The organism is Peiella sedimenti, assembly GCF_030504955.1.
Classification (GTDB): domain Bacteria; phylum Pseudomonadota; class Alphaproteobacteria; order Caulobacterales; family Caulobacteraceae; genus Brevundimonas; species Brevundimonas sedimenti.
In genome coordinates this window covers 1-52315 of record NZ_JAUKTR010000006.1, presented here as the reverse complement: position 1 = coordinate 52315, position 52315 = coordinate 1, and the positions used below count along the sequence as shown (strand labels likewise).

Annotated in this window: 67 protein-coding genes (1 of these 67 cut by a window edge); 12 read left to right on the top strand and 55 right to left on the bottom strand. The window is 69.3% G+C overall.

Annotation, left to right across the window (positions count from 1 at the left end):
• Window positions 1-1379: the 3' portion of a hypothetical protein gene (locus Q0812_RS12725; protein WP_302110726.1), read on the top strand. Its footprint begins 88 nt before the window's first position; 1379 of the gene's 1467 nt are visible here — the last part of the coding sequence; its start codon lies beyond the left edge, outside the window; the stop codon is at window positions 1377-1379.
• An 83-nt stretch (window positions 1380-1462) separates the two neighbouring features.
• Window positions 1463-1951, top strand: coding sequence for a peptide-methionine (R)-S-oxide reductase MsrB (gene msrB / locus Q0812_RS12720; RefSeq protein WP_302110725.1), 489 nt, complete (start codon window positions 1463-1465; stop codon window positions 1949-1951).
• On the opposite strand, the gene Q0812_RS12715 is transcribed toward msrB, so the two are convergent.
• Window positions 1948-3090 carry an MBL fold metallo-hydrolase gene (locus Q0812_RS12715; RefSeq protein WP_302110724.1) on the bottom strand — a complete coding sequence of 381 codons (1143 nt, stop codon included), beginning with the start codon at window positions 3088-3090 and terminating at the stop codon, window positions 1948-1950. The genes msrB and Q0812_RS12715 overlap by 4 nt on opposite strands.
• A 133-nt stretch (window positions 3091-3223) precedes the next feature.
• On the opposite strand from Q0812_RS12715, the gene Q0812_RS12710 reads away from it, so the two are divergent.
• Window positions 3224-4042, top strand: a complete 819-nt coding sequence (locus tag Q0812_RS12710) for a winged helix-turn-helix domain-containing protein (RefSeq protein ID WP_302110723.1) — start codon at window positions 3224-3226, stop codon at window positions 4040-4042.
• A 3-nt stretch (window positions 4043-4045) separates the two neighbouring features.
• Here Q0812_RS12710 and Q0812_RS12705 read toward each other — a convergent pair whose 3' ends face one another.
• Window positions 4046-4444, bottom strand: a complete 399-nt coding sequence (locus Q0812_RS12705) for a cupin domain-containing protein (protein ID WP_302110722.1) — start codon at window positions 4442-4444, stop codon at window positions 4046-4048.
• A gap of 106 nt (window positions 4445-4550) precedes the next feature.
• Window positions 4551-5009 carry a hypothetical protein gene (locus Q0812_RS12700; RefSeq protein ID WP_302110721.1) on the bottom strand — a complete coding sequence of 153 codons (459 nt, stop codon included), beginning with the start codon at window positions 5007-5009 and terminating at the stop codon, window positions 4551-4553.
• 344 nt (window positions 5010-5353) lie between these two features.
• On the opposite strand from Q0812_RS12700, the gene Q0812_RS12695 reads away from it, so the two are divergent.
• Entirely contained in the window at window positions 5354-6037 is a 684-nt protein-coding gene (locus Q0812_RS12695) for a hypothetical protein (RefSeq protein WP_302110720.1), read from the top strand.
• A 2-nt stretch (window positions 6038-6039) separates the two neighbouring features.
• On the opposite strand, the gene Q0812_RS12690 is transcribed toward Q0812_RS12695, so the two are convergent.
• The gene (locus tag Q0812_RS12690) at window positions 6040-6786 is read right to left on the bottom strand and encodes a glutaredoxin family protein (protein WP_302110719.1); all 747 of its coding nucleotides are present in this window, start codon (window positions 6784-6786) and stop codon (window positions 6040-6042) included.
• A 74-nt stretch (window positions 6787-6860) separates the two neighbouring features.
• Here Q0812_RS12690 and Q0812_RS12685 point away from each other — a divergent pair, with 74 nt between their 5' ends.
• Entirely contained in the window at window positions 6861-7274 is a 414-nt protein-coding gene (locus Q0812_RS12685) for a MerR family transcriptional regulator (RefSeq protein WP_302110718.1), read from the top strand.
• A gap of 2 nt (window positions 7275-7276) precedes the next feature.
• On the opposite strand, the gene Q0812_RS12680 is transcribed toward Q0812_RS12685, so the two are convergent.
• The 3 genes from Q0812_RS12680 to Q0812_RS12670 form a co-directional block, all read right to left on the bottom strand.
• Window positions 7277-7690: an OmpA family protein gene (locus Q0812_RS12680; protein ID WP_302110717.1), complete on the bottom strand. Its 414-nt coding sequence runs from the start codon at window positions 7688-7690 to the stop codon at window positions 7277-7279.
• A 26-nt stretch (window positions 7691-7716) separates the two neighbouring features.
• Window positions 7717-9543: a hypothetical protein gene (locus Q0812_RS12675; protein WP_302110716.1), complete on the bottom strand. Its 1827-nt coding sequence runs from the start codon at window positions 9541-9543 to the stop codon at window positions 7717-7719.
• An 835-nt stretch (window positions 9544-10378) separates the two neighbouring features.
• Window positions 10379-11911, bottom strand: a complete 1533-nt coding sequence (locus Q0812_RS12670) for an acyl-CoA carboxylase subunit beta (protein ID WP_302110715.1) — start codon at window positions 11909-11911, stop codon at window positions 10379-10381.
• A gap of 152 nt (window positions 11912-12063) precedes the next feature.
• Between Q0812_RS12670 and Q0812_RS12665 the strand changes: the two genes are divergently transcribed.
• On the top strand, window positions 12064-12240 hold the full coding sequence (locus Q0812_RS12665) for a hypothetical protein (protein WP_302110714.1): 177 nt from the start codon (window positions 12064-12066) through the stop codon (window positions 12238-12240).
• Between the two features lie 112 nt (window positions 12241-12352).
• Here Q0812_RS12665 and Q0812_RS12660 read toward each other — a convergent pair whose 3' ends face one another.
• Window positions 12353-13129 (bottom strand): ATP12 family chaperone protein, encoded by a 777-nt coding sequence (locus Q0812_RS12660; protein ID WP_302110713.1) that lies wholly within the window; start codon window positions 13127-13129, stop codon window positions 12353-12355.
• A 93-nt stretch (window positions 13130-13222) separates the two neighbouring features.
• On the opposite strand from Q0812_RS12660, the gene Q0812_RS12655 reads away from it, so the two are divergent.
• A complete protein-coding gene (locus Q0812_RS12655) occupies window positions 13223-13762 on the top strand; it encodes a hypothetical protein (RefSeq protein ID WP_302110712.1) in 540 nt (179 codons plus the stop codon).
• Window positions 13763-13764: 2 nt separating this feature from the next.
• Here Q0812_RS12655 and Q0812_RS12650 read toward each other — a convergent pair whose 3' ends face one another.
• From Q0812_RS12650 to crcB, 5 genes are read right to left on the bottom strand one after another with little or no spacing between them, the layout of a single operon-like run.
• Window positions 13765-14424, bottom strand: a complete 660-nt coding sequence (locus Q0812_RS12650) for an HAD family hydrolase (RefSeq protein WP_302110711.1) — start codon at window positions 14422-14424, stop codon at window positions 13765-13767.
• Window positions 14421-16220, bottom strand: a complete 1800-nt coding sequence (locus Q0812_RS12645) for a putative 2OG-Fe(II) oxygenase (protein WP_302110710.1) — start codon at window positions 16218-16220, stop codon at window positions 14421-14423. The genes Q0812_RS12650 and Q0812_RS12645 overlap by 4 nt, the downstream gene beginning before the upstream one ends.
• Window positions 16217-18052: a putative 2OG-Fe(II) oxygenase gene (locus Q0812_RS12640; RefSeq protein WP_302110709.1), complete on the bottom strand. Its 1836-nt coding sequence runs from the start codon at window positions 18050-18052 to the stop codon at window positions 16217-16219. Before Q0812_RS12640 ends, Q0812_RS12645 begins: the two co-directional genes overlap by 4 nt.
• Entirely contained in the window at window positions 18049-19047 is a 999-nt protein-coding gene (locus Q0812_RS12635; RefSeq protein ID WP_302110708.1) for an RluA family pseudouridine synthase, read from the bottom strand. Before Q0812_RS12635 ends, Q0812_RS12640 begins: the two co-directional genes overlap by 4 nt.
• Window positions 19044-19430, bottom strand: coding sequence for a fluoride efflux transporter CrcB (crcB, locus tag Q0812_RS12630; protein WP_302110707.1), 387 nt, complete (start codon window positions 19428-19430; stop codon window positions 19044-19046). Before crcB ends, Q0812_RS12635 begins: the two co-directional genes overlap by 4 nt.
• A 163-nt stretch (window positions 19431-19593) precedes the next feature.
• Between crcB and Q0812_RS12625 the strand changes: the two genes are divergently transcribed.
• Complete coding sequence (locus tag Q0812_RS12625) at window positions 19594-20742, top strand: hypothetical protein (RefSeq protein WP_302110706.1); 1149 nt, start codon at window positions 19594-19596, stop codon at window positions 20740-20742.
• Between the two features lie 3 nt (window positions 20743-20745).
• Here the strand turns inward: Q0812_RS12625 and Q0812_RS12620 are convergent, their stop codons facing one another.
• Window positions 20746-21237, bottom strand: coding sequence for a CC0125/CC1285 family lipoprotein (locus Q0812_RS12620; protein WP_302110705.1), 492 nt, complete (start codon window positions 21235-21237; stop codon window positions 20746-20748).
• 171 nt (window positions 21238-21408) lie between these two features.
• On the opposite strand from Q0812_RS12620, the gene Q0812_RS12615 reads away from it, so the two are divergent.
• Complete coding sequence (locus Q0812_RS12615) at window positions 21409-22629, top strand: hypothetical protein (protein ID WP_302110704.1); 1221 nt, start codon at window positions 21409-21411, stop codon at window positions 22627-22629.
• Here the strand turns inward: Q0812_RS12615 and Q0812_RS12610 are convergent.
• The 5 genes from Q0812_RS12610 to Q0812_RS12590 form a co-directional block, all read right to left on the bottom strand.
• The gene (locus Q0812_RS12610; protein WP_302110703.1) at window positions 22606-23346 is read right to left on the bottom strand and encodes an RluA family pseudouridine synthase; all 741 of its coding nucleotides are present in this window, start codon (window positions 23344-23346) and stop codon (window positions 22606-22608) included. The two genes, Q0812_RS12615 and Q0812_RS12610, sit on opposite strands and share 24 nt — an antisense overlap.
• Before the next feature lie 54 nt (window positions 23347-23400).
• The gene (locus tag Q0812_RS12605; RefSeq protein WP_302110702.1) at window positions 23401-23841 is read right to left on the bottom strand and encodes a hypothetical protein; all 441 of its coding nucleotides are present in this window, start codon (window positions 23839-23841) and stop codon (window positions 23401-23403) included.
• Between the two features lie 79 nt (window positions 23842-23920).
• On the bottom strand, window positions 23921-24295 hold the full coding sequence (locus Q0812_RS12600; protein ID WP_302110701.1) for a DUF1622 domain-containing protein: 375 nt from the start codon (window positions 24293-24295) through the stop codon (window positions 23921-23923).
• 27 nt (window positions 24296-24322) lie between these two features.
• The gene (locus tag Q0812_RS12595; protein ID WP_302110700.1) at window positions 24323-25651 is read right to left on the bottom strand and encodes a replication-associated recombination protein A; all 1329 of its coding nucleotides are present in this window, start codon (window positions 25649-25651) and stop codon (window positions 24323-24325) included.
• Window positions 25652-25682: 31 nt separating this feature from the next.
• The gene (locus Q0812_RS12590) at window positions 25683-27113 is read right to left on the bottom strand and encodes a Do family serine endopeptidase (RefSeq protein WP_302110699.1); all 1431 of its coding nucleotides are present in this window, start codon (window positions 27111-27113) and stop codon (window positions 25683-25685) included.
• Window positions 27114-27232: 119 nt separating this feature from the next.
• On the opposite strand from Q0812_RS12590, the gene Q0812_RS12585 reads away from it, so the two are divergent.
• Window positions 27233-28135, top strand: a complete 903-nt coding sequence (locus tag Q0812_RS12585) for an ABC transporter ATP-binding protein (protein WP_302110698.1) — start codon at window positions 27233-27235, stop codon at window positions 28133-28135.
• Complete coding sequence (locus Q0812_RS12580; RefSeq protein ID WP_302110697.1) at window positions 28122-28985, top strand: hypothetical protein; 864 nt, start codon at window positions 28122-28124, stop codon at window positions 28983-28985. Before Q0812_RS12585 ends, Q0812_RS12580 begins: the two co-directional genes overlap by 14 nt.
• Here the strand turns inward: Q0812_RS12580 and Q0812_RS12575 are convergent, their stop codons facing one another.
• From Q0812_RS12575 to Q0812_RS12410, 34 genes are all read right to left on the bottom strand, one after another.
• Window positions 28986-29453 carry a GNAT family N-acetyltransferase gene (locus Q0812_RS12575; protein ID WP_302110696.1) on the bottom strand — a complete coding sequence of 156 codons (468 nt, stop codon included), beginning with the start codon at window positions 29451-29453 and terminating at the stop codon, window positions 28986-28988.
• Window positions 29450-30829 carry an amidohydrolase family protein gene (locus Q0812_RS12570; protein ID WP_302110695.1) on the bottom strand — a complete coding sequence of 460 codons (1380 nt, stop codon included), beginning with the start codon at window positions 30827-30829 and terminating at the stop codon, window positions 29450-29452. Before Q0812_RS12570 ends, Q0812_RS12575 begins: the two co-directional genes overlap by 4 nt.
• A 112-nt stretch (window positions 30830-30941) precedes the next feature.
• Window positions 30942-31358, bottom strand: coding sequence for a 50S ribosomal protein L17 (gene rplQ / locus Q0812_RS12565; protein ID WP_302110694.1), 417 nt, complete (start codon window positions 31356-31358; stop codon window positions 30942-30944).
• Between the two features lie 231 nt (window positions 31359-31589).
• Complete coding sequence (locus Q0812_RS12560) at window positions 31590-32606, bottom strand: DNA-directed RNA polymerase subunit alpha (RefSeq protein WP_302110693.1); 1017 nt, start codon at window positions 32604-32606, stop codon at window positions 31590-31592.
• An 86-nt stretch (window positions 32607-32692) separates the two neighbouring features.
• Complete coding sequence (gene rpsK / locus Q0812_RS12555) at window positions 32693-33082, bottom strand: 30S ribosomal protein S11 (protein WP_302110692.1); 390 nt, start codon at window positions 33080-33082, stop codon at window positions 32693-32695.
• 18 nt (window positions 33083-33100) lie between these two features.
• Complete coding sequence (gene rpsM, locus Q0812_RS12550) at window positions 33101-33469, bottom strand: 30S ribosomal protein S13 (protein ID WP_302110691.1); 369 nt, start codon at window positions 33467-33469, stop codon at window positions 33101-33103.
• Window positions 33470-33587: 118 nt separating this feature from the next.
• Window positions 33588-34154 (bottom strand): adenylate kinase, encoded by a 567-nt coding sequence (locus tag Q0812_RS12545; RefSeq protein WP_302110690.1) that lies wholly within the window; start codon window positions 34152-34154, stop codon window positions 33588-33590.
• Window positions 34151-35515 carry a preprotein translocase subunit SecY gene (secY, locus tag Q0812_RS12540; protein ID WP_302110689.1) on the bottom strand — a complete coding sequence of 455 codons (1365 nt, stop codon included), beginning with the start codon at window positions 35513-35515 and terminating at the stop codon, window positions 34151-34153. Before secY ends, Q0812_RS12545 begins: the two co-directional genes overlap by 4 nt.
• Before the next feature lie 81 nt (window positions 35516-35596).
• On the bottom strand, window positions 35597-36079 hold the full coding sequence (rplO, locus tag Q0812_RS12535) for a 50S ribosomal protein L15 (RefSeq protein ID WP_302110688.1): 483 nt from the start codon (window positions 36077-36079) through the stop codon (window positions 35597-35599).
• Window positions 36080-36152: 73 nt separating this feature from the next.
• Window positions 36153-36347: a 50S ribosomal protein L30 gene (gene rpmD, locus Q0812_RS12530; RefSeq protein ID WP_302110687.1), complete on the bottom strand. Its 195-nt coding sequence runs from the start codon at window positions 36345-36347 to the stop codon at window positions 36153-36155.
• 11 nt (window positions 36348-36358) lie between these two features.
• Entirely contained in the window at window positions 36359-36961 is a 603-nt protein-coding gene (gene rpsE / locus Q0812_RS12525) for a 30S ribosomal protein S5 (protein WP_302110686.1), read from the bottom strand.
• Window positions 36962-36972: 11 nt separating this feature from the next.
• Complete coding sequence (rplR, locus tag Q0812_RS12520) at window positions 36973-37329, bottom strand: 50S ribosomal protein L18 (RefSeq protein ID WP_302110685.1); 357 nt, start codon at window positions 37327-37329, stop codon at window positions 36973-36975.
• A gap of 3 nt (window positions 37330-37332) precedes the next feature.
• Window positions 37333-37866 carry a 50S ribosomal protein L6 gene (gene rplF / locus Q0812_RS12515; RefSeq protein WP_302110684.1) on the bottom strand — a complete coding sequence of 178 codons (534 nt, stop codon included), beginning with the start codon at window positions 37864-37866 and terminating at the stop codon, window positions 37333-37335.
• A gap of 21 nt (window positions 37867-37887) precedes the next feature.
• Window positions 37888-38286, bottom strand: coding sequence for a 30S ribosomal protein S8 (gene rpsH / locus Q0812_RS12510; RefSeq protein ID WP_302110683.1), 399 nt, complete (start codon window positions 38284-38286; stop codon window positions 37888-37890).
• Between the two features lie 10 nt (window positions 38287-38296).
• Window positions 38297-38602: a 30S ribosomal protein S14 gene (rpsN, locus tag Q0812_RS12505; RefSeq protein WP_302110682.1), complete on the bottom strand. Its 306-nt coding sequence runs from the start codon at window positions 38600-38602 to the stop codon at window positions 38297-38299.
• 16 nt (window positions 38603-38618) lie between these two features.
• Complete coding sequence (rplE, locus tag Q0812_RS12500; protein WP_302110681.1) at window positions 38619-39176, bottom strand: 50S ribosomal protein L5; 558 nt, start codon at window positions 39174-39176, stop codon at window positions 38619-38621.
• Window positions 39169-39483, bottom strand: coding sequence for a 50S ribosomal protein L24 (gene rplX / locus Q0812_RS12495; protein WP_302110680.1), 315 nt, complete (start codon window positions 39481-39483; stop codon window positions 39169-39171). Before rplX ends, rplE begins: the two co-directional genes overlap by 8 nt.
• Window positions 39483-39851 carry a 50S ribosomal protein L14 gene (gene rplN, locus Q0812_RS12490; protein ID WP_302110679.1) on the bottom strand — a complete coding sequence of 123 codons (369 nt, stop codon included), beginning with the start codon at window positions 39849-39851 and terminating at the stop codon, window positions 39483-39485. Before rplN ends, rplX begins: the two co-directional genes overlap by 1 nt.
• 18 nt (window positions 39852-39869) lie before the next feature.
• Window positions 39870-40121 carry a 30S ribosomal protein S17 gene (gene rpsQ / locus Q0812_RS12485; RefSeq protein ID WP_302110678.1) on the bottom strand — a complete coding sequence of 84 codons (252 nt, stop codon included), beginning with the start codon at window positions 40119-40121 and terminating at the stop codon, window positions 39870-39872.
• 10 nt (window positions 40122-40131) lie between these two features.
• A complete protein-coding gene (gene rpmC / locus Q0812_RS12480; protein ID WP_302110677.1) occupies window positions 40132-40326 on the bottom strand; it encodes a 50S ribosomal protein L29 in 195 nt (64 codons plus the stop codon).
• Between the two features lie 14 nt (window positions 40327-40340).
• Window positions 40341-40772, bottom strand: a complete 432-nt coding sequence (rplP, locus tag Q0812_RS12475; protein ID WP_302110676.1) for a 50S ribosomal protein L16 — start codon at window positions 40770-40772, stop codon at window positions 40341-40343.
• A gap of 5 nt (window positions 40773-40777) precedes the next feature.
• On the bottom strand, window positions 40778-41527 hold the full coding sequence (gene rpsC / locus Q0812_RS12470; protein WP_302110675.1) for a 30S ribosomal protein S3: 750 nt from the start codon (window positions 41525-41527) through the stop codon (window positions 40778-40780).
• A complete protein-coding gene (rplV, locus tag Q0812_RS12465; protein ID WP_302110674.1) occupies window positions 41527-41907 on the bottom strand; it encodes a 50S ribosomal protein L22 in 381 nt (126 codons plus the stop codon). Before rplV ends, rpsC begins: the two co-directional genes overlap by 1 nt.
• Before the next feature lie 4 nt (window positions 41908-41911).
• Window positions 41912-42190, bottom strand: coding sequence for a 30S ribosomal protein S19 (gene rpsS / locus Q0812_RS12460; RefSeq protein WP_302110673.1), 279 nt, complete (start codon window positions 42188-42190; stop codon window positions 41912-41914).
• A gap of 2 nt (window positions 42191-42192) precedes the next feature.
• Window positions 42193-43029, bottom strand: a complete 837-nt coding sequence (rplB, locus tag Q0812_RS12455) for a 50S ribosomal protein L2 (protein ID WP_302110672.1) — start codon at window positions 43027-43029, stop codon at window positions 42193-42195.
• A gap of 4 nt (window positions 43030-43033) precedes the next feature.
• Window positions 43034-43348 carry a 50S ribosomal protein L23 gene (locus Q0812_RS12450; RefSeq protein WP_302110671.1) on the bottom strand — a complete coding sequence of 105 codons (315 nt, stop codon included), beginning with the start codon at window positions 43346-43348 and terminating at the stop codon, window positions 43034-43036.
• Window positions 43348-43986 carry a 50S ribosomal protein L4 gene (rplD, locus tag Q0812_RS12445; protein WP_302110670.1) on the bottom strand — a complete coding sequence of 213 codons (639 nt, stop codon included), beginning with the start codon at window positions 43984-43986 and terminating at the stop codon, window positions 43348-43350. The genes Q0812_RS12450 and rplD overlap by 1 nt, the downstream gene beginning before the upstream one ends.
• Window positions 43983-44762 carry a 50S ribosomal protein L3 gene (gene rplC, locus Q0812_RS12440; protein ID WP_302110669.1) on the bottom strand — a complete coding sequence of 260 codons (780 nt, stop codon included), beginning with the start codon at window positions 44760-44762 and terminating at the stop codon, window positions 43983-43985. Before rplC ends, rplD begins: the two co-directional genes overlap by 4 nt.
• Window positions 44763-44775: 13 nt before the next feature.
• Window positions 44776-45084, bottom strand: coding sequence for a 30S ribosomal protein S10 (gene rpsJ / locus Q0812_RS12435; RefSeq protein WP_302110668.1), 309 nt, complete (start codon window positions 45082-45084; stop codon window positions 44776-44778).
• A 292-nt stretch (window positions 45085-45376) separates the two neighbouring features.
• Window positions 45377-46276 carry an SMP-30/gluconolactonase/LRE family protein gene (locus tag Q0812_RS12430; RefSeq protein ID WP_302110667.1) on the bottom strand — a complete coding sequence of 300 codons (900 nt, stop codon included), beginning with the start codon at window positions 46274-46276 and terminating at the stop codon, window positions 45377-45379.
• Window positions 46277-46350: 74 nt separating this feature from the next.
• On the bottom strand, window positions 46351-47202 hold the full coding sequence (locus Q0812_RS12425; protein WP_302110666.1) for a hypothetical protein: 852 nt from the start codon (window positions 47200-47202) through the stop codon (window positions 46351-46353).
• A gap of 56 nt (window positions 47203-47258) precedes the next feature.
• Entirely contained in the window at window positions 47259-48119 is an 861-nt protein-coding gene (locus tag Q0812_RS12420) for a GIN domain-containing protein (RefSeq protein ID WP_302110665.1), read from the bottom strand.
• A gap of 97 nt (window positions 48120-48216) precedes the next feature.
• Window positions 48217-49143 (bottom strand): cupin-like domain-containing protein, encoded by a 927-nt coding sequence (locus Q0812_RS12415; RefSeq protein WP_302110664.1) that lies wholly within the window; start codon window positions 49141-49143, stop codon window positions 48217-48219.
• Window positions 49140-50243: a GNAT family N-acetyltransferase gene (locus Q0812_RS12410; protein ID WP_302110663.1), complete on the bottom strand. Its 1104-nt coding sequence runs from the start codon at window positions 50241-50243 to the stop codon at window positions 49140-49142. Before Q0812_RS12410 ends, Q0812_RS12415 begins: the two co-directional genes overlap by 4 nt.
• 139 nt (window positions 50244-50382) lie before the next feature.
• On the opposite strand from Q0812_RS12410, the gene Q0812_RS12405 reads away from it, so the two are divergent.
• A complete protein-coding gene (locus Q0812_RS12405) occupies window positions 50383-50562 on the top strand; it encodes a hypothetical protein (protein WP_302110662.1) in 180 nt (59 codons plus the stop codon).
• On the opposite strand, the gene Q0812_RS12400 is transcribed toward Q0812_RS12405, so the two are convergent.
• Window positions 50555-52051, bottom strand: a complete 1497-nt coding sequence (locus tag Q0812_RS12400) for an adenosine deaminase family protein (protein ID WP_302110661.1) — start codon at window positions 52049-52051, stop codon at window positions 50555-50557. The two genes, Q0812_RS12405 and Q0812_RS12400, sit on opposite strands and share 8 nt — an antisense overlap.
• Before the next feature lie 147 nt (window positions 52052-52198).
• Window positions 52199-52315, bottom strand: a 117-nt coding sequence (locus Q0812_RS12395; protein WP_302109217.1) for an EF-Tu C-terminal domain-related protein, incomplete at its 5' end; no start/stop codon positions are given.

Here is a 52315-nt window from a genome sequence, read left to right as displayed (position 1 = left end):
TTCAAGATCTCCAGGGCATGCATGACATCCTGGCCGCCAACCATCCGGCCGTGGTGGTCGATCAGGACAGCGCCCAGTTCCGCACCTGGCTGGCCCAGGGTCTGGCCGAAGCTCAAGCCAAGGCCGATCAGGTCAACAGCGCCAACGCCTACGCCTATCTGCTTTCGTGGTACGCCAACGGCTTTGGCGACGGCCTGATCGAGGCCGAACCGAACTGGCAGCCCCAGCCCCGCTGGTTCGGCGTCGCCTGGCCCGAATTCGCCACCGAATGGCGCAACGGCCAGTACGTCGTGTCGTGGGTCAAGCCCGGCGCCCGCCGCACGCCGCCCGTCGGCGCCGTCCTGCAAAGCTGTGACGGCCGCACCGCCGACGAGGTCGCCCGCCGCCGTCTGGACGGCTGGGAAGGCGACCTGGACCTGGACGGCGACCGTGTGCTGACCGCGCCCTACCTGTTCTGGGATCGCGCCAACCCCTTCGCCGGCGGCCTGCCGGGCAACTGCGACTGGCGCGTGGGCAACAGCCGCCGTGACCGCAGCTACGAATGGACCACCGGCTTCGCCACCGAGGACGAGCGCCGCGCGGCCTACAACGCCTCGGTGTTCGTGGCCCCGCAGAACCCGCTGGGCGTCGAACAGTGGAACGGCGGCTACTGGCTGCGCATGAACACCATGAGCGAGCATCCCGATTGGGAAGGCTTCTTTGGCCAGGTGGAGGCCCAGCGCGAGCAGATCCGCAACGCGCCCTTCGTGGTCATCGACCTGCGCGGCGCCGAGGACGGCCAGGCCAACTTCGGCTACCGCCTCGCCAACCGCCTGTGGGAGCCGGAATTCGTTCAGGCCAACCAGGTGCAGAACCCGACCATCGTCCACCGCGTGACGCCGGCCAACCGTCAGTTCTTCGTCGAGACGCGCGACCGGGTGTTGCAGGACCCCTACTTCGTCAGCACGGCGCCGTTCATCCAGTCGATCATCGACGCCTATGACGCGGCCGCGGCGGCCGGCCAGACCACCTTCACCCAACCCATGCCGCCGGCTCCGGAAGTGGCGGCTCCCGCCAATCCGATGCAGGGCCGCGTCATCGTTCTGACCGACGCCTGGTGCTCGGGCGGCTGCCTGGACTTCATGGACCTGCTGACGCGCCTGCCCAACGTACAGCAGGCCGGGCAGGCCACCTCGGCCAGCAGCATCTTCATCGAGCCGACCCGCGTGGCCCTGCCGACCGGCAACGCCTGGCTCTATTACGGCCACAAGGCCTGGACCGACCGGCCGCGCGCTTCGGGCCAGCCCTATGCTCCGGCCCCTGGCCTCACCTACACGGGCGACCAGGCCAACGAACAGGTCTTCCGCCAGTGGCTGCAGACGGCGCTGGGCGCCGGCTGATCCTGCTGAATGACTGACCATGAAGGGCGGGGCCGCAAGGCTCCGCCCTTTTTGTTTTGGTGCGAGGGTCCCATATCGAACCCATGACCCAAATCGGCTCCGGATTTGACCTCACGCCGCCCACCGCCGACGAGCGCGCGCGCCTCGAAGCCACGCTCGACGCCGAGGAGCGCCGCGTCCTGCTCAACCACGGCACTGAAGCGCCCTTCTGTGGCGGCCTGCTGAACGAAATGCGGTCCGGCGAATACTGCTGCCGTCTATGTGGCCTGCCGCTGTTTCGGGCTCAGCGCAAATTCGAGAGCGGCACGGGCTGGCCCAGCTTCACCGAACCCTATCACCCCAGCCATGTGCGGGGGGTCGAGGACACCAGCTATGGCATGCGTCGGATTGAGACGCGCTGCGCCCGCTGCGACAGCCATCAGGGCCACGTGTTTCCCGACGGGCCTCCCCCGAGCGGACTGCGCTACTGCATCAACTCGGTGTCCCTGGAGTTCGTGGCCGACGAGGCCCCCTACCCCGACCCCTTAAGCCGGGGCGACAGCGATGCCGGGGGCAAGGGACCGCAGATCTAGCTGGAAGGCGGCACCGCCGGCGGCGGCGGGCCCAGGGGCTCGCCCTTGAGCTCGCGATAGGCGCTCTGCATCAGCGGCTCAAGCGCATAGCCGTCGAACCAGAAGCGCAACCAGGCGTCGTCGCCCGCGAACAGGCGGCGCTGATCCTCGAAAAGGTCGTCCGGCAGGGCCTCGTTCATGGCCTCGAAGGTTTCGTACTGACCAACCAGCGGGGCCAGCCGCTCCTCGACGGTGCGCTGCAGGCCGATAAGCTGGTCCAGATAGGCCCGATCCCGCAGCATCTCGCCGTGGCCGGGGATCAGCACCTCGAACGGCATGGCCTTGATCTGTTCGATCACGGAGGCCCACTCGCGCGGATACATGTTGAACATGTAGGGCACCGGCCAGACGACGATGTCGCCAGCCGCCACGATGCGCTCGTTCGGCAGCCAGACGATCAGGTCGCCGTCGGTGTTGCCCCGCCCGATCTGCATGATCTCAATCGGCCGCTCGGCGTCCGCCAGGGTCAGCCGCTCCGAGAAGGTCATGGTCGCCGGCACGACCCAGGTGCCCGCCTGATCGGCGCCCATAAGAGCCAAGGCTTCAGCGGCGAGGCTGTAACCACGCACCATCTCCGAAGCCGCGCCTTCCTCGCCGGCCTTCTGGCGGGCGTCCTCCACGTAGGCGTTGAAGCGCTCGCCGTTGTAGGCGGGATCTGGCCGGCGCGGCACCTGCCGCCCGATGCGCAGGTCGAAGTCACGGGCCGCCTCCTCCGTGGCGATGATCTCCGCCCCCGGCCAGGCCTCGATGATCGCCGCCAAGCCCAAGGGGTGGTCGTTGTGCCAGTGGGTGATGATGACCGACTTCACGGGCTTCTGGCTGATGCGGCGCACGTGCTCGACCACACGCCGTCCCGACCCGTAGGACGCCCCTGAGTCCACCAGGACCAGCCCGTCCGACTGCTCGATGATCAACACATTGCCGACGACGCCGTAGAAGTTCGGCCTCGCCTGGCGCAGCAGGGTCACGCCGGGCGCCACGGCCTCGGCCACGTGCATGTAGGCGCGCGCGCCCTCGGTCGGCTCGGGCGGCGACTGGGCGGCGGCCGGCGTGGTCATGGCGATGGCGGCCGCCGAAGCGGCCAGAAGCAACAGTCGCATGGCGAACTCCCCTCGTTTCGGCGCAGCCTCCCGCGAGCCATCGCCTCATGGCCACTCAAGTTTGCATAAAGATCAGATCGCGTTTGAAAGCTCAGCCTTGGCGGCGAGGCCCCGCAGCGGCAAAGTCACCCGCATGGATACGAGTCTGCCCACTGACGACCAGCCCCTCCCGACAGGCGAGGGCGAGCCGACGCCCATAGTCGTCGGGGACTGGGTGTTCGATCCAGGCGCCAACACACTTGAAAAGGCTTCAGGCGAGCGGCGCAGACTCGAGGATCGGGCCGCGCGCACCCTGCTGTTGCTGGCCCAGCGGCGCGGCCGCTTCGTGGGCCAGGACGAAATCGTCGCCAGGGTCTGGAACAAGCGCGCCCTTAGCCCCAACAGCGTGGCGATGGTCATCCGTGATCTGCGCCGGGCGCTGGACGACGACGCCCGCAATCCTCGTCACATCGAGACCGCGCCCAAGAAAGGCTACCGGCTGACGGACCCGTCGGCGCCGCCGCTCGGGGCCGCGATGGGCGCCGAACGCCGCATAGGCAGCCTGACAATGCTCGTTTCCGCGGCGGCCGCGGTGGTCATGGTCTGGGCCGCCGTCGCCGCCATCGGACCCTCGCCGGTCGAGGTGCGGGTCGTGCCGGTTACAAACGCCACAGGACAATCCGGCCTCAATCCCCTGACCGTCTCAGTCACCGGCCTGATGCGCGCCGATCTTTCGGACGAAGCGCGCATCCGGCTGACAGAGCGCGGCGACGACGCCATCGTCGTCACCGGTGAGATGGTCATCTGGACGGGCCACCCTGCGGTCGGGCTCACCGCCACTGACCCGCGCACGGGTCAGATCCTTTGGTCCGGCATGGCCTCGGGGCCCGAGCCCATGCTCCCCCGGCAGGTCCGGGCAGAAATGCAGGAACTCGGCCAGCTGCTGCGTGAGGGCGAAAACGAAAAGGGCTAGCCCCTACTCCGTCGTGCGGCCGTCCCAGTGTTCCTCGTCCTTCTCGGCCTCGGGCTTGGTGTGGTGGACCACGTCAAGGCGATGCTCGGGCGGACCATACAGCGTGTAGACCTTTAGGCCATCGGGGCCCGCGATGACGTTGTGGCGCGCGCCGGCGGGCACGATGGCCACGTCGTCGTCCTTCACCGGGTTCTCCGCCCCGTCGATCACCACGGTGCCTGAGCCCTCCTCCACGCGGAAGAACTGGTCACGGTCGTCGTGAACCTCCTCGCCGATCTCCTCGCCCGGCTTCAGCGCCATCAGCACCAGCTGCAGGTGCTGGCCGGTGTAGAGCACGCGGCGGAAGTCGGTGTTCTCGACGGTCAGCTTCTCGATGTCGGCGACGTAGCCCTTCTTGGCCATGAGAGCGGCTCCTTGCAGGTCGGTTCGGGGATGGCTTGACCATAAATGGAAAGCGGCCCCGCTGGTTGCAACGGGGCCGCTGTCACGCGTCGGATTTCCAGCGCGCCTAGAGCGCCGCGGCGGCCAGGGCCACCTGATCCGGGCTGTCGATGGGCGTGGCCTCGCGACCGCCGATCAGCGAGCCGATGGCTCCCGGCTGGCGCCCATTGTTCAGACCGAGCGCCGTGGCTGCCTCACGCGCCGCCTCGCCCAGGGCCAGGATCGGCACGCCTTTCTCGCGGGCCGTGGCCATCAGCTTGTCCAGTTCGCCCTGGCCGGCGGCGCCGGCGTCGCTGGCTTCGGGCACCACCAGGCCGACCAGTCCGCCGCTCTCCAGATCCTGCACGGTCGCCGTGGGCAGAATGGACAGGCCCTGGGCCGTCGACATGGGGGCGTTGGACACGGCCATGGGGGCCAGGCTCACCCCCTCGGCCTGAAACGCCTGCTCGACCGGCGTCAGACCCTGCCAGTCCATGCCGGGGCGCATGACCAGGCCGGCGCGGGCGCGGATCGGGGTGCGCGGCATACGGCCGCGATGCGGACGGCCGGATTGAGCATTGGCGGGCTTTCGGGCGGCGGATGATGCGTACAAAATAGTCTCCTTTAAGTTTTCCATCACGATCACGCGGAACAGCACACTAAGACCGAGATAGAATCGGAAGGCGCAACCGGACCGCTGAAAGCGCGATGACACAGGCGGTGCTGATGCCCCGCCTGGATATGACTCACGCTGATTTCGTGTGCATTCAACCTAGAGCCTTGGGCCACCTGAATCAACCGCCGAACCGCAAAGGTTTTCGTCTGGTCACCCACGCGCTTCGGAAACAGGAGGCTTGGCGGTAAGCTGGCGTAACGCCGTTGGAGGACGCCATGCATCGGTTGATATTCGCCCTCGCCGCCACCCTCGCCGCCGCCCCCGTCATGGCCCAGGACCCTGCGCCCCTGCGATCCCGGACCGAGGAGATGCGGCTGGAGGGCCGTCGCGGGCCCAGCCTTCTGCAGCCGGGCTTCGCTGTTGGCGAATACGTCGGCTTCTCGCGCGGCAGCGCTCGATCCACCGCCATTCCCCTGCGCCGCAGCCAGGTCTCGAACGTGCAGATGCAGGTGGAGGCCCCGAGCCTGGGCGGCGCCGTCCAGGGCGCCTGCGAGGGCGGTCAGGCTCACACGCGCCTGTTGTGGATCACCTTCGAGCGTGATGACCTCAGCTATGTCTGCCGCTTCTCCGGCGCGGCGCCCGCCGACGCTCAGATGAGCCTGGCGCTGGCGCGGGGCAGCCTCATGGCCCGGCTTCAGCAGCCCCAGCGCGCCGGTGAGATGACCTGGAACGGCGTCACCTACCGCTTCGAGACCCGCCGGGTCGGCGACCTGCCCTGGGGCGGCGGACGCGTCATCGGCTATGTCATCAGCCGCGACGGCGTCGACGTGGCGGGCGTCGCGCTGGGCGGCCTGCAGCCCACCTTCTACCTGCCGCCGGCCGGCTCGCCCGACCGCGACCCGGCCGCCGTTTTGGCCATCAACCTGTTCCTGTTCCAGGATCCGGCCAACCAGATGTAGGCCTACATCGGCATGGCCGGCATCCAGACGGCCATGCCGATCATCATCAGGTTTTCGGTCAGCGACACGAAGCCCAGCGGCACGTTGGACGAGCCGCCCACGCAGGCGCATTTCAGTTCGCGCCTGTCGATGTAGACGGCCTTGAACACCGAGGCCGCGCCGATACCGCCGATGAACAGCGCCACGGGCGCCGACAGCCAGGTCAGCACGCCCGCCAGCATCAGCACGCCCGCGCCCAGTTCGGCGAACGGGTAGACATAGCCATAGGGCGGCCAGCGCTGGGCCAAGAGGTCGTAGTTCAGGAACATGGTCGAGAACTTCTCGACGTCCTGCAGCTTGAGCATGGCCAGCAGACACATGGCCGCCGCGATGAACGTGGGCAGGATCACCCATGAGGCCAGGGAGCCGAAACGCAGCCAGACGACGGCAGCGGCGATCAGGGCCGCCACGGCGAACACGGCCAGCACCGGCGTGTAGCTGGTCGCGCCTTCCTCGGGCACACGCGCGCCGAAGAAGCGGCGCAGGTCGTCATAGCCGCCGATCCGCCGGCCGCCGATGAAGGTCTGGGGCGTGGTCTTCACCTCGTGCTCGGCCTTGAAGGCGTCGGTGGCCTCGCGCGTGGTCAGGTGGCGGTCCTCGACGCGATAGCCGTGGCGCTTCAACAGCCACAGCGCCTTGCGCCCATAGGGGCAGACATGGTCGGGCATGACCATGCGATAGAGGACGGCGGTCTTTTCAGGGGCGGACATGATCGGGTCTCCAAGCTTGAGGGGTAACGGTCCGCGCCCCATGTAGGGTCCGTACTATGGTACGGAGTCAAGGGATGCCCTCTTCACCCGCTGGACTGACCATCGGCGCCCTGGCCAAGGCCGGCGGCGTGGGCGTCGAGACCGTGCGCTACTACCAGCGCCGCGGCCTGTTGCGCGAACCGCCGCGCGCCGGCCCCGGCCCCGACGGCGGCGTGCGCCGTTACGGACCCGAAGACCTCAGGCGTCTGCGCTTCATCCGCCAGGCCCAGGGCGCGGGCTTCACCCTGGAGCAGATCGGCGAGCTTCTGACCCTCGACGCGGGCGACGACCGGAGCCGCGCCCGTGAACTGGCCCAGGCCCGCATGGCGGCGCTGGACGAGAAGATCTCCCAGCTTCAGACCGCCCGCGCCGCCCTGGAGCGGCTGGCGCGGGACTGCGCGCGGAAGGACGGCGGGCCCTGCCCCATCATCACCGCGTTCGAAGCCTAGCCCTACCAGCCGCTGTCCGGTCCGACGGTGATCTCGACGCGGCGGTTCATGGGCTCGGCCGTCTTGGCGGCCACAGCCGGCCGCGCCGCGCCGAAGGCCTGGGTCGTCATGGTCCCCTGGGGAATACCGGCCACCGCCAGATACTCCCGCACGATGAGCGCGCGCCGCTGGGACAGCCCCACGTTCTCCGCATTGTCGCCCTCCGCCGCGTCGGCGTGGCCGGCCAGGATCACCCGCGGAGCCGAGACCCGGCGCAGCAGCTGCACATAGGCTTCCAGGGTCTCGCGTGAGGCGGCGTTGAGCGCGTCAGAGCCGCTCTCGAAATAGACGATCACCGGCGGGATATTCTGTCGGGCCGTGGCGGCGCCGGGCAGTGACATGGCGACAAGGGCGGCAAGGGCGAGAAGCAGACGCATGGGAATGTCCTAAGGCTTTGGAATGACTACGGCGCGGCGGTGGGTGTGAAGTCGAGCCGCCGGATCTCACGCACCCCCTCGGCGGTCATCCGGGCCTCGATCAGCTCATAACCCAGGAGGGCGAACAGGCGCTGGCCGACGAAGACGGCGCGGGCGTTGCGGTGCCAGGCCGCACACGAGGCCTGGCATCGGTCGTCGCGGCGCGGGGCCTGGCTGGGGCTGAGACGCCCGGCGTCAGACAGACGCTCGCCCTCGCGGCGCAGAAGGATCAGGTCCGGCGGCGACAGCGGCGCCCCCGCCGCGAAGGCCATGAGGCCGCGCCCGTCGCTGTCGGCCCGGTAGAGGAAGGGATGCTCGCGCGTCTGGTGCTCGGCCACGCCGCTCAGCGTCTGGGTCGCGCCCAGCCGGGGCGCATCAAGGTCGGCGACGGTCAGCGGCAGACCCGCCCCGGCCCCCAGGGCCACCACGTCCTCGCCCGCGGGCGCCAGGCGATAGACGCCGTCGCGGACCTCGAACGCCTGAACCCCGCCGGGCGGGTCCGGCGCGATCACCAGTCGCGTCTGCTGGTCCCGGGCGCCGTCGGGCCGGTAGGCGTAGACCAAGGCGCCTCCGATGACCCGGGCCTGGAGCGTGAAGTCGTCGCTCTCGCGCGGCAGGAATTCATAGGCGTCCAGCGGCGCGGCCGAGGCCCCGTCGCCGAAGCCGCTGATGGGCAGGCGCGCCAGGGCCGGACGTCCCTCGGCGAAGGCTGGAGCCAAGCCGGCGTCGGCGGGGCCGTCCGGCTCCAGCATGACATGCAGGGCGTCGCCCTCGGCGCTGAGGCCAATGGCCGCCTCGTTGGCGGGCCGCCCTCTCACCTGCACCGCGGCGGGCCCCTGATCACCGTGGGGAATGCGGTATAGCCACAGCGGGTCTGAGATCCCGGCGCCGCCCGCCGCCCACAGATAGGTCGCGTCGGCGGCCACATGGACCGCTCGGGGGCTCTGCCCCAGCGTCGCCGAGCCGTCGCAGGCCAGGGTCGCGCCGCCCAGGTCGCAGCGCACCACGATCGCCATGCCCAGCCGCGCGCCGGCGCCCGCCGCCATCAGGGGCTGGGGCGCGAAGACCTCGTCGGGGCTCACCAGGCGTTGCGGCTCACCCCCCTCCGTCCCCAGGCGGCGCAGCAGCGGCAGGCGGGCCAGGGTTTCATCGGCGTCGTCGGCGCCGTCGCGCCAGGCGTAGAGGATCAGCCGCCCATCGACGACGCGGGCGGTCACATAGGGTCCGGCCTGGACCAGCTGGTGCGTGTCCAGCCAGCGCAGCCGGCCGTCGGTCCCGAGGCGAAACCGGCTGAGCTCCGTTCCCCCGCGCTCGGCGCTGTAGGCGACCACGGCCAGCACGTCGCCGACGGCGAAGACCTGCTCGGTCCAGTCGCGCAGGGCCATGGCGCCGGGCGCGAAGGCCGGGACCGCGTCCACGACGCGCAGTTCGTCCCCGCCCGCAGCGATGCTGAACAGCCGCCCGCGCCGCAGCACAACCAGGTGCTCGCCGACCGCCGCCACGACCCCGCCGACGTCGACGCCCGGCGCGGGGGTGGAGGCGTCGACAGCCAACAGCCCCGGCGGATCGTGCTCGATGGGCCCCTGGGGCGCCGGGCGATCCATCATGCCCGGGATGGGGCGGTCGTGGTGCGACCTGGGCAGGGGCGGCGGCGGAGGCGGCGGGGGCGGCGCCTCGACCGGCGCGGGCTCGGTGCTCAGAAAGCTGTGCAGCGCGGCCTCGTCGGCGAAGGCGGGCATCGCCTCCTGGGCCAGGGCTGCGGCGGGCGTGAGGGCGGCGACCGCCCAGGCGGCCAGCAACAGGTTCTTACGCACGCGATCCCTCCGTCACCGGCCCCACGGAACGTTATCCAGGTTTTTCCGCGTGTTCCAGGCTTCATCTGCGGCGCCGCCGCCTCAGGCGCGCCGGGGGTCTGACGGACCCGTCGATGTAGGACATGGCTGATCGCCCCGCGCCTTCGGCTGCGGAGTTAGGATGGAGAGGCGGCGGAGCGCCGGGCCTTCGCCCGGTGGTCTCGTTATAGGTGGTACCGGGTTCGGCTGGGGCCGCCGCTGGGTTTTCCAGGCCCAGAAGCTGGTCAGCGCTCCGCGGTTCGTCAGGCTTGGCCGGCCTTCTGTTTAGGAAGGCGCTGTCGGAGCAGACCCGCCGGCGGGGCGGGCCCGTCGGGCCTGGGTATGCCAGAATGGGCCCGAAGCCCTCTCCCCCCCAAGCTGTGGCCAACCGGCGCGGCCAAACCGCCGGTCCCGATTTTTGCTCTCCGTTCGACCCAACGAAGCCCCAGGGCCGCACGAGCCGCCTGCGCATACGGCCTCTCCGCCCCGGAGCCCGCTTAGAGTGCGGGATGCGCGAGGGGGTGGGGGTAAGTCGGGGGTGTGGGGCGGGTGACGCGTGATTGATCAATGACTTGGCCAGCGGCGATAGGGGGACAACTCAGCGCCTTCTGTCTCCTCCCTATGCGAAGCATGGGGAGGTGGCTGCGAGCGAAGCGAGCAGACGGAGGGGAATCTTCCGAGCGTGAGGCGGTGCGGCGCCGCGGTCCTTCCCCTCCACCGCCTGCGGCGGTCCCCCTCCCCACCGCTACGCGGCAGGGAGGAGACAGGAAGGGTCATCTCTCAGCCGCAGGAGAGCCGGGAGGTCGGGCGGGTCGACCTACAATGGAATATTATCGTGCTTCTTCCACGGGTTCTCGGCGCGTTTGTTGGCCAGGGTGCGTAGCGCCCGGATCAGGCGCCGGCGCGTGCCGTGGGGCATGATGACGTCGTCGATATAGCCGCGCTGGGCGGCGACGAAGGGGTTGGCGAAGCGGTCCTTGTACTCGGCCTCGCGGGCGGCCAGCTTTTCCGGGTCGCCGGCCTCTTTCCTGAAGATGATCTCGACGGCACCCTTGGCGCCCATGACCGCGATCTCGGCGGTGGGCCAGGCGTAGTTCACGTCGCCGCGCAGGTGCTTTGAGCTCATCACGTCATAGGCGCCGCCATAGGCCTTGCGCGTGATGACGGTCAGCTTGGGCACGGTGGCCTCGGCATAGGCGAAGAGCAGCTTGGCCCCGTGCTTGATGAGGCCGCCGTACTCCTGCTTGGTGCCCGGCATGAAGCCCGGCACGTCCACCAGGGTCAGAAGCGGGATGTTGAAGGCGTCGCAGAAGCGCACGAAGCGGGCGGCCTTCCTCGACGCGTCGATGTCCAGCACGCCCGCCAGCACCTGGGGCTGGTTGGCGACCACGCCCACGGTCTGACCGTCCAGCCGGCCGAAGCCGCAGATGATGTTCCGGGCGTAGCCCTCGGAAATCTCGAAGAAATCGCCCTCGTCCATGACCTTGAGGATCAGCTCCTTCATGTCATAGGGCTTGTTCGGATTGGCCGGGACGAGGGTGTCCAGGCTGGGGTCGTCGCGCTCGGCCTCGTCGAAGGTTTCGATGACCGGCGGCTTTTCGCGGTTCGACGGGGGCAGGAAATCAATCAGGCGCCGCACCTGTGAAAGCGCTTCGAGGTCGTTCTCGAAGGCGCCCTCGGCCACGCCGGACTTCTGGGCGTGAACCCGCGCCCCGCCCAGGTCCTCGTGGGAGACCTCCTCGTTGGTGACGGTCTTCACCACGTCGGGGCCCGTCACGTACATGTAGCTGGTGTCCTTCACCATGAAGATGAAGTCGGTGATGGCCGGCGAATAGACGTCGCCGCCCGCGCACGGGCCCATGATGACGCTGATCTGGGGGATCACCCCACTGGCCAAGGTGTTCTGCAGGAAGATGTCGGCATAGCCGGCCAGGCTCTCCACCCCCTCCTGGATGCGCGCGCCGCCCGCGTCGAACAGGCCGATGATGGGCGCGCCGTTGGTCATGGCGGCCTTCTGCAGCTTGACGATCTTGGACGCGTGGGCGCCCGACAGCGAGCCGCCGAAGACCGTGAAGTCCTTGGAGAAGACATAGACCAGCCGCCCGTTGATGCGGCCGTGGCCGGTGACGACGCCGTCGCCCGGCACCTTCTGATCGGCCATGCCGAAGTCGGTGCAGCGGTGCTCCACGAACATGTCGGTCTCTTCGAAGGAGCCCTCGTCCAGCAGCACGCCGATGCGCTCTCGCGCCGTCAGCTTGCCCTTGGCGTGCTGGGCGGCGATGCGCTTTTCGCCCCCACCGATGCGGGCCTGGGCGCGGCGGCGTTCCAGCTCTTCGAGGATCTGCTTCATCAGGCGAACTCCTTTGGCGCGGGCAGGCTTAAGCAGGGCGGCGGAATGACGCAAGCAACGGCGCTGCGAAGGTGCAACCGAGCGAAGGCCTCGCGGGTTACGGGATGGAGGACGGCGCCCCGCCGAGCCTCCAACAATCAAGGAAATCAATCATGGCCAACGAGCAAACCCAGGACCCGCAACGCCAAGACGAGCTGAAGGGCTCGCGTCAGACCGAGGCGAAGCTGAAGCAGGAGCAGAAGGGCGGCTCCACCGAGCGCTCCACCGAGGGCTCCACCGGCGGCTCGCCGAATGACGTGAAGACGCAGCGCCCGGACGAACGCCAATAGGCGCCTGACCGCCATCTAGCGGTACGGATGGGAGGATCGGCAATCGCCGGTCCTCCTTTTTTGCGTTGGGGGGCCATGGGCCCGGATCTGAGCTGGGCCTGATCGAGGGAATCTACAGGGGCTGAGCCAGCAGGCCGAACCACCGCGCCACGACCAACGCCTCCTTGCGCAGGGCCGCCGTGCGCTCGGCGGCCTCCTCGTCCTCGCCCCACTGCTCGACCTGGAAGGCTTCGTCCAGCCGCGACAGTTCGAACGCCTCCTCGCCTGTGAGGACGCCCTCCAGCACGGCGAAGGCCAGCACCGTCGAGCCGAACAGGGCCGCGGCGTGCGCCAGTCCCGTCAGGCGAAAGGCGTCCTGCGCCTGGGCGCGGGCCAGGGCCGCGGAGAGGGCCACCGCCGGCTGAGCCACGTGGCTGACGCCCGAGCCGACCTTGAGCGGACAGCCGAACCTCTCCGCCGCCCAGTCGCGCCACGGCCCCCAGCGCTCGGCCTGACGCTGGACCAGGGACCGGGGCTGATCAGCGGGATAGCAGAGCACGTCCGAGCCGAGATAGCGCACCGCCTCCTCGGCCACCTCGGCGTGGTGGTCGGCCACGCGGTCGATGGCGGTATAGGCCAGGCGGGTCAGGGGCATGGTCTCGGGCCGCAGATATTCGCCCTGGGCGGCCCATTCGGCGGCGACCGCCGCAGCCAGCGCCTGGGTCGGCAGAACCAGCCGCCTTCCCGCCGACGTTTTCAGGTCGCGATGGTCAAGCCTGACGCCGAAGCCACCCTCGGCCTCGGACGCTGAGGCCTCTGTCCAGAAGCGGCGTACGCGGTCTTCAGCCTCGCGAAAGCCTTTGCGTGGGGCGATGGTGGGGTCGAGGGACATGGAGGGGGGCGTTTTCATCGGGGCTGTCCTTATAATGGCGGCGCGCCGATTGCACGGGCACCCGCGGCCACACCCATGCGTTATGGCGATGGACAACTAGGAGGTTCTTCGATGCGCGCCCGAATGTGCTTCGCCGTTCTCGCTCTCGCTCTCGCCGCCTGCGAAGACTCGCCCCCCGAGGACGCCGCCTCGCCGCAGACCGCGCCAATGACCGTCCCGGCCTCCATGCCGAAGGAGAATTCGGCTGCCGGCGCGCCGCAGGAGATGAACATGAGGCCGGCTTTCCTGGGCGCGCTTACACCCGCCGATATGCAAAGCCTGCCGGCTGTCGAGGGTTGCACCTTCCGTCGGGGCGAGGCGGCGCTGGTGCACCTCGTCAGCGGCAATGGGCTTGGACGGCCCCCGGGCGACGGCGTGGCGCGCGTCAACGGCGCCCTGGTGCACCTTTCGGGCGTGCCGGTCGAGGTCAGCGACATCGCCCGCAACGACCGCTATCAGGCCGGCCCCGCGGTCATCGAAATCCGCCTCGCGCCTGATCTCGGGCCGTCACGGAGCGTGGGCGAAGGCGCCCTGTCGCGGCCGGCGCGGCTGGCGATCATGGTGGCCGACGAAGGCGAGACGCTGGACGGCGAGCTCGTCTGCGCCAGCTGAACTCAGTCCAGCAGTCGAGCCCCCAACTCCTCGAAGCTGATCGCGATGTGGTGCGCGCCGGCCTCGGCCAGCTCCTCCGCCGTGTGGAAGCCCCAGGTCACGGCCTGGGCCCAGGCGCCGCAGGCCAGCGCCATGCGCACGTCATGACCGGTGTCGCCCACCATCACTGTCCGCTCGGGTGAGGCGCTCGAGGCCCGCATGGCGGCCGCCAGCATGGCCGGATCGGGCTTGCCCGGCCCGTCCTCGGCGCAGTGGCGGCTGGTCAAGACCACATCCCAACCCTGGGCGGCCACAACCCGCTCCATGCCGCGGCGGGACTTGCCCGTGGCCAGGGAGAGCTTCACCCCGGCCTTTGACAGGCCGCTCACCAGCTCGGCCGCCCCGGGGAACAGCGGTTCGATGAAGCCGGGTTCGGCCACCATGGCCTGGTAGGCGCGGCGGTAGGCGGCCTCAAGGTGATCCAGCCGGTCCGCCTCCAGCCCGGGCATCGCCTCGGACACCGCCTCGCGCAGGGACAGGCCTATGCCCCGCCGGACCGCCTCGTACGCCGGGGCCTTGAGACCGCAGGCGGCGCAGGCCTCACGCATGGCGCGCAGGATCAGGGCCCGGCTGTCCACCAGGGTGCCGTCGATATCGAACACGACGAGCTTGGGACGCCTCACGCCGGGCTCGCTGATGGGATGACGTCGAAGGCCACGGTGTGGCGCACCTCGCCGGTCGTGAAGGGTTCGGTGCCGTGCCACATGTAGGACGGGAACAGCACCAGCATGCCCGGCTGGGGCCGCACGAAGTGCTCCGGGGGCAGCGGCGGCTGCGCCGGAAAGCCGGGCCGGCCGAACTGGATCCAGCCTTCGTGACCCTGGCCCAGCGCCTGCTCCGGCGCGCGCACGTAGAAGGCCGACGACAGCCAGCCGGCCGGGTGCACGTGATCCGCGTGATGCCCCCCGGCGCGCTGGATCACCGACCAGGCGCCGTTGAAGCGCCAGTGCGGCGCCAGCCGCGAGATCATCTCGGGCGGCCAGTTCGCCGCCTCGGCCCGCATCTCGGCGATGTGCGTCTCGATGGCCCGGCTGAGCTCCACGAACAGGGCGCGGATCACCGGCTCGTCGCGCCGGGTCAGGTCGCCCACGGTCTGCACGGCGTCGCGGGTGGACTGGCCGAAGGGCGGCGCCCTGTAGGGGATCAGCCGCTCCAGCTCGGCCGCCAGATCGGACAGGAAGGCGTCGAGGCTGCTCCAACCCTCAGGCGTTTCGATCAGCCGGGGCCGAACCACGCGGGCGTAGTCGTAGAGGCGACCGTAGCGAGGGTCGCCCTTCTGACGCCAGGCCGAGGCCAGCAGGGCCAGATAGAGCTGGTTGCCCGGCTGCCCCCGCACCAGCCGCGTGGCCAGGGCTTCAGCCGTGGCGGCTTCGCCGACGCCCAGCAGCGCCATGGTCTCGGCCCCGCCCACCTGCTCGTCCGCGGCGCCCAGACCCCGCGCCGTCAGGGCGTGGGCCAGGGCCGCCCTGGGCTCTCCGGCCTCGGCCGCCGCGGTGACGGCGTCCAGCTGCAGACCCAGGTCCTTGGGGTGGCGACGCGCCGCCTCGGCAGCGGCCTCGTAGGCGGCGGCCGGCCCCAGCGCGAACAGCCGCGCCCGCGCCAGACCGCGCCAGGCTTCGGCGTCGTCGGGCGTCTCCCGCGCCCGGCGCTCCAGCGGCTCGAGTGCGGCCGGGTCGCCCGACGCCATCCAGTCCAGCTGGACCTGCTCCATCAGGATGGCGGAGTTCCTGAAGTCCAGCGCGGCGGCCCGACGCAGGCTCTCGCGCGCCTCTTCGGGCAGGATCAGGGGCACTTCGGACTTGGCCTTGACCAGCCACACCGCCGCCACGTCCAGGCCGCCGTCGAGGGCCGCCTGGGCGGCGCGGCGCGCCTCGGCGAAGCGCCGCTCGCCGTGGCAGAGCACGGCCAGGTCCGCCTCTTGCTCGGCCGTTCGACGGGGGATCGCCTGATAGGCCGCGATCGCCTCAGTGTTGCGCTCCAGGGCCGCCAGGGCGCGGGCGTACAGCCCCTGCTGATCAGGCGCCTCGGAGGGCCCCAGGGCGACGATGTCGGACCAGGCCTGGCGCGCCATGAGGAGGTTCAGCAGCTGGCCCCGGGCGGCGGCGTCCCCCGGCCTGAGTTCGATCAGGCGACGCAGGGCCTGCTCGGCGCCGTAGTGGTCGTTCAGATCGAGCCGCACGCGGGCCAGGCTGGCCCAGGACGAGGCGTCGCCGGGACGCGCCTCCACCAGCTGGGCGAAGGCCTGGGCCGCGCCCGCCGCGTCGCCGACCTGATAGCGGCACAGGGCCTGACCCTTCAGCGCATCCAGATCGTCCGGGGCCTCGGCCACACGCTGGTCCAGCAGCGCCAGCGCCTCGCGGGCCCGGCCCTGGCGCAGCAGCAGGCTGGCTTCGGCGGTCAGCGGATGGGGGCCGCTCACGCCGCGGATCCCTGCGGCACGGCGTCAAAGGCGACGGTCAGGCGGGTGTGTTCGCCGCCGAAGGGCTCGGTGCCGTGCCACATGTAGGAGGGGAACAGCGCCAGCAGCCCCGGCTCGGGCTTGATGTAGTGCTCGGGCCCCAGCGGCGGCCGCGTCGGGGAGCCCGGCCGGCCGAAGGCGATCCATCCCTCCTTGCCCCCAGCGTCCACCTCGGGCGGCAGGTCGATGTAGCAGGCCGACGAAATCCAGCCGGCCGGATGCACGTGGTCAGCATGGAAGCCGTTGGGCTTCAGCCGCACCGACCAGATGCCGGCCATGCGATAGCTCTCGGCGACCCGGCGGCGCAGGGGATCGCTCCCCTCCCCCAGCGCGGCGATGTAGCGGCGGATGGGTCCGTCCGCCGCCTCGAAGAAGGCCTGGATCGCCGGGTTGGGCGAGCGCGTCAGATTGCGGCTGGTCTGGGTGCCGCCGCGCAGGGACTGTCCGATCGGATGGGTGTGCAGCGTATGCAGTTCGACCAGCGCCGCCTTCAGATCCTCCAGATAGCCGCTCAGCGAGGACCACCCCTTCGGCGTATCCAGCCGTTCCGCCCGCACGAAGGCGCCATAGTCGTAGAGCTGCGCGTATCGCTCATCACCCAGCATGCGCCAGCAGAGGGCCAGGCGCGCCAGGTGAAACTGATCGTTGGGCTCCCGTTCGTGCAGCGCCAGGAGCTCGGCTTCGGCCGTCCTGGCCTCGCCCAGCGCCAGCAGGGCCTCCAGCCGCGCGTTCACGGGCGGGCGGGTGCCCGGAAGCCGCTCAGCGGCGCGGTTGGCGTAGTCCAGGGCCAGCGCAGGGTCCAGGTGCAGGGCCGCCTGGCTGGCCGAGATGCAGGCCACGGGGTCGCCCGCGTCGGCCGCCTCCCGCACGACCTCCAGCCCTCCGGCATGATCGCCTGCGTACTCGCGGATCTTGGCCTTCACCGCGAGCAGGGCGGGAACGGGCCGCGACAGGCGCCGGTGCAGACTGTCGATGTCCGCCGCCGCCCGTTCCGGATCGCCCGTGCGCATCCAGGTCAGGTGCGCCAGATCGCGGTGGGCGTCGTCATAGTCCGGCTTGCGCCGCAGGGCCTCGCGCAGGGCCGCCTCGCCCTCGTCGTGCCGGTCCTGGGCCTGCAGCGTGCGGGCCAGCACCAGCCAGGTCTCGGCCCGGTCGCCGCCCTCCCGCGTCATGGCCTGGCGGATGGCCGCCTCCGCCTCTTCGGCCCAGCCCCCGTGCAGCAGGGTCGAGGCCAGGTTGTGCCAAGCCACGTGGCTGTGGGGCTTGAGCTCGCACAGACGCCGCATCAGCGCCGCGGCGTCGTCATAGCGGTTCAGGGCCTGCAGCCGGCGCGACTGATCCGAGACCAGGTCGACGGCGCCCGGATGCCGTTCCACCAGCGGCGCCAGCACCGCGGCGGCGGCCTCGGGCCGGCCGGTGCGGCCCAGCAGATCAGCCAGAGGCCGCGCAGCCGCCACGTGATCCGGGTTCAGCTGAAGCGCCCGGCGCAGTTCGGCCTCAGCCCCGTCGATCTTGCCCTGCATCATGCGCGCTTCGCCGAGGTGGGCGGCGATGTCCGCCGAGCGCGGTGCAAGCCGGGCGGCGGCGGCGAGCACCGTCTCGGCGCCGACCGGGTCCCCCAGCATCAGATGGGCCACGCCCAACAGCCGCTGCGCCTCCGCCGCCGCAGGGAAGCGCGCCGTCACCTGAGCCAGCAGGGCCTTGGCTTCCTGGGCCCGGCGGGCCTGAAGCAGCTGCCCGGCCTGGCCCAGCGCCCGCGCCAGCATCGGATCGACCGCCGCGCCTGGTATCATCGCCGGCGCCCCTGATTTGAACCGTGGAAGGGATCGGCCTCGGCCTCGTCCTCCGAGAAGCCGAAGCGCTGGAAACCGGCCTTCATTTCCGGGCTCAGCGGCGCCTCGACGATCAGCAGTCCGCCCGTCGGATGGTCCAGCTCGATGCGCCGGTGATGCAGTTGCAGCTTCAGCGGCCCCGACAGCTCGCCGGAGGCCTCATCACCATATTTCGGATCGCCCAGAATGGGATGGCCGATGGCGTTCATGTGAACTCTCAGCTGGTGGGTGCGGCCCGTGTGCGGGCGCAGCGCCAGCCAGGCGGCCTTGGGCCCCGCGCGGACGACGGTGACATAGTCGGTGACCGCCGCCTGCGCCCCCTCCTCCTTCGGATGGGCGGGCCGCACCATCTCGCGGTCGCCGACGCCGGTCTTGACCAGGGGCGTCTCGATGGTCCCCGCAAGCGGTTTGGGATTGCCGGCCACGATGGCCCAGTAGGTCTTCCTGGCCCTGCGCTTGGCGAAGGCGCCCGCCAGCCGCGCCGCCGCCTGGGGCGTCTTGCCCAGCAGCAGCACGCCCGAGGTGTCGCGGTCCAGCCGGTGCACCAGGCGCGGCCGCTCCAGCCCTTCGCCCCACGCCGACAGCAGCCGGTCGATATGGCGGGTCGTCTTGGTGCCGCCCTGCACCGCCATGCCGGACGGCTTGTTCAGCGCAAGCACGGCCTCATCCTCGTAGAGCACCAGCCCCTTGGCGAAGCGCTCCTCCTGAAGGGACAGACGCCCGGCGCGGTCGTCGCGCGGCGCGGCTTCGGGCAGGGGCGGCACCCGCACCTGCGACCCCGCCATCAACCGTTGATCGGGCTTGGCCCGACCGCCGTCGACGCGGATCTGGCCCGAGCGCGCCAGCTTCTGGATCTGTACCTGGGACACGTGCGGCCAGCGGCGGCGGAACCAGCGGTCCAGGCGCACGCCCTCTTCCCCCGCATCGACGGTCAGCATCTTGACCTCGCGACTCATGCGAACAGCCGCCGCATCAGAAACAGGCCCATGGCCACCGCCGCGCAGGCGATCAGGGTCGAGGCTACGAAATAGCCCGCCGCAAGGCCGAACTGGCGCCGCTCCAGCATCAGGATCAGCTCCAGGCTGTAGGCCGAGAAGGTGGTGAAGCCGCCCAGCACGCCGACGCCCGCCAGCAGGCGCAGGCTCTCCTGCCCCGCCCCGCCCCTCAGGGCCAGCCAGCCCACCAGCAGACCCATCAGAAGGCCGCCCAGGGCGTTCACCGCAAAGGTCCCCCAGGGCCAGGCCGCGCCGGGCATGAGGCGCCCCAGCCAGGCGCCCACGCCATAGCGGGCGGCGGCTCCGGCCGCGCCTCCGGCGGCGACGAGAAGATAGGCTTGCATCCCCCGCTTATAGCGCGGCGCGGGCGCTTGCGAAGCCTGGCGGCAAGTCACGCAATCCGTGCTAGCGTGGCCGTGGCACCGCTTCGCGCCTGGGGCGAAAAGCCTTGGGTTCCGGGGCGTTCCGCCGCCAAAGATCGAACCTCTGTGGACTCGCGGCATCGGCATGAGCCAATACGACGATCATCACGGCCATCTGGGTCACACGACGGCGCCTCCGCCGGGCGCCGCCGACCATGCCGATCGCGAGGCGCCGCCCGTGCGTCCGCCGCGCCGCTCAGGGCCCCTGCGCGCCGCCGACGGCATCCTCAACCCCATCTCGGACAGCGAGTACTTCTCCGAGGACCCTGAGGCGACCGAGCGCGTCTCGGCCCACATCGACGAGTATTTCAACCAGCCGCTCGACATCTTCCCCTTCTGGGAGACCGAGAAGAAGCCCGACCGCTTCCACGTGCTGTTCGCGCGCCAGATCGAAGAGCGGTTCCCCGCCGACGTCGACCTGCGCAGTCATATCTACGAGTACGGGCGGCGCGTCTTCGACGCCCTGCGCGTGCATCAGTTCGTCAAGCGTCTGAACCAGGCGCTGGCCCTGGCGGGCCTGGGGGCCCTGACGGTGCTGGGCCCGGCCTATTTCGGCGGCTGGGTCGGCGATGAGATGGGCGGCGTCGCTCTGGCCGCCGGGGCCATGCTGCTGGTGCTGGGCGTCTATTGGGGCATCCAGCAGATCCTCTTCATCCAGTACCGCTTCCGGCTGGAGAATGACTCATACCAGCTCTCGCGCGAGATCGTTCAGCGCACGCGCGAGCTCCAGAACCTGTTCACCCAGGGCCGCGCCATGGCCGACCAGGCCGAGACCCGCTACCAGCAGGACGGCAAGGCCTGGGGCCAGCGCGCCCTCTATCTGACGCGGCTGGTCATGTGGCTGGGCGCGCGCATGGAGTATCTGGAAAAGTACGTCCAGATGGAGCTGTGGCGGGTACGCCGCGAACGCTACTGGATGCGCTGGGGCGCGCGCATCTTCACCCCCGCCGTCTTCATTCCCTTCGCCTGGTGGCTGGCGGTGCAGCCGCCGGTGGTGGGCCACGAGCCCGCCTTCCGCATGCTCCAGGGGCTGGCCGCGGTGCTGGGCCTGATCATCACGGCCATGTCCTACCTGATGTGGCGCACGCCCACCTCGGCGGTGCAGGACAAGCTGGGCATCGAGAACTGGGTCCGCTACGCCTCGCTAGACGTGGACAACTCGGTCGCCGATCAGGTGCGCCGCGACAAGGAACGGCTGGTCGAGTACCGGGCGCTGACGCGGGGTGGGCGGTAGGCTTTACCTCCCCCTGAGCGCGTCCACCACCTGGCGGGCGTCGAAAGCGCTGGACCGGTCGGGGCGCGGGCCGCGGCCGGTGATGATCTCCAGCGTGGTCGAGGTGGGCGACGGCCCCTCGAAGTTCAGTCCCACGCCGACCCCCACGCCCGAGGAACGATAGCGCCCATAGCTGGACGAACCGGCGCCGATGGAGAGGCTGGGCCGAACGCCGCCGGCGCTGTCGGGCCGCCCGTCGATCCAACGCTGGGTCACGTCGAACCAGTCGTCGCCGTTCTGGAGCGTCAGCTCTGCCGCGCGCAGCAGGGCCCGGTCCGCCACGGGACCGGGATCGCCCACGCCGCGATAGGTCACGCGCCAGCGGTTAGTCTCGATGCGCTGCTCGGCGAAACCCTGGCCGTCCGGCCGCACCTGCGGGCCATAGGGGGCCAGACTGGCGCAGCCGCCCAGGATCAGGGCGGCGGTTAGGGCGACAAGGGCGGGGCGAAGCGGCATGGCGAAACCTCGGATCAGGCGGCTCTGGAACAACGGCGCGAAGCCGTGGCCGTTCCCCTGAAATGGCGAAGCTTGATGATGCGCCGCTAACCGTGAGCGTCAACGCCCCGTTGAGCCTGCGCGCCGCACACTGGCGGCCGAGTAAAGAGTAAGGCGTAAGAGGGGTCCGCCATGGACAGGTTGGTGCAGTGCGACCGCCGTTCAGCCCTGGAGCATCTTTCCGGCTCGCCCCTGCTCGCCGAAGGGGCCGTGACCCTGATCAGCGTCGAGGCCGTCAGGGACAAGGCCGGGCCGCGCTGGGACCGCAAGCGCGACGACGTGGCCAGCTATGTGCAGCGCAAGCTGGAGGAGCATCTGGCGCCGCACGATCTCAGCTTCCAGATCAGCGATACCGAGTTCCTCATCGCCGCCACGGCCGAGACGCCCGCCGCCGGGCGCGCCCTGTGCCTGAAGGTGTTGCAGGACGTGCTGGTGCATTTCCTGGGCGCGGCCGAGCTGGGCGACATGAACCTGCGTACGGTCGACAGCATCGCCGGCGACGAGCTGGCCTGCACTCGGCTGGACCCCGCCCGGATCGCGCGCGCGCCGAAGGCGGCCGCAGAGCCCTCGCCGCCGACAGACGTCATCGCCAGGCCGCGCCAGACCGCGCGGCTCGATCCCGTGGTCGAGCGGCAGAAGAACCCGGTCAGCTTCAGGGGCGTCACCGGACGGCGCCTGAAGGTCGCCTTCAGCACCACCCCCATCCGCAACCTGCGCCAGGAGGCGATCGCCGCCATCCGGATCGGCGTCAGCATCATCGACGAGGATGAGAACGTCGTGCTGGGGGCCCACGGCCTGTCTCAGCTGAATGACGACGACATCGCCCAGATCGACCGGGCCACGCTGGAGTTCGCCGCCCTCTTCCTGGAGCAGGCGGTGGGCGACTTCGGCGGCGGCCTGATCGCCCCGGTTTCGTTCCGCACCGCCGCCACGCGCAAGGGCCGCCAGGGGATGATCCAGGCCTGCGCCGAGGCCCCCAGCGCCCCTTGCCTGCTGGTGCTGGAGATGAGCGGCGTGGACCACGGCACGCCCGGAGGGCGCATCGCCGAGGTGCTGGGGCTGGTCGGCGGCCTCTGCCGCGCCGTCTTCGTGCGGCCGCCGCTGGAGCGCCGCACGCTTGAGCACCTGCGCGGGGTGGGCTTCCAGGGAGTCTGCCTCGAGGTGGGGCCGCTTATCACCGAGCCGGCGCCGTCGGCCCAGCGCCTGCTGCAACTGGGGGCCCTGTTGCAGGGTCTGGCGCCTGTGAAGGTGGCCCTGGGTCTGCCCTCGGAGCCGCTGGCCAAGGTGGCCCAGACCGCCGGCTTCACCCATGCGGGGGACCCGCCGGCCTCAGCCCTCGACGCCGCCGCCTAAGCCCGCCGCCACCAGGGCGCGGAAGTCCTCCGGCAGGGGCGCCTCGACGCGCCGCTCGCCGCCCTCAGGGTGAGGAAAGCTGAGGCTGGCCGCGTGCAGCATCAAACGCTGGGCCGTCCGCCCCGCCAAGGTCAGCGGCCCGCCATAGCGCGCATCGCCCGCCAGTGGCCGGCCCAGATGCGCCATGTGGACCCTCAGCTGGTGCATGCGGCCGGTCAGGGGCTGCAGCTCGATCATGGCCGCATGGTGTGACGCGCTGAGCGTGCGATACCGGCTATGGGCGACGACCGCATCCGGGTCGCCCTCGGCGCAGACGCGCATGTAGCTTTCCCGCCCGATCTCGGCCCGGCGCAGCCAGCCCTTCACCTCGCCCTTGGGTGGGTCCGGCGGGCCCTCGGTCAGGGCCAGATAGGTCTTTCTGAAGCGGCCAGCGGCCAGCGCCTTGCCGAGGAAGGCGGCGGCTGGCTTGGTCTTCGCGGCCAGGATGACCCCGGAGGTGTCGCGGTCCAGCCGGTGGACGAGGTGCGGCCGCTTGCCGTTCGAACGGGCGAAGGCCCACAACAGGTCATCCAGGGTGTGGGCCTTGATGCGCCCGCCCTGGCTGGACAGCCCGGATGGCTTGTTCAGGGCCAGGAAGTGCGCGTCCTCGGCCAGAACCCAACCGCGCACGGCGGCGATCTCGGCCTCGGACAGGGATACGGGCGGCTGGAAGGTCACGCCTCCCTATGCCGCCCGCCCCGGCCTTGCGTCCAGCGCCTAGGCGTAATCAGCTTAGCGCAGGACGCCCTTCTTGCTCATGCTCCAGGCGTACCAGGCCAGGAAGGCCGCGATCACCACGATGACCCACGGCATGTAGCCCATCATCGCCATTTCGGGCGTGAGCGGCGGCGGGTTCATGAACTTGCCGTAGATCAGGCTGACCACCGCGCCGATCAGCGACAGCACAAAGGCGTGGACTGCCCAGCGACGGCGCATCAGCAACAGGATCGAGCCCAGCACCGCGCCCCAGACGCCCAGGATCCACGGAACCCACATCCAGGTGGGCATGGCGTTGTAGTAGTCGATCATCGCCTGGCTGAAGCCCATGCTGCGCATGTAGGCGTCGCCCTGGGTCGTGGTCATGATGAAGTCGTAGCCGCCAAAGCCATTCCAAAGCAGGCTTAAGCCGCCGACCAGCCACAGGTGCCACGGCGCCTTGGTCGTATCCGTCATTGGTTTTCCCTCCCCGACTGACGTTCGGTGAAGCTACGCTCGAGTCTTGAGGCGTTCAATCCCTGAGTTGAATGCCCATTCAACCGCTGCCTTCAGAGGCCTGGGCCTTTTCGATCTCGCGCTGGAGAAAGTAGTTCAGCGCCGTTCGCAGGGCGGCGATGGCGGCCAGCTTGCCGATTTCGTCCCAGGTGGGCGCCACGGCCGTCTTGAGAATGTCGGCCGCCAGCAGGAACTCCAGCGCCAGGGTCAGCCACCGGCCCAGGCGCAGGCGGATCTCAAGCTTCTTGTTCAGCGCGGCGTGGGTCCCGCCGCTGGGCCGCAGCTCGCCCCCGAAGGCGACGGCCGTGCGCCACAGGGCTTCCACGACGGCGACCGCAATGATCAGGGCGGCGACCGCCTCCACAATGACGGCGACGAACAGGGCCCCGTCCTTCAGGAATGCGTCGGGCAGCATCCAGGGCTAACGCCCGCCGCCCGCGATCTATCCCTGCGGCGGTTGTTCGGATCTGGCGCGCCGCAGCGCCGCCCAGCGCTGGAGCCGTTCCCTGATCTTGGCCTCATGCCCCTCGCCCTTCGGGGCATAGAAGGTCTGGCGCTCCATCTCGTCGGGGAAGTAGTCCGCGCCGGAGAAGCCCTCGGGCGTGTCCGGATCGTACTGATAGCCCGCGCCGTAGCCCAACTGCTTCATCAACTTGGTGGGGGCGTTGCGGATGTGGGCCGGCGGCATGAGGGAGCCGGTCTGGCGCGCCGCCTTCTGGGCGGCCTTGAAGGCGTTGTAGACCCCCACGGACTTGGGCGCGGTGGCCAGGTGGACCACCGTCTGGGCGAGCGCCAGTTCCCCTTCCGGACTGCCCAGGAAGTCGTACGTATCCTTGGCGGCGTTGGCGACCAGCAGCGACAGGGGGTCGGCCTCGCCGATGTCCTCCACCGCCATGCGCACCAGCCGCCGGGCGATATAGAGCGGGTCCTCGCCGCCCTGGAGCATGCGGGCCAGCCAGTAGAGGGCCGCGTCGGGGTCCGAGCCCCGCACCGACTTATGCAGCGCCGAGATGAGGTTGTAGTGCTCCTCGCGGTCCTTGTCGTAGGCGGGCGCCCGCTTCTGAAGCAGTCCCGCCAGCCCTTGCGGGTCCAGAGGCTCCTCCCCCTCCGGCAGGGCGAAGAGCGCCTCGGCCAGGGTCAAGAGATACCGCCCGTCGCCGTCCGCCATGGCGATCAGGGCCTGACGCGCGGCCGGGTCCACCGGCAGAACCCGCCCCTCGTGCGCCTCGGCGCGCTGGAGCAACTGCTCCAGGCCTTGTTCGTCGAGGCGACGCAGGACGAAGACCTGGCTTCGCGACAGAAGGGCGCCGTTCAGCTCGAACGAGGGATTCTCGGTCGTCGCGCCCACCAGGGTTACGATCCCCTCCTCCACGAAGGGCAGGAAACCGTCCTGCTGAGCGCGGTTGAAGCGGTGGATTTCGTCCACGAACAGCAGGGTCGCCTGACCGGCCGCCCGGGCGGCCCGGGCCGCCTCGAACGCCTTCTTCAGATCGGCGACGCCCGAGAAGACCGCGGAGATCTGTTGGAAGCGATAGCCCGCCGCCTGGGCCAGCAGGCGGGCGATGGTGGTCTTGCCGGTGCCGGGCGGCCCCCACAGGATCATGGAGCCCAGGCGGCCGCCCTCGACCATGCGCCGGATCGGACCTGAGGGGCCGAGCAGATGGTCCTGGCCCACCACCTCGTCCAGCGAACGTGGGCGCAGCCGGTCGGCCAGCGGCCCCGTGGGGGCGGCGTCCGAAGCGGGCGCAGCAGTCTCGAACAGGTCGGCCATGCGCCTATGTAGGCGGCCCGTCGCCCACGACCTAGAGCCGCGCGCTGCGCTCGCGCCCGTCGCGGATGATGGTCACCACCGAGCCGCCCTGATAGGCCGCCGCCGCCTCGGCCAGCTCACGCGAAGAGCGGATCGGCCGGCCGTTCACTGCGGTGACCACATCACCGGGCTGCAGGCCTATGGCCGCGGCGATCGAGCCCTGCGGGGCCTCGGTCACCAGAGCGCCCGGTCCGGTGAAGGCGCTGGCGCCCAGCTCGTCCGCCGCCGCCGGCGTCAGATTGACGAAGGTGGCGCCGCTGAAGGGATTGCGGCCCTGGATGCGACGCGGATCGCGCGGTCCGTCAGGCGCGGTGTCCAGACGCGCCGTCACCGTCTGGGCCCGCCCGTCGCGCAGCAGGCTGATCTGGGCCTGGGTGCCGGGCCGCGCGGCGCCGACGCGGAAGTTCAGGCCGCTGAGGTCATTGACCTCGTTGCCGTCCACGGCCGTGATGATGTCGCCTTCGCGGATGCCGGCGCGCGCCGCCGGGCTGTTCGGATAGACCTCGGACACCACCACGCCGCTGGGCCGGTCCAGCCCCAGCGAGCGGGCGATCTCGGCCGTCACGCCCTGGCCCGTCGCGCCCAGCCACGGCCGGATGATGGTGCGCGAGCCGCCGACGGCGCTCTCCACCGCCCTGCGCACGGCGGCGGCGGGGATGGCGAAGCCGACGCCCGCGCTGGAGCCCGAGCGCGAGAAAATCGCCGTGTTGATGCCGATCAGGTCGCCGTCCATGTCGACCAGCGCCCCGCCCGAGTTGCCCGGGTTGATGGCCGCGTCGGTCTGGACAAAGGACGAGCTGTCCGAGATGCCGGTCTCGGTGCGGTTTAGCGCCGAGATGATGCCGCTGGTCACGGTCTGGCCGACGCCGAAGGGATTGCCGATGGCCAGGACCAGGTCGCCGACCTGGAGGTTCTCGCGGTCATCAATGCGCAGGACCGGCAGCTCCTCGTCGAGCTCGTCGATCTTCAGCACCGCCAGATCCTGACGGGGATCGGCCAGAAGCACGCGCGCCTCGTACTCGCGGCGGTCGGACAGGACGATGCGGATCTCCTGTGCGCCCTGGATGACATGGTTGTTGGTCACCACCACGCCGTCGGAGCGGACGATCACGCCCGAGCCGATGGACTGGGCGACCCCCACGCGCGGCTGGCCGCCGAAGAACTCCCAGAAGGGGTCGCGCTGACGCACCAGCTGCAGCGCCGAGATGTTCACCACCGCGGGACCCGCCACGCGCGCCACCGGGGCGAAGGACTCGCGCATGGTGTCGGCGTCGGCCGGGACGCGGCGGTCGCGCTCGGCGAGGCTGTCGTTGAAGCCCTCCTGCGCCTTGGACCGGTCAGCCTGGCCGCAGGCGGCGAGCGACAGGCAAAGCGCGAGCGCGAGCGAGGTGGTCTTCATCAGGCGCCATCCGGATGTGAGCATGTCCCCCCAATCCTGACGTGGATTTCGACAGGATCAAGGCCGGGAGGTTTCAGAACCTTCATGTATGCCGGTCGTTCCTGGGCTTGCGCCCCCCCGCGACGCAGGGGCACCCTCCCCCCATGACCGATGTCGTTCAGACCCAGAGCCTGACCAAGTCGTATGGCGCCGTGCAGGCGCTGGGCGGCCTTGACCTGATCATTCCGAGGGGCGGCGTCTATGGCGTGCTGGGCCCGAACGGCGCGGGCAAGTCGACCCTGTTCCGCATCCTGCTGGGACTGATCCGGCCCTCGTCAGGCACAGCGACGTTGCTGGGCGGATCGGCCCTGGACCGCCCCACCCTGCGCCGGACCGGCTCCATGATCGAGACGCCGCGCTTTCCGCCCTATCTGACGGCGCGGCAGGTGCTGCATTGGCTGGACCGCGCCCACGGCGGCGGCCGCGCGGCGGACATTCCAGGCTGGCTTGAGCGTGTCGGCCTGTCGGACGCCGCCGACCGCAGGGTGCGCGGCTTTTCCGTCGGCATGATGCAGCGCCTCGGCGTGGCCGCCGCCCTGCTGCACCGGCCGGAGGTGGTGATCCTGGATGAGCCCACCAGCGGCATGGACCCGCCCGGCATCCAGGACATGCGCGCCCTCATCCGGCGGCTGGCCGACGAGGACGGCGTCACAGTGATCCTGGCCAGTCACCAACTGGCGGAGGTCCAGCGGGTCTGCGACCGCGTCGCCATACTGAACAAGGGCCGGCTCGTGCGCGAGGGGGCGGTCAGCGAGCTGACCTCGCTGGGCGAGCGCCTGCGTCTGCTGGTCGACCGGCCCGAGGCCGCCCTGGGGGTGCTGGGCGCCAAGGGCGCCGGCGAGGACGGCGCTGTCCTGGCCGCCATCGGCCGCGACGAGGCTCCGGCCCTGATCCGCGCCCTGGTCGAGAACGGCGTCGGGGTCATCGAGGCGCGCTGGGTCGGGACCGACCTTGAGAGCATCTTCTTCTCGGAAACCCAGGCGGAGACGACCCATGCCGCCGATTGATGCGATCCGGGCCGAGGGCTACCGCCTGCTGAGGAACCGAGCGGTCCTGTTCTGGAGCGTGCTGTTCGCTCCGATCTGCGCCGTGGCCTTCAACACCATCGGCTTCCTTGTGATGAGGGCCAACGCCGCCAAGTTGCAGGCGTCCGAGATCGACCTGCCGATGATGCGGGGCGAACTGGACCTGATGGAGGCCATGATCCGCACCGCCAGCAGCCTGGCCGGAGCCCCCGAAGCCCTGTTCCTGACCGTGGGCGCCGCCACCCTCTTCGCCTGCGACTACCGGTGGGAGACCTGGCGGCTGCTGACTCCCCGCGACAGCCGCTTCAACCTGATCTCGGGCAAGATCGGCGTGATGAAGCTGCTGGCCCTGGTCGTGATCATCGCCGGGATCCTCGCCGGCGTGGCCGTCAGCCTGATCCAGGCGGGCGTGTTCTCCCGCCCGTTGACCTTCGACGGGGGCGAGGACGCCGTCGTGCGCTGGCTGGGCCTGATCGGCCTGGCGTGGCTGCGCCTGATCCAGTTCGCCCTGGTCAGTCTTCTGGCGGCGGTTCTGACCCGATCCCTGATGGCGGCCCTTCTCGTGCCGCTGGTGGTCGGCGTGGTGCAAGCGGCGCTGCCCTCGGTGCTGGTCCCGATGGGCGTTCCGCCGGACAGCTGGCTGACGGTGCTGCTTTCGCCGGGCACGGCCTATCAGATGCTGAGCAGCCCGCTGGTGGCGACGGGGCCGGGGGCCGTTTCGCTCGAAGCGGCGACGGCGCTGAAGGCCTGGCTGAGCCTGGCGCTCTGGCTGACCGTTCCCGCGGCGTTGGCCCTGCTAGCCTTCAGCCGACAGGACCTGTCGAAGGAATAGCTAGAGCCCGAGCTCCATCTGAACGTCTGATCGGGCGTAGGCGCTAGGTTGACGCGGCAGGTCCGCAAAGCCGAAGGACCGGTAGAGCGTCAGGGCGGGCGTCAGGCGCGAATTGGTCTCCAGCCAGAGCCGCGGGGCGCCCCGCCGGCGGCCCTCCCGGGCGCAGGCCTCCAGCAGGCGGCGCGCGACGCCGCGGCCGCGGGCGGCGGGCGTGACGGTCATCTTGGTGACCTCCAGACCTCCGTCCGCCATCGGCTTGACCGCCACGCAGCCGAGCGCGCCGTTCGCGTCCTCGGCCATGAAGATCTGGCCGCCCTTGGAAATGATCTGGCCGTCGGGGTCGTCGAGGAGCAGGCGGTCACTAGGCTCGATCTCGAAACCCTCGCCGATGATCCAGGCCTCGTTGAGCTCGGCCCAGACGCGGCGGTGGCGCGGCTCGTAAGCGACGATGCGGACCGGATCGCTCAACTGGCGTCAGCCGAGGCGGCGTAAGCTGAGCGGAGGGCTAGCACGGCGTCACGATCGAACAGCTGTCCGGCCAGGACGACCGCCTGGATGTCGCGGGTTCCGGCGATGTCCTCGAGGGGATTGGCGCCCAGGATGACCAGATCGGCGCGGGCGCCGGGCCGGATCGGCTCGCCCATTTCGCCATAGATCATCTCCAGGGGCCCGCTTGTGGCCGCGCGAAGGGCCTCCAAAGGCGTCAGACCCGCCGCGGCGAACATCTCAAGTTCGCGATGGGCCGCCTCGCCCGGAACGACGAACGGGTTGGGCGTGTCGGTGCCCACGACCAGCCGCACGCCCGCCTCGTGCAGGCGGCGCGTCAGGGCCAGGCGCTGCTGATGCCCCCGGGCCGCGGCGGCCCGGTCATCCTCCTCCAGGCGACGGCTGGCGCGGGTCAGGCTGGACCGCCAGAAGTCCCGAGCGGCCTCTCCCACATGGGCCAGGACGGGATCGCTCATCCACGTCTCGAGCGTTTCGGGCCGTGCGGCGCTGCGCTCACGCTCCCACAGGGTGGGGACCACCCACACGTCGGAGGCCGCCAGCTCCGCCGCAAGGATCTGGGCCCGCGCCTCGTCGACGGGCGCGCCCAGCCAGTTGTCGACCCACCAGGGCGTTTCGGGACCTTCTGCGCGCACCGCGCCCATGAAACTGGTCATGTGTTCGATGGACCAGAAGGCGCGCAGGACATCCGACATCGGCGCGTCGTCTGGCGGATGGCCGCCCACACGCATCGACTGTTCGGCGGCCTCATCCAGGATCGCGTCGAGCGTGGCCGGGGACACCCGGTCATAGATCTTGATGAAGTCGTAGCCCGCCGCGGCCTGGGCGACGACGGCGGCGCGGCCGGCGGCCGGATCGGCGACGACCGTGTTGTCCCGCCTGATCGGCGACTCTCCGTCGAGAATGGGGCCCGCCGTATGGATTCGCGGACCGATGAGTTCGCCCGCGGCGATCCTGTCGCGCCATTCCAGAATGTAAGGCCGTCCATCCATGCTGCGCACGGTGGTGACGCCGTAGCCCACGAACAGCTTGAGCATCTCCGCGTTGCGCTCGTGCTCCAGGTGGGCGTGAGCATCGACCAGGCCGGGGATGAGATAGCCGCCGGCGCCGTCCACCACCCGCGCGGCCGCGACGGGCCGGCTCGCCGCCTCCTGGATGGAGACGATGCGGCCGTCGGCGATCAGGACAGTTTGGGCTGGAACAACAGTCCCGGTGGAGACCTGGACCACGTTCAGGTTGGTGATCGCCAGATCAGCCGGTTCGGCGGTGACACTGGATGGCCCCGCCTGGCTGGCGCAGCCGCCCAGGACGAGCAATAGCGAGAGGATAATCGCGCGCATGGCCTACGCCCCCGAAAGTCGCGAGCTGAAAGCCTATCCGGAGCGCGCCCAAGAAGAAAGGCGGCCGGATCGCTCCGGCCGCCTTCGCAAATGTCTCTTCGTCTGGGACGGCCTATTCGTCGGCGAAGGCCGGGGCCTCGACCGGGCCGGAGTCCTGGCCCTTGGCGCTCTCGTCGCGGTCGACGAACTCGATGACCGCCACCGGAGCGTTGTCGCCGTGGCGGAAGCCGGCCTTCATGATGCGGATGTAGCCGCCGTTGCGCTCGGCGTAGCGGGGGCCGATCACGTCGAACAGCTTGCCCACCTGGGCCACGTCACGCACGCGGCTGATGGCGATGCGGCGGCTGTGCAGGTCGCCCTTCTTGGCCAGGGTCACCAGCTTCTCGACGAAGGGGCGCAGCTCCTTGGCCTTGGGCAGGGTCGTGGTGATCTGCTCGTGCTTGATCAGCGAGGCGGCCATGTTGGCGAACATGGCGGTGCGGTGGGCCGTGGTGCGGCCGAGTTTGCGGTGCGCATTACCGTGGCGCATGTCAGTCGTCTCCAAAAACAGGCTCGGACGCGAAGGCCGCACGCCGGAATGGCGCGGGCCCGGCCCGAACGTCGACCCTCGGATGAGGGCCGATCCCGGAGAGACAAGGTCTTGGGTCTTTCCCGCCGGGGAGGCCGCGCCGCTTTCGAAACGCCGCCTCTATAAAAAGGCGAAAGGCCGGGACGCGCCTTGCGTCCCGGCCTTTGCGGACCCTGATTACAGCCCCAGGGATCAGATCTGGTCGTCGAACTTCTTGGCCAGATCGTCGATGTTCTCCGGCGGCCAGTTCGGCACGTCCATGCCCAGCGACAGGCCCATGGAGGCCAGGACCTCCTTGATTTCGTTCAGAGACTTGCGGCCGAAGTTCGGGGTCCGCAGCATCTCGTTCTCGGACTTCTGGATCAGGTCGCCGATATAGACGATGTTGTCGTTCTTCAGGCAGTTGGCCGAACGGACCGACAGCTCCAGCTCGTCCACCTTCTTCAGCAGGGCCGGGTTGAACGGCAGCTCCGGCTTGCCTTCGTCGGCGACGGGCTGCTTGGGCTCTTCGAAGGTGATGAACATCTGCAGCTGGTCCTGCAGGATGCGGGCGGCGTAGGCCACGGCGTCCACCGGCGCCACGGCGCCGTTGGTCTCCACTTCCATGATCAGCTTGTCATAGTCGAGCGACTGGCCCTGACGGGTCGGCTCGACGCGATAGGCCACGCGCTTGACCGGCGAGTAGAGGGCGTCGACCGAGATCATGCCGATCGGGGCGTCCTCGGGACGGTTCATCTCGGCCGGGACATAGCCCTTGCCGTTGGCGATGGTCAGCTCCATGCGGATGGAGGCGCCGTCGTCCAGCGTGCAGATCACGTGATCCGGATTCAGAACCTCGATGTCGGCCGTGGCCTCGATCTGGCTGGCGGTGACCGGTCCGGGGCCGGTGGCGCGCAGGGTCACGCGCTTGGGGCCCTCGGCGTGCATGCGCAGCGCCAGCTGCTTGATGTTCAGGACGATGTCCACGACGTCCTCGCGGACGCCTTCCATCGACGAGAACTCATGCACCACGCCGTCGATCTGGATGCCCGTGACGGCCGCGCCCTGCAGCGACGACAGCAGCACGCGTCGCAGCGCGTTGCCCAGCGTCACGCCGAAGCCCCGCTCCAGCGGCTCGGCGACCAGACGCGCCTTGCGCTGCGGGTCGGAGCCAGGCTCGACCTGGGGCTTCTCGGGACGGATGAGCTCTTGCCAGTTTCTTTCGATCATGTGTCCCTCAAACGGGTTTCGCCGGCCGGGTCGCCCGGGTCATGCCCAGACGGCCACCGGCCGGCGCAGAAAATCGCGATCGGGTATTAGACCCGACGGCGCTTGGGCGGGCGGCAGCCGTTGTGCGGGATCGGCGTCACGTCGCGGATGGTGGTGATGGTCATCCCCACCGACTGCAGCGCGCGCAGAGCCGACTCGCGGCCCGAACCGGGGCCCGAAACGTTTACTTCCAGGGTGCGGACGCCGTGCTCCATGGCCTTGCGGCCAGCGTCTTCGGCGGCCATCTGGGCGGCGTAGGGCGTCGACTTACGCGACCCCTTGAAGCCCATCATGCCGGCGCTGGACCAGGAGATGGCGTTCCCCTGAGCGTCGGTGATCGTCACCATGGTGTTGTTGAACGAGGCGTTCACATGCGCCACGCCCGAGGTGATGTTCTTGCGCTCGCGCTTCTTAACGCGCGCCGGCTCCTTGGCCATGTGTCGAAGACCCCTAGCTTACTTCTTCTTGCCGGCGATCGGCTTGGCCGGGCCCTTGCGGGTCCGGGCGTTGGTGTGGGTGCGCTGACCCCGCACGGGCAGGCCCTTGCGGTGACGCAGGCCGCGATAGCAGGCCAGGTCCATCAGGCGCTTGATGTTCATCGAAGTTTCGCGACGCAGATCGCCCTCGACGGTGAAGTCGCGGTCGATGGTCTCGCGGATCTGCAACACCTCGGCGTCGGTCAGTTCGTTGACGCGACGCGACTGGTCGATGCCGACCTTGTTCAGGATGTCCTGGGCCGAGCGCGAGCCGATCCCATGGATGTATTGCAGCGCGATGAGCACGCGCTTGTTGGTCGGAATGTTGACGCCAGCGATACGAGCCACGAGTTCTCTCTGCCTTAGAATACGCATGACGGACGCCAACAGGCCCCGGCTGTTGAAAAGCCCGGCCTGTCGCGCCCTTTCGCGGAAGCGGTCCCTTATAGGGAAGGAATCGCTTCCGTCAACGATTATCAATGGCCTGGGCGATGGCTCGAGCCACCGCTTCGACCGAGCCCATGCCGTCCACCTCGGCCAGCTTGCCCTGCCCCTCGTAGTAAGGGATGAGCGGGGCCGTCTGGTCGGCGTAAGCCTTGAGTCGGACCTTGAAGCTTTCCGGATTGTCGTCCGAGCGCCCCATGTCAGCGAACCGCTGGGTGATGCGGTCCAGAAGCGCGGCCTCGTCGACCCTCAGGCGGATCACGCGGTCCACCTGCTTTCCGCGTCCGGCGAGCAGGACATCCAGCGCCTTGGCCTGGGCCAGGGTGCGTGGAAAGCCGTCGAAGATCGCGCCGCCGCAGGCCTCGGCCTCGTCCAGCCGGCTCTCAATCAGGGCGATGACCACTTCGTCGGGGACCAGTTCGCCCCGGTCGATGATGCCCTTGCAGGTCAGACCCAGTTCGCTGCCCGAGGCGATGGCCGCGCGCAGCATGTCGCCGGTGGACAGCTGGATCATGCCCCGCTCCTCCACCAGACGCTTGGCCTGGGTGCCCTTCCCCGCGCCGGGCGGGCCGAAGAGGATCAGGTTCATCGGGCCGGGCCCCGGCCGCCGCGGCCGCGCAGCTTGGCCTTCTTGATGAGGCCCTCGTACTGGTGCGCCAGCAGGTGCGACTGGATCTGGGCGACGGTATCCATGGTCACGGACACGACGATCAGGATCGAGGTGCCGCCGAAGGCCAGGCCCAGGCCGTAGTCAGCCATGAACCACTCGGGGATCAGACAGACCGCGGTGATGTAGACCGCGCCCAGCGCCGTCAGGCGGGTCAGCACGTAATCCAGATATTCGGCCGTGCGCTTGCCCGGCCGGATGCCCGGCAGGAAGCCGCCGTACTTCCTCAGGTTCTCGGCCGTCTCCTCGGGATTGAAGACGATCGAGGTGTAGAAGAAGCAGAAGAAGATGATCAGCAGGCCGTACAGCACCATGAAGGTGGGCTGGCCGTGCTGCAGCTGCTGGGTCACCGTCGGCAGCCAGTCCATCCAGGACGGAATGCGCTCGGGGTTCGCGGCCAGGAAGGACGACACCGTCGCCGGCAGCAGCAGCAGGGACGAGGCGAAGATCGGCGGAATGACGCCGGCGGTGTTCACCTTCAGCGGCAGGAACGACCGGTCGCCGCCCACCATGCTCGCGCCCTGCTGACGCTTGGGGTACTGGATCAGGAGACGGCGCTGGGCGCGCTCCATGAAGACGATGAAGCCGATGACCGCGATGGCCATCGCGATGATCAGGAAGAAGCTGAAGGCCGCGATCTGGCCTTCACGCGTCAGCTCCAGCAGACGGCTCATGGTGCCCGGCAGCACGGCCACGATGCCGGCGAAGATGATCAGGCTGATGCCGTTGCCGACGCCGCGGCTGGTCACCTGCTCACCCAGCCACATCAGGAACATGGTCCCGCCCGTGAGCGTCACGACCGTCGAAATCAGGAAGAACGGCCCCGGATCCAGGGCCAGGCCGCCGTTCTGCAGACCGACGGCGATGCCGAAGGCCTGACCCAGGGCCAGGAAGACCGTCAGGTAACGGGTGTACTGGTTCAGCTGCTTGCGGCCGGCTTCGCCGCCTTCCTTCTTCAGCTTTTCCCACGGCGGATAGACCGCGCCCAACAGCTGCACGATGATCGACGCCGAGATGTAGGGCATCACGTTCAGGGCGAAGATGGCCATGCGCTCGACGGCGCCGCCCGAGAACATGTTGAACATGCCCAGGATGCCCTGGCTCTGACCCTCGAAGGCCTGAGCGAAGGCGGCCGTGTCCAGCCCCGGAATGGGGATGTAGGTGCCCATCCGATAGATGATCAGGGCGCCCAGCGTGAAAAGCAGGCGCTTGTGCAGCTCGGTCGCCCGTTGGAACGAGCCGAAGTTCAGATTGGCTGCGAGTTGTTCAGCGGCCGAAGCCATTCAAAGACCCCCGAATACGGATAAGGTCATCAGATAGTCGAAGGGCGGCCCCGATGCGAGGCCGCCCCTGACGGTTTCGTATCAGGCGGCGGCCTGATCGTCCGCAGGTCGCTGAAGCGTGACCTTGCCCCCGGCGGCCTCCACCGCCTTCACCGCGGCGGCCGAGGCCGACCAGACGGTGATGTCCAGCTTCGACTTCAGCTCGCCCTGGGCCAGCAGACGCACGCCGTCCTTGGCGCGGCGGATGACGCCCGCGGCGACCAGCGCCTCGGCGCTGATGGGCTTCTTGGCGTCGAGCTTCTTGGCCTCGATGGCCTTCTCGATGCGCCACAGGTTCACTTCGACCAGCTTCTTGGCGAAGGGATTGTTGAAGCCGCGCTTGGGCATGCGCATGTGCAGCGGCATCTGGCCGCCTTCGAAGCCGAGCAGGCTGACGCCGGTGCGGGACTTCTGGCCCTTGACGCCGCGGCCGGCGGTCTTGCCCTTGCCCGAGCCCGGGCCACGGCCGACGCGCATACGGTTCTTGGTCGAACCTTCGTTGTCGCGGATTTCGTTCAGCTTCATCTGCCTGATCCTTTCGGGTTCTTGCGCCGGGCGGAGCGCCCGACTCGGCTGTTAGGGTTTGGGGCGAAGGCGCTTAGCCCTCGACCACCTCGACCATGTGGGCGACCTTGGCCACCATGCCGCGCACGGCCGGAGTGTCCTCCAGCGTCGCAACGCGGCCGACGCGGTTCAGGCCCAGGCCCACGAGGGTGGCGCGCTGATCCGACTTGCGGCGGATCGGGCTGCCGGTCTGCTTGACGGTGATGGTCTTCTTTTTCTTCTCGGCCATGATCTGTCCCCTTACGCCTCGACCGAGTCGGGCGAGGAGGCGCCGTCGTTGCGGCGGCCCATGATGTCGGCGACCTTCTTGCCGCGCTTGTTGGCGATCTGGCGCGGCGAGGACTGGACCTTCAGCGCCTCGAACGTCGCGCGGACCATGTTGTACGGGTTCGACGAACCCGACGACTTGCCCACCACGTCCTGGACGCCCAGGGTTTCCAGCACGGCGCGCATCGGGCCGCCGGCGATGACGCCGGTGCCGGCCGGAGCGGCGCGCATCATCACCTTGCCCGCGCCCCAGCGGCCTTCGCCGTCGTGGTGCAGGGTGCGGCTCTCGCGCAGAGGCACGCGGATCATCGACTTCTTGGCTTCCTCGGTCGCCTTGCGGATGGCTTCCGGCACTTCGCGCGCCTTGCCATGACCGAAGCCGACGCGGCCCTTCTGGTCGCCGACGACCATCAGAGCGGCGAAGCTGAAGCGACGGCCGCCCTTCACGGTGGCGGCGACGCGGTTGATGTGGACCAGCTTCTCGACGAATTCGGATTCGACTTCCGGAGCGTTGCCGCGGTTGTCACGACGATCCCGGCGATCGCCGCCGCCGCCACGTTGGGGGTCACGAGCCATTTCCAGGATCCTCAGAAGTTCAGGCCGGCTTCACGCGCGGCGTCCGCCAGCGCCTTCACCCGGCCGTGATACAGATAACCGCCGCGGTCGAAGACCACGTCCTTGACGCCCTTTTCCATGGCGCGCTCGGCGACCAGCTTGCCCACCGCCTCGGCGGCGGCGCGGTCCGAGCCCTTGGAGCCCTTGCCGCCTTCCAGCGACGAGGCCGAGGCCAGGGTGACGCCCTGGGCGTCGTCGATGACCTGGGCGTAGATGTTCTTGGACGAGCGGAAGACCGACAGCCGCACGCGGCCGTTGCCCATCGCCTTGAGGCGACGGCGGTTGCGCTCGGCGCGCCGCTTGGTGATGTCGCGAGGAGAAAGAGCCATGGCTTACTTCTTCTTGCCTTCCTTGCGGCGAACCTGTTCGCCGGCGTAGCGCACACCCTTGCCCTTGTAGGGCTCGGGCGGACGCAGCTTGCGGATGCGGGCGGCGGTCTCGCCGACCAGCTGTTTGTCGACGCCGCTGATCTTGATCTCGGTCTGCTTCGGCGTGGCGAAGGTGATGCCCGCCGGAGCCGGCACGTCGACCTCGTGGCTGAAGCCCAGCTGCATGGACAGGGCCGTGCCCTTCATGGCGGCGCGATAGCCCACGCCGACCAGCTCGAGCGTCTGCTCGAAGCCCTGGCTGACGCCCTGGACCATGTTGGCCACCAGGGTGCGCGACAGGCCCCACATGGCGCGGGCGCGCTGGCTGTCTTCACGCGGCGTCAGGCGCAGCTCGCCGCCGTCCTGAGCCACCTGGATTTCCTCGGGCACCGTCCAGGACAGGGCGCCCTTGGGGCCCTTCACCGAAACGGTCTGGCCTTCGAGGGTGACGTTCACCCCCTGGGGCAGTGCGACCGGAGACTTGCCGATACGAGACATCTGTTCCTTCCCTCCCCGCGCTTAGTAGACGCGGCAGAGAACTTCGCCACCGACGTTGGCGTCGCGGGCGGCGTTGTCGGACATCACGCCCTTGGGCGTGGACAGGATCGAGATCCCGAGGCCGTTCTTGACCGGCTTCAGGTCCTTGATCGACGAATAGACGCGGCGTCCGGGCTTCGACACGCGGCTGATCTCGGCGATCACCGGCTGGTCGTCGAAGTACTTCAGCTCGATCGAGAACTGCGGGAATTCACCCGGGTTCTGAACCAGGCTGAAGCCACGGATATAGCCCTCGTCCTGCAGCACCTGCAGCACGCGCTCACGCAGCTTGGACGCGGGCGTCAGCACCGTCGAACGCTTGCGGGCCGCCGCGTTCTTGATGCGGGCGATCATGTCGCTGAGGGGATCGTTCATGCTCATGCTTCGGTCCTCACCAGCTCGACTTGGTCATGCCGGGGATCTGCCCGTTCGAGGCCAGGTCACGCAGGGCGATGCGGCTCATCTTGAGCTTGCGGTAAAAGGCGCGCGGACGGCCCGTCACCTCGCAGCGGTTGCGAATGCGCGAGGGCGCGCTGTTGCGCGGCAGCTCGGCCAGCTTCAGGCGCGCCTCGAAGCGCTCCTCCAGCGGGCGGCTGTCGTCGTTCGCGATCGCCTTCAGGGCGGCGCGCTTATCGGCGTACTGCGCGACGAGACGCTTGACCATCTCGTTGCGGTTTACGGCGCTCTTCTTAGCCATTGTCTCTTCCCTCCCGTCAGTTCGTGAACGGGAACTGGAACTGACGCAGAAGCTCGCGGGCTTCGTCGTCGGTCTTGGCGGTGGTGGCCACGATGATGTCCATGCCCCAGATCTGGTCGATCTGGTCATAGTTGATCTCGGGGAACACCAGGTGCTCCTTCAGGCCCATGGCGTAGTTGCCACGGCCGTCGAACGAGGTGGGCTTCAGACCCCGGAAGTCTTTCACCCGCGGCAGGGCGATGGTGATCAGACGATCCAGGAACTCGTACATGCGCTCGCGGCGAAGCGTGACCTTGGCGCCCACGACCATGCCTTCGCGCAGCTTGAAGCCGGCGATGGAGTTGCGGGCCTTGGTGCCGATCGGCTTCTGGCCGGCGATCAGCGCCAGGTCCTTCATGGCGGCGGCGGCCTTCTTGGAGTCGGCCACGGCCTCGCCGATGCCCATGTTCAGGACGATCTTGTCCAGCTTGGGCACCTGCATCTCGTTCGTGTAGCCGAACTTCTCGCGCATCGCGGCGCGGATGCGCTCGCGGTACTCGGTCTTCAGCCGGGGTTCGTAGGCGGCGTCAGCCATTGACGACGTCTCCCGTGGTCTTGGCGAAGCGCACCTTCTTGTCGCCGTCCATGCGGAAGCCCACGCGAGTGGCCTTACCGTTGGCGTCGACCAGGGCCACGTTCGAGACGTGGATGGACGCTTCCTTGTTGACGATGCCGCCCTGAGGGTTCGCCTGCGAGGGACGGGTGTGGCGTTGGACGACGTTGACGCCGTCAACGATGAGGCGGCCTTCGGCCGGCATCACGCGCTTGACTTCGCCCTGGCGGCCCTTGTCGCGGCCGGCCAGGACGACGACGCGGTCGCCCTTCTTGATCTTCGCGGCCATCAGATGACCTCCGGAGCCAGGGACACGATCTTCATGTGGTTCTTCGCGCGCAGTTCGCGCGGCACCGGGCCGAAGATGCGCGTGCCGATGGGCTCGCTCTGCTTGTTGACGATGACGGCGGCGTTCTTGTCGAAGCGGATCACCGAGCCGTCCTTTCGCTGGATGTCCTTGGACGTGCGCACGACGATGGCGCGCAGCACGTCGCCCTTCTTCACGCGGCCGCGCGGAATGGCTTCCTTCACGGAGACGACGATGACGTCCCCCACCGAGGCGTAGCGGCGCTTGGCGCCGCCCAACACCTTGATGCACATGACCCGGCGCGCGCCCGAATTATCGGCGACGTCCAGGTTAGTCTGCATCTGGATCATGGATCAGACCTTCCTGACTTACTGAGCCTGAGCCTGGGCGTCCTTGGGCAGGACCTCCCAACGCTTCAGCTTCGACTTGGGGGCGCACTCCACGATCCGGGCGAGATCGCCGGCCTTGTACGAGTTGGTCTCGTCGTGCGCGTGATACTTCTTCGAACGGCGGACCGTCTTCTTGAACAGGGGGTGCAGCAGGGTGCGCTCGACCTTGACCACCACGGTCTTGTCGCCCTTGTCCGAGACGACCACGCCTTCAAGGATACGCTTGGGCATCGATCTCTCCTCAGGCCGGGCGCTGCTGGCGTTGCAGCGTGGCGATGCGGGCGATGGTCTTGCGGACCTCGGCCACGCGGTGGGTCTTTTCCATTTGGCCCGTGGCCGCCTGGAAGCGCAGGTTGAACTGCTCCTTCTTCAGCTTCAGGAGCTCTTCCTGCAGCTGGTCGGGCGTCATGGCCCTAAGGTCGCTGATCTTGGTCATCGGCGATCCCCTTCTCAGTGCTCGACCGCGACGCCGGCGTCGAGCCGGGTCACGACCTTGGTGCGGACGGGCAGCTTGGCGGCGCCCAGGCGCAGGGCCTCGCGGGCGACGTCGTCCGGCACGCCGTCGATTTCAAACATGATGCGGCCCGGGGCCACGCGAGCGGCCCAGTAGTCCACCGAGCCCTTGCCCGAGCCCATGCGCACTTCGGCCGGCTTGCCCGTCACGGGCAGGTCCGGGAAGATGCGGATCCACACCCGGCCCTGACGCTTCATCTGGCGGGTGATCGCGCGGCGGGCCGCTTCGATCTGGCGCGCCGTGATGCGCTCAGGCTCCATGGACTTCAGGCCGTACGAGCCGAAGTTCAGCGAGAAGCCGCCCTTGGCCGTGCCGTGGATGCGGCCCTTGAAGGCCTTGCGGTACTTGGTCTTCTTCGGTTGCAGCATCTGACTTAGCCTTCACGTCCGGGGCGGTCGCGGCGCGGACCGCGCGGACCACGGTCGCCGCGGCCTTCGTTCGACGAGGGACCGGAAGCTTCCTGGGCCCAGCGCTTGTCCTGAGCCATGGGGTCGTGCTCCAGCACCTCACCCTTGAACACCCACACCTTCACGCCGATGACGCCGTAGGTGGTGCGCGCTTCGATGAAGCCGAAGTCGATGTCGGCGCGCAGGGTGTGCAGCGGCACGCGGCCTTCGCGATACCATTCCATGCGGGCGATCTCGGCGCCGCCGAGGCGGCCCGAAACGTTGATGCGCACGCCCTTGGCGCCCAGGCGGATGGCCGACTGCATGGCGCGCTTCATGGCCCGGCGGAAGGCCACGCGGCGCTCCAGCTGCTGGGCGATGTTCTCAGCGATCAGCTGGGCGTCAGTCTCGGGCTTGCGGACTTCAACGAGGTTCAGGAACACCTCGCCTTCGGTCATGGCCGCGACATCCTTGCGCAGCTTGTCGATGTCGGCGCCCTTCTTGCCGATCACCACGCCCGGACGGGCGGCGTAGATGGTGATGCGGCACTTCTTGTGCGGACGCTCGATGATGATGCGCGACACGCCGGCGCCCGACAGGCGCTCCTTCAGCCACGCGCGCAGCTTCAGGTCCTGGTGCAGCAGACGCGCATAGTCCTTGTCGCCGGCGAACCAGCGGCTGTCCCAGGTGCGGTTGACGCCGAGCCGCAGCCCGACCGGATTGACCTTCTGTCCCATTACGCAGCCTCGCCCAGTTCGCGGACCACGATGGTGATCTCGGAGAACGGCTTTTCGATGCGCGACGCCCGACCGCGAGCCCGCGGCGAGAAGCGCTTCATCACCAGATTCTTGCCCACGAAGGCCTCGGCCACGACCAGGGAGTCGATGTCGAGGTTGTGGTTGTTCTCGGCGTTGGAGATGGCCGAGTAGAGCGCCTTGCGCACCGCGCCGGCGATCCGCTTGTGGCTGAACTCCAGCTCGTTCAGCGCGCGCTGCACCGGCAGGCCGCGGATCGACTGGGCCACCAGGTTCAGCTTGCGCGGGCTGGTGCGCAGGTTGACCACCTTCGCCCGAGCCTCGGCGGCGCCAACGCGCCGGGGATTGGAAGCCTTGCTCATCTGCTTACTTCCTCTTCGCCTTCTTGTCGGCCGCGTGGCCGGGGAAGGAGCGGGTCGGCGCGAACTCGCCGAACTTCATGCCGACCATGTCTTCGCTGACCATCACCGGCACATGCTTGCGGCCGTTGTGGACGCCGAAGGTCAGGCCGACGAACTGCGGCAGGATGGTCGAACGACGCGACCAGGTCTTGATCACGTCCTTGCGGCCGGACGTCTGAGCGGTCTCCGCCTTCTTCAGCAGATAGCCGTCGACGAACGGACCTTTCCAGGAGGAACGGGCCATGGTTAGCGCGCCTTCTTCACGTGACGGCTACGGATGATGAACTTATCCGTCGCCTTGTTCTTGCGGGTCTTGCGGCCCTTGGTCGGGACGCCCCACGGGGTGACCGGGTGGCGGCCGCCCGAGGTGCGGCCTTCGCCGCCGCCGTGCGGGTGATCGATCGGATTCATGGCCACGCCGCGGACGTGCGGGCGGAAGCCCATGTGACGCTTGCGGCCGGCCTTGCCCAGGTTCTGGTTCATGTGGTCGGGGTTCGAGACCGCGCCCACCGTGGCCATGCAGCCGTCCAGCACCGTGCGCAGCTCGCCCGAGCCGAGACGGATCTGGGCGTAACCGCCGTCGCGGCCGACCAGCTGGGCGTAAGCGCCGGCCGAGCGGGCCAGCTGGCCGCCCTTGCCCGGCTTCATCTCCACGTTGTGGATGATGGTGCCCACCGGCATGGAGCGCAGCGGCATGGCGTTGCCCGGCTTCACGTCGGTCTTCTCGGCGGCGATCACCTGGTCGCCGGCCTTGAGGCGCTGCGGAGCCAGGATGTAGGCCTTCTCGCCGTCGGCGTAGTTCACCAGGGCGATGAAGGCCGAACGGTTGGGGTCGTACTCGAGACGCTCGACCGTACCGGCCACGTCGAACTTGCGACGCTTGAAGTCGATGATGCGGTAAAGGCGCTTGGCGCCGCCGCCGCGGAAGCGAACGGCCACGCGGCCGTTGCCGCCCCGGCCGCCCGACTTGGTCAGGCCCTCGACAAGGGTCTTCTCCGGACGGCCCTTGTGGAGCTCGGAGCGGTCGACCAGCACCAGGGCGCGGCGGCCCGGCGAGGTCGGATTGAAGGTCTTAAGCGCCATGGTCCTACAGCCCCGTGGTCACGTCGATCGACTGGCCCTCGGCCAGCGTCACGATGGCTTTCTTGACGTCGTTGCGGCGTCCCATGATGCCGCGGAACCGCTTGGTCTTGCCCTTGACGACCAGGGTGTTGACCTTGGTCACCTGGACGCTGAACAGCGCCTCGACGGCGGCCGCGATCTCGTCCTTGGTGGCGTCATGGGCGACGCGGAAGACGACCTTGTTCTGCTCGGACAGCAGGGTCGACTTTTCCGTGATCACCGGCGCCAGGACGGCGTCGTAGTGACGGGCGGTGGGTTGAGCCTTCTTGGCGGCGGCCATCACGCGGCCTCCTTCTCAGAGAAGCGGGCTTCGATCGCTTCGACAGCGGCCTTGGTCAGGACCAGCTTCTGGCGACGCAGCACGTCGTAGACGTTCAGGCCGGCGTTCGGCAGCACGTCCACCAGCGGGATGTTGCGGGCCGCCAGACCGACGTTGGCGTCCACTTCCGGCCCGGCGATGACCAGGGCGTTGGTGACGCCCAGCTTGCCGAAGGTCTCGCGCAGGGCGGCCGTCTTGGCTTCCTTGACCGACAGGCTGTCGACCACGATCAGGTCGCCGGCCTTGGCCTTGGAGCTCAGGGCGTGACGCAGAGCCAGAGCGCGGACCTTCTTGGGAAGGTCGAAGCCGTGGTCGCGGACCACCGGGCCGAAGGCGCGCGAACCGCCCACGAACTGGGGCGCGCGGCGCGAGCCGTGACGGGCGCCGCCGGTGCCCTTCTGCTTGTACATCTTCTTGCCGGTGCGAGAGTTCTCGTTCCGGGTCTGGACCTTGTGCGTGCCGGCGCGGCGCTTGGCCAGCTGCCAGTTGACCATGCGCGACAGGATGTCGGCGCGGATCTCCTCGATGCCGAAGACGGCGTCGGACAGCTCGATCTGGCCGGCGGACTTGCCGTCCAGCTTGGTGACTTCGATCTTCATTGCTCCTCACCCCCGTTGGAGGCTTCGGCGGCGGGCTGCTCAGCCTCGACCTGATCGGTCTGGGGCTGCTCGGCCGCGGCGGCCTTGCCGCGAGCGCGGAAGGCGCCCGGACGCGGCGCGTCCTTGGACGGGGCCTTCACGGCGTCAAAAATCTTCACATAGCCGCCCTCGGCGCCCGGAACCGCGCCCTTCAGCATGATCAGGCCGCGCTCGGCGTCGATGCGGAAGACGGTCAGGTTCTGCTGGGTGACGGTCTCGACCCCGTAGTGGCCGGCCATCTTCTTGCCCGGGAAGGTGCGGCCCGGATCCTGGCGGTTGCCGGTCGAACCGTGCGAGCGGTGCGAGACGGACACGCCGTGGGTGGCGCGCAGGCCGCCGAAGTTCCAGCGCTTCATGGCGCCGGCGAAGCCCTTACCGATGGTCACGCCCTGGACGTCGACCTTCTGGCCTTCCAGGAAGTGGTCGGCGGTCAGCTCGGCGCCCACGTCGATGAGGTTGTCCTCGCTGACGCGGAACTCGGTGACATAGCGCTTGGGCTCGACCTCGGCCTTGCCGAAGACGCCGCGCTCGGCCTTGGTGGTGTTCTTCGCCTTCTTGGCGCCGGCCCCCAGCTGCAGGGCGACGTAGCCGTCACGGTCCTGGGTGCGCTGACCCACCACCTGACAGCCGTCCAGGCTCAGCACGGTGACCGGCACATGAGAGCCGTCGTCCGCGAAGAACCGGGTCATGCCCAGCTTTTTGGCGATCACGCCCGTACGTTGCGCAGATTGGCGCATCGGATCCCGCCTCTTAAATCTTGATCTCGACGTCCACGCCGGCGGACAGGTCGAGCTTCATCAGCGCGTCCACGGTCTGCGGGGTGGGGTCGACGATGTCGAGCACGCGCTTGTGCGTGCGGATTTCGAACTGCTCGCGCGACTTCTTGTCGACGTGCGGCGAACGGTTCACGGTGAACTTTTCGATCAGCGTAGGCAGCGGGATGGGCCCGCGGACCTGCGCGCCGGTGCGCTTGGCCGTGTTGACGATTTCGCGCGTGGAATGGTCCAGGACGCGGTGATCGAAGGCCTTGAGCCGGATGCGGATGTTCTGACGATCCATACGCTCGTGTTTCCTAGCAGCGGCGGAACCGCGTCCCCTGAACCATTTCAAAGACCGACGTCCTTGAGCCCGTGAGCTCTCAGACACGCGGTGATCCGCAAAAACGACAGGCCCGCGCGAACGCCGCGTGGGCCCAAAAATCCGGGTACGCTGGAAAGACCAACAACTCGGCGCTTTTACGGACCGCGTCTGCCCCCAATCGGGAGGACTGGGCGCACAGCCGGTCCAGCAAGAGGCGCGCTTATGACCGTCGATTCCGTTTCCGTCAAGGGCGGAAGTGTGGCCGAAAGGCTTATCGGCTGGGCGGCGGAACGCCTTCGTTCAGGATGCGGTGGGCGGTCACGGTCCCGGGGCTAAGGTTGGGGACGATCAGGACGTCGCCCACGCGGACGAAGTCGTTCTGGTAGATCTGCGGCTCCTGGCGGCGATCCAGGATCATGCGGCGATCACCCCGGCCCGATATGTGGAACAGGCGGCCCGGCCACTCGCCGACGATGTAGCCGCCGTCCTGGGTCGGAACCACGCCGTCCCCGTCGCCCACCCCCACGGCCAGCAGGCCGATGGCCCGCGTGCCCCAGTCCATGGTCAGGACGACGCCCTGCATCGTGACGATGACCAGCCGCTCAGGCTCGGGCAGCAGGCCGTTGATGGCCGACAGGCGCGGATCAAGCGCCCATATCTCGACACGCGACGTCCCGCCCCGCTCCTGAAGCGCATAGATGCGCGAGCCGCCGGAGTCCGAGGCCAGGATGGTCCCGTCGGGCGCCACGGCCGCGTCGTTCAGGAAGGTCGCGCCCTCCGCCTGGTGACGGGCCACGATGCGGCCCGCGACGGCGTCGATCTCGACGATCTTGTCGATGTCGGTGACGAACAGCCGCCCGTCCCGCAGGGCCATGCCCTTGGGCGCATCGAGGCCGGTGATCCACTCGCGCTCGATCATCCGGCCGTCGGGCGCAACACGCGAGATGAAGCCGTTGCCGTCGCGGTCGCCGCCCTCCCCGCCCACATTGCTGACATAGAGCTCGCGGCCATCCGCCGAAGGCAGCACACTCTCGGGGCTGTCGAAGCCCTCCAACGTCCACAGCGGCTCCAGCGACAACTGCGGCGGCGAAGGGTCCACGGCGCCGGCCGTCGCCTCAGAAGCGCTGAAGGCCAGCAGGACCAGGGCGGCGGCGGCCACGGGTCGGATCACGGTCGGCTCCTCCATTTTCCCGCAACATGAGGGCGTGATCGGTACGGCGGGTCAATGACCGCGCTTGCGCCAGACTAGCGCACGCCGAGGCTCACGGGCGTGAAGCGGCAAACACCCAGGTCGCATTCCCTTGAGCGAAGCAGCGCGGCCGGCGTCGTCGCGATGTCCACCGCCAGCACCTCGTCCTCTTGCGCTCGATAGGCCTCGTGCAGGCCGCCGCGCGTCAGGAACACGATCACGTTGGCCACGCGGCTGTCGCTGTCGCAACGGTACGGCGGCTTGACGAACCAGTCGCGCGCGTCGTCGCCGTCCAGGTCCGGAACCGAAAAGACCTCCACCCGCGGCGTGTACTCGGTGCAATCCGACGCCAGGCTCTGCACCAGGCCCGACAACTCGGAGGGGTGGGTCTCGGCCATGGGCGGGAAGCCGCCCTCCATCAGCACGGTCCCCTGCGCGCTGGGCCGCTCCGCCCAACGGTCGGCGGCAGGGTCCCAGGCGAAGGCGAAGCGGCACTCCATCACGCCCGCCCCGCCGCAGTGGGTGCCGTGAACCTCGATCTCGAGGCGCCGCTCCCCTGCCCGGTCCACGACAGCCAGCTCGCGCACCTGGTTCTCGAAGACGAGCACCGGCCCAGCCTCGGTCCCGCGATAGAGCTTCTGCAGACAGCCGCCCGTGCCGCACCAGACGCTGAGCCCCGCCTCGCCATAGTCCACGCGCCAGTCGGGGACGCCGTCCTTGTCGAGGTTTACGCGGGTGATCATGCTCGGCGGCACGCGCGTGACCTGGGGCCTGCGGTCCTCGGGCGGCAGGTCGATGTCGTCGTTCAGCTCGGTCAGCACCGCCGCCTGGATAAGCGAAGGGGCCCGCGCCGCAGCGCAGGCCCCCAGGCCGAGACTCAGCATCAGGACGAGGGCCGCGCGCCGCATCTAGTCATCTCCGTCGGCGGAGATGAAACGGCGCGATACGACCCTGCGCAAGGGCCTCAGCGGCGTCCGACGATCACATCTCCGGAACCCATGACGCGGCGCGTGACGCTGCCGGCCGAGGCCACGCGCACGTCGCCTGAGCCGATGATGTTGGCGTTCAGCGACTGGGCCGCCCCGTCCAGGATCACGTCGCCCGAACCGGCGATGGCCACACTGACGGTGGTGGCGCGACCGCCGGCCACCCTCACGTCACCCGAGCCGGCGATCGATGCGTCCAGGGACCCGTCCATCGAGGTCACATGCAGGTCGCCGGAGCCGGCGATGTTGGCCTCCACGCTGCGGGTCGCCGCCGTACGCACGTCGCCAGACCCGGCGATGTTGACGTTCAGCTCGCCCGAGGTTCCGGCCGCCACGTCGCCGGAGCCGGCGATCGAGACCGACAGGCGCTGCTGGACATTGCCCACGGTCCAGTCACCGCAACCGGCGGAGCCCAGGTCCAGGGTGTTGGTGCGGCCGACAGCGCCCCAAACGGCGCCCCCAGCCCGCACCCTAGCGTCCATGGGCGTGCGGATAGTGACCAGGGGCGCTTCGGTCAGCGGCACCTCGCCGATGCCCCGAACGTCGACCCGCACGTCGGCGGTGGGCTCGGCGGGCGACATGATGCTGTCGCGGCGGCTTTCACAGTTTTGGATGCGGCGATCCAGACCGCCGTCGACGATGACGTCGTCGCCCTGACGACGCACTTCCAGAGTCGGCAGACGGCCGCCGCCGCCCGAAACCTCGACGGCGATGTCGGCGCGGTTCTCGGGGATGACCACGACGCGGGCGACCGCGTCCTTAATGCGGACTTCGCTGGCCTGGGCCGCGCCTGCCGCGCCGATCAGCGCCGCCGAGGCCAGTAGAGCACGAACGATCATGGGGAAGCCTCCTCCAGTTGGTGAAGGCAACATCCGCCCAGGGACCGGTCATGTCACTTTAAAAGGAGGTCATGAACTCCTTTTCAGGAACCGGCTTTCAGAGCGCCTTGGCTCCGTCGGGCGCTGTGGCGTCCGGCTCGAAGCTGCGCTCGAAATCGGCCAGCCGGCTCTTGGCCACTCCGGCCCGCCGCAGCGCCACTGACGCCGCCCAGCGGGCCGCCAGGCCGGGCGTCGAGACACGGTCCGTCGGAACAGGAGTGAGTCCCCGCGCCCGCATGACGCCGTGGGTGAACAAGGCGCCGTTGCGCCAGCGCGAGCCCCAGGTCTGGAAGTCCATCGACAGGGACACGTTGAACTCCCCCAGGTTCTCCACCCGGTGCGGCGCATAGAGCGGCCAGGTCAGGGCCTGTCCCGGCTCCAGATCCACCACCACGGCGTCGGCGTCGAAGGCGCGGCTGTAGGGGATTTCCTCGGTGGTCTGACGCATGACCACCTGCTCCATGGCGGTCTCGGGCAGGTGAGCCTCGTCGCCCGGATAGACCCACAGGCGCTTGCGCCCCCTCAGATGCCAAAGGACCACGCCCGCGGCGTCGAAATGATAGGGCACCTTGGCCTGGGGCGACGACAGGATCAGCTGCCCCGACAGCTTTCTCGGCTTCAGGCCCGGAAAAGCGGCGAAGATCGTCGGCGCCGCGCGCTCCACCTCGGCCCACAGCTCCGGCGCCCCGCGCTCCACCTCGCGCAGATTGACCCACAGGCGGCCCTGCTTGATGGCCGACAGCAGCTCGGCGCCCGAGGCGCGCCCGCGCGCGCCGGTGCGCAAGGATACCTGCCCCTCGGCGTCGTAGTCGTACAGGTTGATGTCGAACAGCTCGGCTGGGTAGGCGTCCAGCAGCGCGGCCAGTCGCGCGTCCTCGGCCCAGCCCCGGCTGGCGATGTCGTGCGCAAACACGCGCGGCTCCCGGATCGCCCCCTGATAGCGGGTGCGGCTCACGGTCAGGCTGTCGATCAGGGCGTCGCTCATGCGGACCTCGAGGCGTTGATCTTGAAGGCGGCGGCGTAGGCGGCGGCGGCGGCCCCTCGCGCCAGGCCCAGGGGCGAGGTTTCGCAGGCCTCCACCACGGCCCAGCGGCGCCGGGCGCTGGCGGCCAGCCGGTGTCGGGGCGCGGGGCTCGCCCCGGCCTGGGCGCGGGTGATCCCGGCGCCCACCGTCGTTCCGGCGTTGACGAAGTACTTCTTGTAGAACCCGTCCTCGCTGCCGAAGTCGAACCAGCTGCGGCCCATCTCGCTGGCCAGGCGGATGGTGTCCCAGGTCAAAAGGATGCCGGGGGACGAGCGCCGCAGCGCCTGGTCGTAGACCGGGAACCAGAAATGATAGCGGTCGTCCGCGTGCAGGGCGTATTCCAGCGCCGCGATGCGGTCCCCGGCGTAGAGCACGGCGATCGAGGCGCCGAAATCCCCCTCGTCCTGGCAGGCCATCAGCGCCCGCAGCAGATCCACGGTCCAGCCGCAGCGGAATATGTCGTGCAGGCGCGACTGGCGCAGTTGCGCGCTTTTCTGCGCCACGATCTGGTCCAGCAGCTCGGGTTCGCGGCGGCCGATGGCGCAGACCACCTCCCCGCCCGCATCCGCGGCCAGGGCGCGACGGGACCGTTCCTTGTCCTTGAAGAACTTGCCGAAGGCCGCATAGCGGTCGGCGCGATAGGCCTCCCAGCCGTCCGGCGCGGCGGCCGCCACGTTCTCGACCGGCTCCAGCCCCGTCCGATCTCCGACCCAGGCGGTGACGGCGGCCGAGCGCGACTTCAAAAGGCCCGGCAGCGCGCTGACCGGCACGTTCACCTCCGGCGCGGCGATGACCCCGTGATAGTCGGCCATGGGCGCGGCCAGCGGCAGGGCGCGCCCGCCGCGGCGCTGGAAGGGATAATAGCCCAGCACCTCGCCGCCCCGGTGCAGGATCGCCACCTCGGCGCCCGGGGCCGCCTCCCCCGCGATGCGCGTAAAGGCCGGATGGAAATAGGGCGAGGCCAGCTCAGGTCGCGCCTGCTGGAACGCGCGCCAGCGGCGGCGATCCTCCAGCGTCAGCTGGTCGGGCGCGACGATCTCAGCCTGGATGGGCTGGGTCATGGGCAGGCGGTCTCCGGCGATCTTGGTCCCGAAGACTAGCCGCCGCCGCTTTCGGCACGGTTTAGCGAGGTGGTGAACGGAACCTTGCCGGATCGGCCGCGGGCTCTTGGGCGTTCATGAGGCGAACAAGGAGCCCGTCATGCCCCGTCCCGACCTGCCCGACCGTCCCGACAACCGCGAAGTCGAGTACGAGGACCAGCGCACCCCCGCCCACGAGGGCGAGCCGCCCCGCCCCGCCTCAGAGCCGCGCGGCGCGCACCCAATCAAGCCGGACGAGACGATGACGGATCCGGCGACGGGGGAGTCCAGCCCTACCTGATGCCCCGCTCGGCCTCGAAGATCGCCAGCAGCCGCTCGTAGCGGTACTGCTCGCGGGCCTTGGCGTTGCTGTTGAGGAAGGCTTCGCAGTCGTCGGACCGAGCGCCGTCGCGCAGATCCGCCGCGCACTCCGGCCTGGGCCGTCGGTACTCGCCCGGGTCCAGCCACAGTCCCTCACCCGGCAGAAAACCGAAAGCGATGGCGTTGCGCGCCGAAGTCACCAGGTCGCGATACGTGGCGCCGGTGTCGCTGACGGCCCGCGCGTACTCGTGGCTCAGGTCGATGCGTGAAATCCCTGGGTCGTCGGTGGTGTAGATCACCGGCACGCCTGCCTGGCGGAGCCAGATGACCGGGTGCTCTTCCCCCTCAACGTTCAAGATCACGTCGTTTGAGGTCAGGTTTACCTCGACGGCGATGTCCTCGGCCGCCATGCGCGCCACCAGGGCATAGGCGTCTCTCTCATGCGGAATGGCGATGCCGTGGCCGATGCGCCGCGCGCCCGCCGCCACGGCCTCGGTCACGTGATCGTCGATGCTCAACGGCGTGGCGTAGTCCAGCGTCAGCTCCCCCGCGTGCAGCGAGGCGGCCAGGCCCTGCCGCGTGAAGTGGCTGAACATGGCCATATGCGTGTCGTAGTTGGCCAGTGCGTTCGGGTGGTCCTCGGGCGCCACCAGCTGCAACCCGACCCAGCGTGGATCGGCGGCGATCAGCGCCCGGCCCAGGGCCAGCTGGCCATAGGTCTGCTCAGGCGGGACAAGGCGGTTGGCCTGCACCAGATAGCGGACGGTGACCTGACAGCCGGCCATGGCCGCGCGCATGACGACCGCCGAGGCGCCCGCGTCGCACCGCAACAGCTCGCGCGCCCGCGCCTCCATGGCGTCGGTCTCGGCCCTGGCCGCCTCTACCAGCGCCGGCAGCGCCGGGGTCAGGGCCGCGTCCATGGCGCGGAAGTCCTCGTTCCAGCCCGCCGCCGTACCGGCCCGCCGGGCCGCGCCGGACTGGGGCATCCACATCACCTCCAGATAGAAGGTGTTCTGCATCGCCAGGGTCTGCATCAGATCGGCCAGCATGTCGCCGCGCCGGGCGTCCGGCGTCGCGCCGAAGCGGTCGAAGGCGGTGAAGAACTGGTCGTGGCCGGTGCGGCCCGCGAAGCCGGGCCGCCGGGTCGACAGGCTGTCCATCATCTGGGCGCGCAGATCGGCGCTGATGCCCCGGGCCGAAACCAGGTCGCCCTCCGGCTGGCAGGGCGGCGCCAGGGCCAGCCGCACGGTGTCGATGCACAGGCCGTCCTCGGCCGCCCACTCCAGATAGGTCTCGGGATACGGCGCGCCGGACAAATGGATGTGCACGTCCCCGCCCTTGGGCATGGCGCGGGTGAAGGCGGTCAGCTCGGCCCGGCTCATGGCCTGAAGGTCCGGCTCGGCGGCCAGGGCGACGCCCGCCGCCAAGGCGGCGGCCAGGCCCACGAAGCCGCCTATGATTCCCCGCATTCCGCCCCCCTCCAGCAACTCCGCCGCAAGGGTCATGAGACGGCGGGCCAAGGTCAAGCCGCCGCATAAGAAAAGCCCCCGGAGATCGCTCCCCGGGGGCTTCTATCCAGAGCCCTCCCCCGCGAGGGGGGAGGGAGAGTCCGGTCACTAGTCGATGATCTTGGCCACGACGCCGGCGCCGACGGTGCGGCCGCCTTCACGGATGGCGAAGCGCAGCTTCTCCTCCATGGCGATGGGCGTGATCAGCTCGACTTCCAGCTCGGC

Coding starts and splice junctions, on each gene's coding strand:
- msrB (WP_302110725.1), top strand. CDS start 1,463: ATGACCCAAATCGGCTCCGGATTTGACCTCACGCCGCCCACCGCCGAC.
- Q0812_RS12715 (WP_302110724.1), bottom strand. CDS start 3,090: ATGCGACTGTTGCTTCTGGCCGCTTCGGCGGCCGCCATCGCCATGACC.
- Q0812_RS12710 (WP_302110723.1), top strand. CDS start 3,224: ATGGATACGAGTCTGCCCACTGACGACCAGCCCCTCCCGACAGGCGAG.
- Q0812_RS12705 (WP_302110722.1), bottom strand. CDS start 4,444: ATGGCCAAGAAGGGCTACGTCGCCGACATCGAGAAGCTGACCGTCGAG.
- Q0812_RS12700 (WP_302110721.1), bottom strand. CDS start 5,009: ATGCCGCGCACCCCGATCCGCGCCCGCGCCGGCCTGGTCATGCGCCCC.
- Q0812_RS12695 (WP_302110720.1), top strand. CDS start 5,354: ATGCATCGGTTGATATTCGCCCTCGCCGCCACCCTCGCCGCCGCCCCC.
- Q0812_RS12690 (WP_302110719.1), bottom strand. CDS start 6,786: ATGTCCGCCCCTGAAAAGACCGCCGTCCTCTATCGCATGGTCATGCCC.
- Q0812_RS12685 (WP_302110718.1), top strand. CDS start 6,861: ATGCCCTCTTCACCCGCTGGACTGACCATCGGCGCCCTGGCCAAGGCC.
- Q0812_RS12680 (WP_302110717.1), bottom strand. CDS start 7,690: ATGCGTCTGCTTCTCGCCCTTGCCGCCCTTGTCGCCATGTCACTGCCC.
- Q0812_RS12670 (WP_302110715.1), bottom strand. CDS start 11,911: ATGAAGCAGATCCTCGAAGAGCTGGAACGCCGCCGCGCCCAGGCCCGC.
- Q0812_RS12665 (WP_302110714.1), top strand. CDS start 12,064: ATGGCCAACGAGCAAACCCAGGACCCGCAACGCCAAGACGAGCTGAAG.
- Q0812_RS12660 (WP_302110713.1), bottom strand. CDS start 13,129: ATGAAAACGCCCCCCTCCATGTCCCTCGACCCCACCATCGCCCCACGC.
- Q0812_RS12655 (WP_302110712.1), top strand. CDS start 13,223: ATGCGCGCCCGAATGTGCTTCGCCGTTCTCGCTCTCGCTCTCGCCGCC.
- Q0812_RS12640 (WP_302110709.1), bottom strand. CDS start 18,052: ATGATACCAGGCGCGGCGGTCGATCCGATGCTGGCGCGGGCGCTGGGC.
- Q0812_RS12635 (WP_302110708.1), bottom strand. CDS start 19,047: ATGAGTCGCGAGGTCAAGATGCTGACCGTCGATGCGGGGGAAGAGGGC.
- crcB (WP_302110707.1), bottom strand. CDS start 19,430: ATGCAAGCCTATCTTCTCGTCGCCGCCGGAGGCGCGGCCGGAGCCGCC.
- Q0812_RS12625 (WP_302110706.1), top strand. CDS start 19,594: ATGAGCCAATACGACGATCATCACGGCCATCTGGGTCACACGACGGCG.
- Q0812_RS12620 (WP_302110705.1), bottom strand. CDS start 21,237: ATGCCGCTTCGCCCCGCCCTTGTCGCCCTAACCGCCGCCCTGATCCTG.
- Q0812_RS12615 (WP_302110704.1), top strand. CDS start 21,409: ATGGACAGGTTGGTGCAGTGCGACCGCCGTTCAGCCCTGGAGCATCTT.
- Q0812_RS12605 (WP_302110702.1), bottom strand. CDS start 23,841: ATGACGGATACGACCAAGGCGCCGTGGCACCTGTGGCTGGTCGGCGGC.
- Q0812_RS12600 (WP_302110701.1), bottom strand. CDS start 24,295: ATGCTGCCCGACGCATTCCTGAAGGACGGGGCCCTGTTCGTCGCCGTC.
- Q0812_RS12595 (WP_302110700.1), bottom strand. CDS start 25,651: ATGGCCGACCTGTTCGAGACTGCTGCGCCCGCTTCGGACGCCGCCCCC.
- Q0812_RS12590 (WP_302110699.1), bottom strand. CDS start 27,113: ATGCTCACATCCGGATGGCGCCTGATGAAGACCACCTCGCTCGCGCTC.
- Q0812_RS12585 (WP_302110698.1), top strand. CDS start 27,233: ATGACCGATGTCGTTCAGACCCAGAGCCTGACCAAGTCGTATGGCGCC.
- Q0812_RS12580 (WP_302110697.1), top strand. CDS start 28,122: ATGCCGCCGATTGATGCGATCCGGGCCGAGGGCTACCGCCTGCTGAGG.
- Q0812_RS12570 (WP_302110695.1), bottom strand. CDS start 30,829: ATGCGCGCGATTATCCTCTCGCTATTGCTCGTCCTGGGCGGCTGCGCC.
- rplQ (WP_302110694.1), bottom strand. CDS start 31,358: ATGCGCCACGGTAATGCGCACCGCAAACTCGGCCGCACCACGGCCCAC.
- Q0812_RS12560 (WP_302110693.1), bottom strand. CDS start 32,606: ATGATCGAAAGAAACTGGCAAGAGCTCATCCGTCCCGAGAAGCCCCAG.
- rpsK (WP_302110692.1), bottom strand. CDS start 33,082: ATGGCCAAGGAGCCGGCGCGCGTTAAGAAGCGCGAGCGCAAGAACATC.
- Q0812_RS12545 (WP_302110690.1), bottom strand. CDS start 34,154: ATGAACCTGATCCTCTTCGGCCCGCCCGGCGCGGGGAAGGGCACCCAG.
- secY (WP_302110689.1), bottom strand. CDS start 35,515: ATGGCTTCGGCCGCTGAACAACTCGCAGCCAATCTGAACTTCGGCTCG.
- rplO (WP_302110688.1), bottom strand. CDS start 36,079: ATGAAGCTGAACGAAATCCGCGACAACGAAGGTTCGACCAAGAACCGT.
- rpmD (WP_302110687.1), bottom strand. CDS start 36,347: ATGGCCGAGAAGAAAAAGAAGACCATCACCGTCAAGCAGACCGGCAGC.
- rpsE (WP_302110686.1), bottom strand. CDS start 36,961: ATGGCTCGTGACCCCCAACGTGGCGGCGGCGGCGATCGCCGGGATCGT.
- rplR (WP_302110685.1), bottom strand. CDS start 37,329: ATGGCTCTTTCTCCTCGCGACATCACCAAGCGGCGCGCCGAGCGCAAC.
- rplF (WP_302110684.1), bottom strand. CDS start 37,866: ATGTCTCGTATCGGCAAGTCTCCGGTCGCACTGCCCCAGGGGGTGAAC.
- rpsH (WP_302110683.1), bottom strand. CDS start 38,286: ATGAGCATGAACGATCCCCTCAGCGACATGATCGCCCGCATCAAGAAC.
- rpsN (WP_302110682.1), bottom strand. CDS start 38,602: ATGGCTAAGAAGAGCGCCGTAAACCGCAACGAGATGGTCAAGCGTCTC.
- rplE (WP_302110681.1), bottom strand. CDS start 39,176: ATGGCTGACGCCGCCTACGAACCCCGGCTGAAGACCGAGTACCGCGAG.
- rplX (WP_302110680.1), bottom strand. CDS start 39,483: ATGGCCGCGAAGATCAAGAAGGGCGACCGCGTCGTCGTCCTGGCCGGC.
- rplN (WP_302110679.1), bottom strand. CDS start 39,851: ATGATCCAGATGCAGACTAACCTGGACGTCGCCGATAATTCGGGCGCG.
- rpsQ (WP_302110678.1), bottom strand. CDS start 40,121: ATGCCCAAGCGTATCCTTGAAGGCGTGGTCGTCTCGGACAAGGGCGAC.
- rpmC (WP_302110677.1), bottom strand. CDS start 40,326: ATGACCAAGATCAGCGACCTTAGGGCCATGACGCCCGACCAGCTGCAG.
- rplP (WP_302110676.1), bottom strand. CDS start 40,772: ATGCTGCAACCGAAGAAGACCAAGTACCGCAAGGCCTTCAAGGGCCGC.
- rpsC (WP_302110675.1), bottom strand. CDS start 41,527: ATGGGACAGAAGGTCAATCCGGTCGGGCTGCGGCTCGGCGTCAACCGC.
- rplV (WP_302110674.1), bottom strand. CDS start 41,907: ATGAGCAAGGCTTCCAATCCCCGGCGCGTTGGCGCCGCCGAGGCTCGG.
- rpsS (WP_302110673.1), bottom strand. CDS start 42,190: ATGGCCCGTTCCTCCTGGAAAGGTCCGTTCGTCGACGGCTATCTGCTG.
- rplB (WP_302110672.1), bottom strand. CDS start 43,029: ATGGCGCTTAAGACCTTCAATCCGACCTCGCCGGGCCGCCGCGCCCTG.
- Q0812_RS12450 (WP_302110671.1), bottom strand. CDS start 43,348: ATGGCCGCCGCCAAGAAGGCTCAACCCACCGCCCGTCACTACGACGCC.
- rplD (WP_302110670.1), bottom strand. CDS start 43,986: ATGAAGATCGAAGTCACCAAGCTGGACGGCAAGTCCGCCGGCCAGATC.
- rplC (WP_302110669.1), bottom strand. CDS start 44,762: ATGCGCCAATCTGCGCAACGTACGGGCGTGATCGCCAAAAAGCTGGGC.
- rpsJ (WP_302110668.1), bottom strand. CDS start 45,084: ATGGATCGTCAGAACATCCGCATCCGGCTCAAGGCCTTCGATCACCGC.
- Q0812_RS12425 (WP_302110666.1), bottom strand. CDS start 47,202: ATGCGGCGCGCGGCCCTCGTCCTGATGCTGAGTCTCGGCCTGGGGGCC.
- Q0812_RS12420 (WP_302110665.1), bottom strand. CDS start 48,119: ATGATCGTTCGTGCTCTACTGGCCTCGGCGGCGCTGATCGGCGCGGCA.
- Q0812_RS12415 (WP_302110664.1), bottom strand. CDS start 49,143: ATGAGCGACGCCCTGATCGACAGCCTGACCGTGAGCCGCACCCGCTAT.
- Q0812_RS12410 (WP_302110663.1), bottom strand. CDS start 50,243: ATGACCCAGCCCATCCAGGCTGAGATCGTCGCGCCCGACCAGCTGACG.
- Q0812_RS12405 (WP_302110662.1), top strand. CDS start 50,383: ATGCCCCGTCCCGACCTGCCCGACCGTCCCGACAACCGCGAAGTCGAG.
- Q0812_RS12400 (WP_302110661.1), bottom strand. CDS start 52,051: ATGCGGGGAATCATAGGCGGCTTCGTGGGCCTGGCCGCCGCCTTGGCG.